General features: G+C 41.8%; 46 protein-coding genes and 3 tRNA genes (2 of these 49 cut by a window edge). 23 read left to right on the forward strand and 26 right to left on the reverse strand.

What is annotated here, in order from left to right; genetic code table 11:
- Positions 1–231 carry the beginning of a Fic family protein gene (locus RIB15_RS04515; RefSeq protein ID WP_350200961.1) on the reverse strand. 852 nt of this gene lie to the left of the window's left edge, so the window shows 231 of its 1,083 coding nt (coding positions 1–231); the start codon lies at positions 229–231; its stop codon lies off the left edge, out of view.
- Between the two features lie 376 nt (positions 232–607).
- Here RIB15_RS04515 and RIB15_RS04520 point away from each other — a divergent pair, with 376 nt between their 5' ends.
- Both RIB15_RS04520 and RIB15_RS04525 read left to right on the forward strand, forming a co-directional pair.
- Positions 608–742 (forward strand): hypothetical protein, encoded by a 135-nt coding sequence (locus tag RIB15_RS04520; RefSeq protein WP_350200962.1) that lies wholly within the window; start codon positions 608–610, stop codon positions 740–742.
- A 671-nt stretch (positions 743–1,413) separates the two neighbouring features.
- A complete protein-coding gene (locus RIB15_RS04525) occupies positions 1,414–2,550 on the forward strand; it encodes a Fic family protein (RefSeq protein WP_350200963.1) in 1,137 nt (378 codons plus the stop codon).
- A 517-nt stretch (positions 2,551–3,067) separates the two neighbouring features.
- On the opposite strand, the gene RIB15_RS04530 is transcribed toward RIB15_RS04525, so the two are convergent.
- Complete coding sequence (locus tag RIB15_RS04530; RefSeq protein WP_350200964.1) at positions 3,068–3,592, reverse strand: DUF1643 domain-containing protein; 525 nt, start codon at positions 3,590–3,592, stop codon at positions 3,068–3,070.
- 398 nt (positions 3,593–3,990) lie between these two features.
- On the opposite strand from RIB15_RS04530, the gene tilS reads away from it, so the two are divergent.
- From tilS to RIB15_RS04550, 4 genes are all read left to right on the forward strand, one after another.
- The gene (gene tilS, locus RIB15_RS04535) at positions 3,991–5,331 is read left to right on the forward strand and encodes a tRNA lysidine(34) synthetase TilS (protein ID WP_350200965.1); all 1,341 of its coding nucleotides are present in this window, start codon (positions 3,991–3,993) and stop codon (positions 5,329–5,331) included.
- 1 nt (position 5,332) lies between these two features.
- The gene (gene hpt, locus RIB15_RS04540; RefSeq protein WP_350200966.1) at positions 5,333–5,902 is read left to right on the forward strand and encodes a hypoxanthine phosphoribosyltransferase; all 570 of its coding nucleotides are present in this window, start codon (positions 5,333–5,335) and stop codon (positions 5,900–5,902) included.
- 58 nt (positions 5,903–5,960) lie between these two features.
- Entirely contained in the window at positions 5,961–9,269 is a 3,309-nt protein-coding gene (locus RIB15_RS04545; protein WP_350200967.1) for a ligand-binding sensor domain-containing protein, read from the forward strand.
- 61 nt (positions 9,270–9,330) lie between these two features.
- Positions 9,331–9,419 (forward strand) — tRNA-Ser (locus RIB15_RS04550).
- 11 nt (positions 9,420–9,430) lie between these two features.
- On the opposite strand, the gene RIB15_RS04555 is transcribed toward RIB15_RS04550, so the two are convergent.
- The 5 genes from RIB15_RS04555 to RIB15_RS04575 form a co-directional block, all read right to left on the reverse strand.
- Positions 9,431–11,590, reverse strand: a complete 2,160-nt coding sequence (locus RIB15_RS04555; protein WP_350200968.1) for a CHASE2 domain-containing protein — start codon at positions 11,588–11,590, stop codon at positions 9,431–9,433.
- Between the two features lie 4 nt (positions 11,591–11,594).
- On the reverse strand, positions 11,595–14,345 hold the full coding sequence (locus tag RIB15_RS04560; protein ID WP_350200969.1) for a hypothetical protein: 2,751 nt from the start codon (positions 14,343–14,345) through the stop codon (positions 11,595–11,597).
- A gap of 56 nt (positions 14,346–14,401) precedes the next feature.
- Positions 14,402–15,145, reverse strand: coding sequence for a FecR domain-containing protein (locus tag RIB15_RS04565; protein WP_350200970.1), 744 nt, complete (start codon positions 15,143–15,145; stop codon positions 14,402–14,404).
- 9 nt (positions 15,146–15,154) lie between these two features.
- Positions 15,155–16,348 carry a hypothetical protein gene (locus RIB15_RS04570; protein WP_350200971.1) on the reverse strand — a complete coding sequence of 398 codons (1,194 nt, stop codon included), beginning with the start codon at positions 16,346–16,348 and terminating at the stop codon, positions 15,155–15,157.
- Between the two features lie 161 nt (positions 16,349–16,509).
- Positions 16,510–16,583: transfer RNA gene (locus tag RIB15_RS04575), tRNA-Ala, on the reverse strand.
- A 150-nt stretch (positions 16,584–16,733) separates the two neighbouring features.
- Here RIB15_RS04575 and RIB15_RS04580 point away from each other — a divergent pair.
- A complete protein-coding gene (locus tag RIB15_RS04580) occupies positions 16,734–17,639 on the forward strand; it encodes an OmpA family protein (RefSeq protein WP_350200972.1) in 906 nt (301 codons plus the stop codon).
- Positions 17,640–18,040: 401 nt separating this feature from the next.
- Here RIB15_RS04580 and RIB15_RS04585 read toward each other — a convergent pair whose 3' ends face one another.
- Positions 18,041–20,509, reverse strand: a complete 2,469-nt coding sequence (locus tag RIB15_RS04585; RefSeq protein ID WP_350200973.1) for a DUF5686 and carboxypeptidase-like regulatory domain-containing protein — start codon at positions 20,507–20,509, stop codon at positions 18,041–18,043.
- Between the two features lie 108 nt (positions 20,510–20,617).
- Between RIB15_RS04585 and RIB15_RS04590 the strand changes: the two genes are divergently transcribed.
- Positions 20,618–20,690, forward strand: a tRNA-Arg gene (locus tag RIB15_RS04590).
- Positions 20,691–20,832: 142 nt separating this feature from the next.
- On the opposite strand, the gene RIB15_RS04595 is transcribed toward RIB15_RS04590, so the two are convergent.
- Both RIB15_RS04595 and RIB15_RS04600 read right to left on the reverse strand, forming a co-directional pair.
- The gene (locus RIB15_RS04595; RefSeq protein WP_350200974.1) at positions 20,833–21,117 is read right to left on the reverse strand and encodes a GlsB/YeaQ/YmgE family stress response membrane protein; all 285 of its coding nucleotides are present in this window, start codon (positions 21,115–21,117) and stop codon (positions 20,833–20,835) included.
- Between the two features lie 31 nt (positions 21,118–21,148).
- Positions 21,149–22,222, reverse strand: a complete 1,074-nt coding sequence (locus tag RIB15_RS04600; RefSeq protein ID WP_502881336.1) for an ABC transporter ATP-binding protein — start codon at positions 22,220–22,222, stop codon at positions 21,149–21,151.
- A 148-nt stretch (positions 22,223–22,370) separates the two neighbouring features.
- Between RIB15_RS04600 and RIB15_RS04605 the strand changes: the two genes are divergently transcribed.
- From RIB15_RS04605 to RIB15_RS04620, 4 genes are all read left to right on the forward strand, one after another.
- A complete protein-coding gene (locus RIB15_RS04605) occupies positions 22,371–22,862 on the forward strand; it encodes an SPOR domain-containing protein (protein WP_350200975.1) in 492 nt (163 codons plus the stop codon).
- Between the two features lie 247 nt (positions 22,863–23,109).
- Positions 23,110–23,457 (forward strand): STAS domain-containing protein, encoded by a 348-nt coding sequence (locus RIB15_RS04610; RefSeq protein ID WP_350200976.1) that lies wholly within the window; start codon positions 23,110–23,112, stop codon positions 23,455–23,457.
- Positions 23,458–23,468: 11 nt separating this feature from the next.
- The gene (locus tag RIB15_RS04615; protein ID WP_350200977.1) at positions 23,469–23,891 is read left to right on the forward strand and encodes an ATP-binding protein; all 423 of its coding nucleotides are present in this window, start codon (positions 23,469–23,471) and stop codon (positions 23,889–23,891) included.
- 6 nt (positions 23,892–23,897) lie between these two features.
- Entirely contained in the window at positions 23,898–25,625 is a 1,728-nt protein-coding gene (locus tag RIB15_RS04620; RefSeq protein WP_350200978.1) for a GAF domain-containing SpoIIE family protein phosphatase, read from the forward strand.
- On the opposite strand, the gene RIB15_RS04625 is transcribed toward RIB15_RS04620, so the two are convergent.
- The 7 genes from RIB15_RS04625 to RIB15_RS04655 all read right to left on the reverse strand — a co-directional run bounded on the left by RIB15_RS04625 (position 25,618) and on the right by RIB15_RS04655 (position 35,693).
- Positions 25,618–27,123, reverse strand: a complete 1,506-nt coding sequence (locus RIB15_RS04625; RefSeq protein WP_350200979.1) for an MltF family protein — start codon at positions 27,121–27,123, stop codon at positions 25,618–25,620. The genes RIB15_RS04620 and RIB15_RS04625 overlap by 8 nt on opposite strands.
- A gap of 272 nt (positions 27,124–27,395) precedes the next feature.
- Complete coding sequence (locus RIB15_RS04630) at positions 27,396–28,313, reverse strand: DMT family transporter (protein ID WP_350200980.1); 918 nt, start codon at positions 28,311–28,313, stop codon at positions 27,396–27,398.
- Positions 28,314–28,320: 7 nt separating this feature from the next.
- The gene (locus tag RIB15_RS04635; protein WP_350200981.1) at positions 28,321–28,728 is read right to left on the reverse strand and encodes a DUF4293 family protein; all 408 of its coding nucleotides are present in this window, start codon (positions 28,726–28,728) and stop codon (positions 28,321–28,323) included.
- 106 nt (positions 28,729–28,834) lie between these two features.
- Entirely contained in the window at positions 28,835–32,329 is a 3,495-nt protein-coding gene (locus RIB15_RS04640) for an efflux RND transporter permease subunit (RefSeq protein WP_350200982.1), read from the reverse strand.
- A gap of 18 nt (positions 32,330–32,347) precedes the next feature.
- Complete coding sequence (locus RIB15_RS04645) at positions 32,348–33,433, reverse strand: efflux RND transporter periplasmic adaptor subunit (protein WP_350200983.1); 1,086 nt, start codon at positions 33,431–33,433, stop codon at positions 32,348–32,350.
- A gap of 32 nt (positions 33,434–33,465) precedes the next feature.
- Complete coding sequence (locus RIB15_RS04650) at positions 33,466–34,920, reverse strand: TolC family protein (protein ID WP_350200984.1); 1,455 nt, start codon at positions 34,918–34,920, stop codon at positions 33,466–33,468.
- Positions 34,921–34,988: 68 nt separating this feature from the next.
- Positions 34,989–35,693, reverse strand: coding sequence for a TetR/AcrR family transcriptional regulator (locus tag RIB15_RS04655; RefSeq protein WP_350200985.1), 705 nt, complete (start codon positions 35,691–35,693; stop codon positions 34,989–34,991).
- Between the two features lie 198 nt (positions 35,694–35,891).
- Between RIB15_RS04655 and RIB15_RS04660 the strand changes: the two genes are divergently transcribed.
- The gene (locus RIB15_RS04660; protein WP_350200986.1) at positions 35,892–36,794 is read left to right on the forward strand and encodes a DMT family transporter; all 903 of its coding nucleotides are present in this window, start codon (positions 35,892–35,894) and stop codon (positions 36,792–36,794) included.
- Between the two features lie 17 nt (positions 36,795–36,811).
- A complete protein-coding gene (locus tag RIB15_RS04665; RefSeq protein WP_350200987.1) occupies positions 36,812–38,536 on the forward strand; it encodes an SLBB domain-containing protein in 1,725 nt (574 codons plus the stop codon).
- 7 nt (positions 38,537–38,543) lie between these two features.
- Here RIB15_RS04665 and RIB15_RS04670 read toward each other — a convergent pair whose 3' ends face one another.
- Together RIB15_RS04670 and RIB15_RS04675 are read right to left on the reverse strand one after the other, a co-directional pair.
- Positions 38,544–40,262, reverse strand: coding sequence for an asparagine synthase-related protein (locus RIB15_RS04670; RefSeq protein ID WP_350200988.1), 1,719 nt, complete (start codon positions 40,260–40,262; stop codon positions 38,544–38,546).
- Positions 40,262–41,527 (reverse strand): lipopolysaccharide biosynthesis protein, encoded by a 1,266-nt coding sequence (locus RIB15_RS04675; RefSeq protein ID WP_350200989.1) that lies wholly within the window; start codon positions 41,525–41,527, stop codon positions 40,262–40,264. Before RIB15_RS04675 ends, RIB15_RS04670 begins: the two co-directional genes overlap by 1 nt.
- 82 nt (positions 41,528–41,609) lie before the next feature.
- Here RIB15_RS04675 and RIB15_RS04680 point away from each other — a divergent pair, with 82 nt between their 5' ends.
- Positions 41,610–42,791 (forward strand): glycosyltransferase, encoded by a 1,182-nt coding sequence (locus tag RIB15_RS04680; RefSeq protein WP_350200990.1) that lies wholly within the window; start codon positions 41,610–41,612, stop codon positions 42,789–42,791.
- On the opposite strand, the gene RIB15_RS04685 is transcribed toward RIB15_RS04680, so the two are convergent.
- The 6 genes from RIB15_RS04685 to pyrR are packed head-to-tail and all read right to left on the reverse strand — an operon-like array spanning position 42,770 to position 48,999.
- Positions 42,770–43,873, reverse strand: a complete 1,104-nt coding sequence (locus tag RIB15_RS04685; protein ID WP_350200991.1) for a glycosyltransferase family 4 protein — start codon at positions 43,871–43,873, stop codon at positions 42,770–42,772. The genes RIB15_RS04680 and RIB15_RS04685 overlap by 22 nt on opposite strands.
- 25 nt (positions 43,874–43,898) lie before the next feature.
- A complete protein-coding gene (locus RIB15_RS04690) occupies positions 43,899–44,966 on the reverse strand; it encodes a glycosyltransferase family 2 protein (protein ID WP_350200992.1) in 1,068 nt (355 codons plus the stop codon).
- Positions 44,967–45,005: 39 nt separating this feature from the next.
- On the reverse strand, positions 45,006–46,301 hold the full coding sequence (locus RIB15_RS04695; RefSeq protein ID WP_350200993.1) for an O-antigen ligase family protein: 1,296 nt from the start codon (positions 46,299–46,301) through the stop codon (positions 45,006–45,008).
- The gene (locus tag RIB15_RS04700) at positions 46,288–47,496 is read right to left on the reverse strand and encodes a GNVR domain-containing protein (RefSeq protein ID WP_350200994.1); all 1,209 of its coding nucleotides are present in this window, start codon (positions 47,494–47,496) and stop codon (positions 46,288–46,290) included. The genes RIB15_RS04695 and RIB15_RS04700 overlap by 14 nt, the downstream gene beginning before the upstream one ends.
- Before the next feature lie 8 nt (positions 47,497–47,504).
- Positions 47,505–48,455, reverse strand: coding sequence for an aspartate carbamoyltransferase catalytic subunit (locus RIB15_RS04705; protein ID WP_350200995.1), 951 nt, complete (start codon positions 48,453–48,455; stop codon positions 47,505–47,507).
- Complete coding sequence (gene pyrR / locus RIB15_RS04710) at positions 48,448–48,999, reverse strand: bifunctional pyr operon transcriptional regulator/uracil phosphoribosyltransferase PyrR (protein ID WP_350200996.1); 552 nt, start codon at positions 48,997–48,999, stop codon at positions 48,448–48,450. The genes RIB15_RS04705 and pyrR overlap by 8 nt, the downstream gene beginning before the upstream one ends.
- A 244-nt stretch (positions 49,000–49,243) precedes the next feature.
- Between pyrR and sucC the strand changes: the two genes are divergently transcribed.
- Positions 49,244–50,449: an ADP-forming succinate--CoA ligase subunit beta gene (gene sucC / locus RIB15_RS04715; RefSeq protein WP_350200997.1), complete on the forward strand. Its 1,206-nt coding sequence runs from the start codon at positions 49,244–49,246 to the stop codon at positions 50,447–50,449.
- 101 nt (positions 50,450–50,550) lie between these two features.
- Positions 50,551–50,922 (forward strand): hypothetical protein, encoded by a 372-nt coding sequence (locus RIB15_RS04720; protein ID WP_350200998.1) that lies wholly within the window; start codon positions 50,551–50,553, stop codon positions 50,920–50,922.
- Position 50,923: 1 nt separating this feature from the next.
- On the opposite strand, the gene bshA is transcribed toward RIB15_RS04720, so the two are convergent.
- The gene (bshA, locus tag RIB15_RS04725) at positions 50,924–52,066 is read right to left on the reverse strand and encodes an N-acetyl-alpha-D-glucosaminyl L-malate synthase BshA (RefSeq protein ID WP_350200999.1); all 1,143 of its coding nucleotides are present in this window, start codon (positions 52,064–52,066) and stop codon (positions 50,924–50,926) included.
- Positions 52,067–52,284: 218 nt separating this feature from the next.
- Between bshA and RIB15_RS04730 the strand changes: the two genes are divergently transcribed.
- The 6 genes from RIB15_RS04730 to RIB15_RS04755 form a co-directional block, all read left to right on the forward strand.
- Positions 52,285–53,040 carry a YebC/PmpR family DNA-binding transcriptional regulator gene (locus tag RIB15_RS04730; protein ID WP_350201000.1) on the forward strand — a complete coding sequence of 252 codons (756 nt, stop codon included), beginning with the start codon at positions 52,285–52,287 and terminating at the stop codon, positions 53,038–53,040.
- A 6-nt stretch (positions 53,041–53,046) separates the two neighbouring features.
- Positions 53,047–53,691, forward strand: coding sequence for a tetratricopeptide repeat protein (locus RIB15_RS04735; RefSeq protein ID WP_350201001.1), 645 nt, complete (start codon positions 53,047–53,049; stop codon positions 53,689–53,691).
- Positions 53,692–53,693: 2 nt separating this feature from the next.
- On the forward strand, positions 53,694–54,221 hold the full coding sequence (locus tag RIB15_RS04740; protein WP_350201002.1) for a hypothetical protein: 528 nt from the start codon (positions 53,694–53,696) through the stop codon (positions 54,219–54,221).
- A complete protein-coding gene (locus tag RIB15_RS04745; protein WP_350201003.1) occupies positions 54,205–55,953 on the forward strand; it encodes a BatD family protein in 1,749 nt (582 codons plus the stop codon). Before RIB15_RS04740 ends, RIB15_RS04745 begins: the two co-directional genes overlap by 17 nt.
- Positions 55,950–56,717 (forward strand): GW dipeptide domain-containing protein, encoded by a 768-nt coding sequence (locus RIB15_RS04750; protein ID WP_350201004.1) that lies wholly within the window; start codon positions 55,950–55,952, stop codon positions 56,715–56,717. The genes RIB15_RS04745 and RIB15_RS04750 overlap by 4 nt, the downstream gene beginning before the upstream one ends.
- A gap of 97 nt (positions 56,718–56,814) precedes the next feature.
- On the forward strand, positions 56,815–57,671 hold the 5' portion of the coding sequence (locus RIB15_RS04755) for a dipeptidase (protein ID WP_350201005.1). The gene runs 517 nt beyond the window's last position; 857 of the gene's 1,374 nt are visible here — the first part of the coding sequence; it begins with the start codon at positions 56,815–56,817; its stop codon lies off the right edge, out of view.

A 57,671-nucleotide genomic window follows, 5' to 3' on the forward strand; every position in this document is an offset into this window, starting at 1 on the left:
CTTATCGTTGGTGGTGATCACATTCTCAATTTCCGAACTGGCCTTCGCCTCCTGCAACACTACATTATTAATCAGGATATCAGGATTAGGCAGGCTTACGGCTTTTCCTTTCAGCTCCGCCAGCATCCGGTTTGCTGCTATGGAGGCTTTTAAGACAGCCGGTGTTTCCAGGGTTTTATCCGGCGGAAGCAAAGGGAGGATATTATAAGGCTGATTTGCATAGTCTGACATAGAAGGCGACTCTTTTAATTTATGTCGAAATATACACTATTTTTCGACACTTCATAAAAACCTGTCGAAGTCATCGACATATCAGATTTTTTGCCCCGAAAGCATTAAAACACAAAATGAAAAGGAGAAGATGGGGTGTGGTTGTTGTTTGGGCGAGGTAAAACTTTATGGCTTATTCAGATCCCGGATCAGGTCCGGGATGACGAATAGAACATCAAACAAGGAACACTCAACTCCGAACATTGAAGTATATCGTCATCCCGCGGCGCAGGCCGGGATCCGGATATTAGGTGCGGTTTAACTATAGTAAGAGTGCAACTACTTTTACCCATAGCTTATAGGCCTCCCTTGTGCATTGATTAATGAAATCTGGTCATTGCGAGGAGCCGACTATGATCATGCAGGAATTGGTTTTGGAGGTGTGGTCAATATTGAATTGCCTGCAAGTAATGTCCGTCCGAAGGGCGGCTTAGAAATAGTGACTATGGCCTCTGTCATCCTGAAGGAATGAGCCGGAAGGCGAATGACTGAAGGATCTCCCTTTAATGCTTATCAAATTACTAACCACCGGAAGCAGGAGCTTCCGCTATGGCATTCCGAAGGGTAAATCGTTAAGGCCTTGCCCTACTCCATTCGCTCCGACGCAGAGCGTCGGGAGCGAGTCTTTACCACTCAATGTTCGGTGGTCCTTACTCAATATCCCAACGACCTTAACCATCAGACGACCCTTTGCTGGTTTGGCATCCTTCCCCTTAGCTCAGTCCTCAGATGGACTTTTGGGCTGCAACTCACATTTCACCAAGGCGTCCCCTTACCCTGGCACATAAATCCTGGCCCAGCAGGCAGATCAAAAACAGCGCTGCAGTAAAATTCACACCCACTCACCTTAAAAAGTGTGTTAGGGCAAGGGACAGGGATTGGGTTTTGTTAGACCGGGCAACTCTGCTTCAACCAACCATGCCATTCGCTCCAACGCAGAGCGTCGGGAGCGAGTCTTTACCGCTCAAGTGTAACGCTTCCGCTATTGGGCTTGGCCTTTGAAGTTCAGGAGGTTGTATTCATGCCTTTTAAGGTCCAAAATCAATCCATACATTAAAAATTAAAATATTTAAGGTATGCAAAGGTAAATATGTTATATTTGAGGTCACATTCAGCGCCAAACATTAATTAATCGATTTTTTAATGCCTCAAATGCCGCTTTATACCGTGAATCCGGATCGCAATGAACCATGGAATGCGCTGCCTGAGCTGCCGATCCATCAAGAGTTGTACCGCTCGCTTCCGGTATATGAACAGCTCGGGAAGGCCAAAGAAGCATTGGCTTTGCTGGCCGGCCGGAGTGTAGCCATCCCGAATCCCGGCGTGCTTATCAACTCCATCACCCTGCAGGAGGCGAAGGACTCCAGTGCCATCGAAAATATTTTTACTACGGATGATGAACTCTACCAGGCGTTCAGCGATGCCCGTACTGAGCTGGAGGCTTCCGGCTCTGCCAAGGAAGTACTGCGATACCGGCAAGCTCTTTGGCAGGGATATAATTATCTCAATCAGCAAAAGAAATTTGACCTGAATTATTTTATCAAACTGTATCAGGAAATCAAAGAGGCCGGAGATGGAATTCGCCCGCCTTTTGCACGAACCTACATCCGGATGGGAGGCAGCGGACCCAATGCCGGTAAGCCGATTTATACTCCGCCCCGTGGGGAAGGTGTAGTAGAATCAAAGCTGGATAACCTGATTCAGTTTCTGAATGATCCTGATATCTCTCCTGCGGAACCTTTGCTTAAATTGGCTATTGCTCATTATCAGTTTGAGGTGATTCACCCCTTCCGGGATGGAAACGGACGTGTGGGCCGGATCATGAATATCCACCTGCTCACACACTCCGGCCTGCTGGAACTGCCTATCCTGTATTTGAGCCGCTATATCATTCAGAACAAGGAAGATTATTACGAAACTCTGGCGGGTGTTTCTCAACGTGGTGACTGGGAAAGCTGGTTTATGTTTATGCTGAAAGCGGTTGAGTCTACCGCCCGACTAACTTATCAAAAAGTGAACGACATCATTGAGACGAAGGAATCTCTGCTGGATGTCATTCGGAAAAAAACCTCTGTACGTCGACCGGAACAGCTGACTGAAGCGATCTTTTCGCAGCCGTATGTGAAGGTAAATCACCTGGTGGACAATGGAATCTATGCCGAAAATACCGCCCGCAATTACCTGAACGAGCTTTCAGAAATAGGTGTGCTTGAAAAGCGGCAGATCAAGGGAAAGCACTATTACGTAAATATGGAACTGGAACAGATTTTGTCTTATTGAAAGAGGGAAGAACATTGAACATTCGAACGCTGAACATTGAAGTGGGTGGTGGTCAAACTTTATGAGCCTGTTCAGATCCCGGATCAGGTCCGGGATGACGAATAGAACATCAAACAAGGAACACTCAACTACGAACATTGAAGTATATCGTCATCCCGCGGCGCAGGGCGGGGTCCGGATATTAGGTGCGGTTTAACTATAGTAAGAGTGCAACTACTTTTACCCATAGCTTATAGGCCTCCCTTGTGCATTGATTAATGAAATCTGGTCATTGCGAGGAGCCGACTATGATCATGCAGGAATTGGGTTTGGAGGTGTGGTCAATATTGAATTGCCTGCAAGGTAATGTCCGGCCGAAGGGCAGCTTAGAAATAGTGACTATGGCCTCTGTCATCCTGAAGGAATGAGCCGGAAGGCGAATGACTGAAGGATCTCCCTTTAATGCTTATCAAATTACTAACCACTGGAAACAGGAGCTTCCGCTATTGGGTTTGGCCTTTGAAGCTTGGGATTTCCCCTAAATCACCTCTTCCACATACCGCTCCACATTAAATTCATCCATGGGAGAAGTTTTCCTTAGGTACAGCGGATGGTGCGGATGTCCGGCTTTGGAAATTTTCCCTCTTGTAAAAAACCGGTTACCATTACCGGAGATGGCTTCATAAATATCCTGCAGGCACCGGGACAGATACGGCCGCTTTTCGATCAGGGTTCCCCAGGCACACCAGATATCGGCGGAGAGATCCCGGGTCAGCTTGGCGATCACTTCCACATTTTTATCGTGAATGTTCTTTTGAAAGTGCTTGTGCATCTTATCCGGGTTAGTGGCCCGCTGCGGATAGAGGTTGAACATAAGCCAGCCGTCGTAGTCGTTTTCCATCGCAAAGCGGGCAACGGAAGCTACGGTGGGATCCAGATCGCCGGGCTTGGCTGTAGACGGATTCACCCCAAAACAAATCAGCGGATTATCACCTTCCTGCCCCAGTGAATAACGGGTCAGCGGTTCATCGTGGTGGTAGATCCAGGTGCGATCGGGATACATAGGATGGTTTTTGTTCGGTCTTTTTTGAGGATGGGAATATCGATGTTTTAATTTCCAAGTTCCAAATTCTAATGACTAAGGAATGATCAGTAATTCGCCAGTCATCCTGAGGGTACTCCCGAAGGATCTTCACGGGTTAAATAAAGCATCAGGGACGGTTTAAGCTCTTGAAGATTCTTCACTATCGTTCAGAATGACTTATTGAAGAGTGTAATCCTTATCATGCAACATACCTGGCCTAAAGATCCCGGATCAAGTCCGGGATGACAGTTCTTAAGATAAAAAGTCATCTTTGATCCAGCGCAGGGTTTCAAACGAGGAAGACCCCTCCTTCAAAGTTCGATGTTTCTTGTTCGGTGTTCTCTCGACATTCTCCCAATTTCCCCCTACTTTTTTCTATGGCAAAATCGATTTCCAAAAAATTGCAGAAGCATCTTTCAAAGAGCCTCGCTGATTATTTTGAACCGGATACTTTTTTCATTCTTGGGGTGAGTGGCGGTCCTGATTCCATGGCATTGCTCTATCTTTTTCACTTGCTGAACCGGGAGGCGCTGGTGGTTCATATAAACTATGGCAAGCGGGGAAAACAGTCCGATAAAGATCAGGAGCTTGTAGAACAGCTGGCTTTTCAGTGGGGATTTGAGTGCTGTTCCATCCGGCTCAACCCTAAAGATGCCGGAGGAGAGAATTTCCAGAACTGGGCCCGAAAGCAGCGCTATCAGTTTTTTCGGGATTTAAAGGCGGAATCCAAAGCCGAAGCCATCGTGACCGCTCATCATCAGGATGACCAGGTGGAAACCATTTTACAGAAGTTGTTTCGGGGAAGCGGACCGGCTGCCTGGCAGGGCATGAAAGAATGGGATGGCGAATTGTTTCGGCCACTGCTGAGTTTTGAAAAAGACAACATCCTGGCTTTTTGTGAATCGGAAGCTGTTCCCTATCGCACCGATGAAAGCAACAAAAGCTCTGAATATGCCCGCAATTTCATCCGGAATGAATTTGCCCAGAAGATGGATGACCTGCTGCCCGGCTGGAAGCAGAATATCCTGGACTTGCCACAGCAGGGAGAAATCTTTGAAGCCAGTATTCTGGAAATCACGGATCAGGTAGCTAAAAAGAATATCATTAATCTGAAGAAATTTTCGAAGCTGCCAGCCATTCTGAAGCCTGCCGTTCTAAAGAACCTGCTCGATCAGTTTGGGGCTGAGGGCAAGTATTCTAAAGGTCAGCTGAAAGAATTGACCGAGCTCGAATACCTTCAGCCCGGAAAAAGCATGAAGGCCGGAAACCTGGTCCTGATCCGCGAACGGGATGAAATCCACCTTCACCCCAACAAAGAATTCAAAGATATCTCGAAAGAGATTTCAGAAGATGAGATTGAGGAAGGGCTTAAACTGAACGGCATCACGCTAAAAAAGACACAGAAATCTGCCTCCAAAGCAGCTCTAAAACTGGATGCTTCCAAACTTAGCTGGCCTCTGTCGCTCAGAACCTGGAGCGCCGGCGATGCCTTTCAACCTCTGGGGATGGATGGACATCAGAGAATATCGGATCACCTGACAAACCGAAAAATTCCCTCATATTTTAAGGAAAAAGCCTTGGTATTGTGCGGATCAGATGGTACTATTTATGCTATTCTATATCCTGCTCCAGCAATTAACAAAGAGCGGGGTGCCATCTCTGAATTGGCGAAATGCGAAACCACATCAACTTCTTTTTTGACGATAAATTTCAGTTAGCATGAGTTCAACTTTTTACCAACCGGATACAGTGACCTGTAACGGCGAAAAATTTAAAATCTTCATTACCAAAGACCAGATCGATGAGCGCCTGAATCAGCTGGGCAACCAGCTCGATAAACACTATGAGGGCAAAAAGCCTATTTTTATAGGGATTCTGAATGGGGCTTTTATTTTTCTGGCTGATATCATGCGCCATGTCAGCATCGACTGTGAGGTGGATTTCATGAAGCTTAGCAGCTATGGAGATCAGAAAGTATCTTCGGGACAGGTAACTGAGCTCAAGCATATTGATGCAAAGATTGAAGGCCGGCATGTGATCTTGGTGGAAGACATCGTCGATACCGGCCTCTCGATGAATTACATGGTAAAGCGGATTAAAGAAAACAATCCGGCTTCCGTAGCAGTATGTACACTGCTTCATAAAAAAGAAGCCACCCACCACGATGTACAACTCGACTATGTGGGTTTTGAGATCCCAAATGCTTTTGTTTTGGGCTATGGCCTTGATTATGCTCAGGAAGGACGAAATCTTTCTCAAATTTATGTTATTGACAAAGAGGACGATTAACATGTGATCAACAACAGGTTCGGTAGATTACATTGGCTTTGGGTTGGAAAAGGACATTATGATTAGAAAAGGGATTTTATTTTTTGCTCTGCTTTTTATTGCAGAGGCAGCTTTTGCTTTTCAGCCTTCATTGCTGCAAAGGCTGGATACGCTCACCTATCGCGAATGGAGCATTGAAGATGGCCTTCCAGTAAATACCGTTAACAGTATCACTCAGGATTCACTTGGCTACCTGTGGATTAGTACTTATGACGGACTCGTACGCTTCGACGGGCTGAACTTTAAGACTTTCGATTATTCCAATACCCCCGAGATGCCTCATAACCGGGCTACGCTCGTTCATAGGCAGAACGGTGTAGGTATGTGGTTTACCCTCGAATATGGCGGAGTTTTACTGTACCAGAACGGCAATTTCAAACACTATGGTACCAACAACGGGTTTACAAATTCTGATGTCACAAAAATATACGAGGTCGCCGATGGCCGGATGTTCTTTGTTACCCACCGGGGACTTTATGTATATGAAGGTGGAGCTTTTTCCCTCTTTTATAATTTTTCTTCTTTTCAGAACCAGGTCTCTCATTTTTTAGAGGATAATGACGGTTCTTTCTGGATATCCACTAATGATGGTTTGCTGCACCATACCGAGACTGGTTTTCATCAGTATGATATAAGTGACAATCGGGTTAATAACCAGATGAGAGTTGCGCACCGTAGTAAAGAGGGAGCGCTGCTGGTTGGCACGGTGAATGGGCTTTATGAGCTTAAAGATGGCAAACTAATTCTCCCTGAAAAGTATACTATCCTGAGAGGCAAAATTATACGGCATATTTTTGAGGGTGATGATTACTTGCTTTATTTCATGCCTGGTGAAGTATATATCGAAACCGATGGTAAAGTTAGCCGGGTAAGGAACAGAGAAATAGTGGAGGGAGAAACCTACACCGAATTTTATGAAGACAGTGACGGTAATGTCTGGATGCTGGGAAATGCCGGCTCCCTTGGGGTTTTTAAAAACGGCAGAATTGAGAAATTCAATGCACTTGATAAAATCAAGGATTATTACTTCAACAGCATGTTCGAAGACCGGGAAGGCAACCTTTGGTTTGCAACCAATACAAATGGACTAATCACAGTAAGCAAATCCAAGGTGCGGACACTAGGTTCGCCGGAAGGTTTATCAGGTGACAATATCCTGGCTTTGTTTAAGGACAGCCGGGACGCTTATTGGGTGGGAACCCGGGGGGCAGGCCTCAATAAAATTGAAGGTGACCAGATCGTTACTTACCAGACAACTACCAGCAATATTGCTTCTAATATCATTCATGCTATAGAAGAAGACGGAAATGGAAACATCTGGGTTGGCTACTATCAGGAAGGACTTGACCTGATCACTCAAAATGGTTTTAAAAATTACCGGCTTGGAACCAATGTTGAAGTGAATGACGTCCGCTCGATTTTCAACGACAGCAACAACCAGCTTTGGGTGGGTACTTATGGAGGCTTGGTGAAATTTGACCCGGTCAATGAAACCCATCAATTTTTTGGCATTGAGGAAGGCATGGCTGGTTACAAAATCCGCTATATCACGGAAGATAGTGACCATGCTCTTTGGATTGGAACACTGGATGGAGGCGTAAGCCGCTTCAAAAACGGTGATTTCAGAAACTACACCACGGAAAACGGACTTTCTTCAAACAACATCAGATCTGTGTATGTGGATGAAAAAGAAGCCGGAGTGATATGGGTTGGCACGGAGAATAACGGATTGAACCGGATCAAAAACGGTGAAGTCACATTCATTAACACCAGAGACGGGCTGCCCGATCATATCGTGCACTGGATTTCTCAGGATCAGGAAGGCTGGCTTTGGATCTCCTCCAACCGGGGCATCATTAAAATTGACAAGTCTGAACTCAACACCTACCTGGATGGCAACAGTGGCAATTTCACGCTGCTACATTATGGCCGGCAGGAAGGCATGCGCAACCCGGAGGCTAATGGCTCATTCCAGGAGGCGGGAATCAGAACCCATAATGGGGATTTTTGGTTTTCAACACAGGAAGGGGTTGCTATTTTTCAGTCCGAAATTACTACTACCAATAATATCCCTCCCACGGTTTTAATCAAGAACGTCCGGACAGGAAATCTTGAATACAACTCCTCCGAAATCACCATTGAAAAAGGCTATAAGGCATTTGATATCAGTTTCCATGCGCTCACTTTTGTGGCTCCCGAAAAAACCCGGTTCCGATACCGCCTTAAAGGATATGATGACGACTGGATCGAAGTTTTTGGGGAACGAACTGCTTCTTATGCAGATGTGCCTGCCGGTAATTATACCTTCGAAGTCATAGCTGCTAACAATGACGGGGTTTGGAGTAAAAACCCGGCTATAGCAGCCATCACGGTGCAGCCCTTTTTCTACGAACAGGCCTGGTTTTATTTCCTTTTAATCTTGCTGGTGGGTGGAGGCTATTATGGAGCGTCCAAAATCCGATATCAATATCTGATTCGGAAGCAACAAAAGATGGAGAAGATTATAGAGGAGCAGACTGCTCAGCTGCGTAAAGAGAAAAATGAAATTGAAGAGAAGAGTAAAATCATCCGTGAGCAGGCTCAGAAACTGGAAGAGAGCAATAAAACCAAGGATAAATTTTTCTCCTTAATTGCACACGACCTGCGCAATCCGTTTCAGGCTATTCTGGGATACAGCGAAATGATGATTACAGAAGTTGATGAATCAGATCCTGAGGAACTGAAAACCAGCCTGCAGCATATTCATGCATCATCAAAATCATTACTAACGCTGGTTGAACACTTGCTGAACTGGGCTTCATTACACACAGGCAAAATTAGTCCTGTTCCTGAGAAAGTAAACCTCAGAGAGCTCATCGAAAGAATGCACCAGCTGTTTGAGCACGTCGCCAATCAAAAGAATATAAGCTTGCAGAATAAAGCCAGCGAAGATGCGTACCTGCTGGCTGACCTGAATATGCTGGAGACGATTCTGCGAAACCTGATTTCAAATGCCATTAAGTTTACCCGTGAAGGTGGTACTATCTGTATGGCTTTGCGCCGGGACGAAGGCTTTTACTATATCGAAGTTGAAGATGACGGGATAGGAATGTCGGAAAAGTTGGTGAACGAACTATTACGCCTTGATTCAACTACGTCGAGAGCGGGCACCAGAGATGAACAAGGAACCGGACTTGGATTGTTAATTTGCAAGGAAATGATGAACCTGCACAATGGAGAAATCCTGATTGAATCTGAACAGGATAAGGGCACGAAGTTCACCTTAAAATTCCCAATCGAAGGCTTATCTGGCGACGATATCGAGGATAAAATAAAGCAGGCAGATTAAAGCTTTAACAGGGTTGCTATTAGTGTGTAAAGGTCGCTATATTTGTTGCCCTTCAAAAAACGGAGAGGTGGCTGAGTGGCTGAAAGCGCTCCCCTGCTAAGGGAGTATACCTCTAACGAGGTATCGAGGGTTCGAATCCCTCCCTCTCCGCATTTACATGCTTATTTGCTCTCCATTACAAATACTCCATTCCAGTCATTACCCGGAGATTTTTCTTTCATCAACTCGCACCGCTTTATAAATATTCCGGATGGATTTCTCTCATATTGCTCCAGTTCAACTGACTTTTTGAACCTGTCAATTGCTGTATCCCACTCTTGGTTAAAATAATGCTGCAGTCCTTCTTCATATAAACCAATACAATCGTGCAGTACCTGATCAGCATCGGCTCTCAAGCCCGCTATCTCATATACTTTAACCGGTTTTGTTCTTCCTTTGACCACAATATTATCGAGCAAGCGGAACAGGCAGTCATCTCCAAATTCTTCGGCTTCCGTTTTTGTGGATTCGGTAACCATGGTATACACCCCGTATTGCCTTGCTCCGCTTTCACAGCGAGCCGCAAGGTTTACGTTATCTCCCATCATGGTGTAGTTAAACCGCCGGGATGAACCCATATTACCCGTTACCATAACGCCTGTATTCATCCCTATTCGCTGGTGCATATTAGCCACCATTTCTGACCATCCCTCTTTTTGCCATTTTTTGCGTAATTCGGCCAGTTCTTTTTGCATCAGCTGAGAAGCTACACAAGCCTGGAACGCATGATCTTCCATAGGAACCGGAGATCCAAAAAAGGCTACAATGGCATCCCCTATATATTTATCCAGCGTGCCGCCGCGACTATTCAGGATATCCGTCATCGTACTTAGGTAATCATTAATCAGCGTTACAAGCTCCTTTGCTTCAAGCTGTTCAGAGAAAGTCGAAAAGGCAACCACATCACTGAAAAAAGCTGTCATATGAGTTTCTTCACCACCCAGTTGCGGTTCCTCACCCGATTCTATCATCCGGTTTACCAACTCCGGAGAAACGTAGGAAGCAAACATCCCTTTAATGCGGCGCTTTTCTTTTTGCTCAACATAATATTCGTAACTGACCATCCCTACCTGTGTTACTACAATGGCAATGATGGGGCCGGTGATCATCATCAACAAGTTGTAACTCATAAAGGCCCAGTAGGTAATTCCAAAATACCCTCCCGCAAATACTACTGAAGCCAAAATAGCCCATGTTGCATTCGCAAATCGGTTCAATAAGGTGATGGAAAGACATAGAAAAAACATGATAACCAGCGTGTACCAACCCCGAAACCGCTCGATATAGTTGCTGTCTAAAATGGTTTGAATAGCGTTGGCGTGAACCTGATATCCGGGACGCGGGTTGTTGCCTGCGTTTGCAAATGGAGTGGTATAAAAATCTTTCAGCAGAGGCATAGTGGCACCAACAATCACGATTTTATCCTCAAATGTACCCTGGGCTAAATGACCAATATCCGGATCATCAAAGGTGTTGACTCCACCCCCCAATTCTGATTCAAAAACCGTGGTATAGCTGGAATCGTCAATCACCTCTTCATACGAAATTTCAGGGAAGGTGCTTTCTGGTCCATAGTAATTAATGAGAAATGAATTCGCCCCGTCTTTCAGGATTTCATATGGACCCAAGTTGAAATAATCGCTTTCCGGATTAGGTCCTATGGGATCTACCTCTTCGTATGGGATTCCTTCGTATAGCCTGATTGATTCCAAACCCAACCGGTACAGATTATCTCCCTGGTGCTTTTGGCCAAAACGATAGGAACGGATGGCCCCATCTAAATCCGGATGCACCCTTACCAACGCCACCTGATTGGGATTGCCTACCCGCAGAACAGGCGTCGGAAACATCGGAGATATTTCATCAGAGTACTGTGTTATCGTTCGCTGCAAATCACCCGCCAGAATCACATTTCCATATTTTTCCATCTTTTGAGCAAAAAGAGAATCGTTTTTTACCTCGTAGATGTCCGGATTGTTGAAGACAACATCAAAAGCAATAACTTTGGCTCCGGCTTTATTTAGGTTTTCAACCAGTTTTGCATGCAGGTTAGTGGGCCAGGGAAATTTCTGCGGGATTTCCTGATCGGCCTCCTGACTAATGGCGACCAGCACAATGGGAGAGTCGGATACATCCAGGGGGCCACGCCATTCAAAAAGCTGATCAAAATACTTAAGCTCAACTACTTGAATGGGCCTGAGCAACATTAATATGAAGGAGACTACAAACGTAGTAATGGCAATAAGAGTGACGGAAGTAAGTCTTTTCTTTTTTTCGGCCATTTAGTTAAAAGCTGAATACATATCTGAGCTGCACTATACTATCATTTGCCCGGTTCTGTCCGCTAACATTGGTAAAATTAGCGTCAAAAACCATTGCATGATATTCGTTGAAATTATAGCGTGCTCCAGCCTGTAATACAAATGTAGAAAAAGTGTTTTTGGTTACCTCATCACTTAGAACAAAATAGTTATCGCGCGGATTATCATTTAACACCTCTGAATTCGGATTGTCACGAATTTCAATCATCCGTGATGATATTTTATTACTGGTAATAGCAATCCGGCCATTTAGTGTTAAACTGTTTTCCATCAGCCGGTAGTTACCCCCGGCATAAATCCCGAATATATTAATATCATTCTGCCCACTTCCGGATTCAGTGTTATTAACGGTGAGGCCAAACTGTGTTTCCAGGGGCAGATCTGTAAATCGGGAATTAAGGCTTAGAGAAAATGATGTACTGGCTACATCGCCAAAGGCAAAAACCTCATCTGTAGTTTTAAGGTTAGATACGCTTAGCGATACATCATTTCGGGCATTCATCCAGCTAAACTGTTGCGTCACAGATGTGTTAATATTCACCGTGTAATTAGAGCGCGGGGTGGGAGTAACCAAGGTTACTAATGTATCCTGTCCATTTATAGTCCTCGTTTCCTGCCGGATATTTTGTACTGCGGCATTCACCAAATCATCAGGTAGTAGAAAGTTCTGCCTTTCGATCCCGTTATCCCTGGTTCTATACCGTAAGCCTGCACTCACTCTTGGCAGTTTACGGTCTACAGGATACCAGCTTACATTTGTTCGATAGGTAATGGTGTTGGTAGTAGCATCACGGGTACCACTTACATTGTCATTCAGGTTTTCATACCCCAGAGTGAGATAGACCCTGTTCGACAAAAAGTTCATGCGGTCGGTAAGGGTAAAACCGGCTACGTCTTTCCGGATGGTAGAATTTGCCAGAGAGTTAAATCCAGGACCAATCCAGCGATATTGCGCCCTGAAGTTATTATTCGGATAACGGAATGAGAGCTCACTATTGCCGGCAAGAATGCTGGTGGGGAAGAAGGCATCCCCGGAAATATCTCCGCTGTCATCTTCGGCAATCCTGAAAGGAAGCGTATTCATATTTTCGTTTATGATGATCAGCCATGACAACTGCTCGAGTAAATCTGCAGTGCCCTTATCAACATCAAAACCTAATTCTTCAGCCCGCTCCACTGTCAGCGGACCATCATAAATATTATTATTCAGCGCACTGATTACAGCTTCGGACTCAAAGCGAATACGGTTATTATTGAATCCCATCTTCAAATCCGTTCCCGCTACCACATTATCACGAGGCTTGATATTCCCGCCTCTTACATCCAGCCGTTCCGGATTCGCCATCAGGCTATCCCGGGCAACCTGATCCAGATTGTTATTCAAGACTACATTTGAGTTTACAAGATCCATGTAATCCCTGACATTAAAAATAGACGTCGTATCGTCCTGAACTTTTAACGCATGAAAGCCTATCTGAAATTTCTCTTCATTTCCGAAGCCCAGTTTACCGCCAATAACCCTTCGCTGGAAAGTACCTCTTCCGCCGTCCTGATACGTTAACAGGAAATTGCGATCAACAACCGAATCGGCTCCAATCGTTACTTCTTCAACAATAAGGCTATCGTATTGGTTGGTGATTTGTCGCTCAAGCTCACCATACATAAACTGAAGATTGATATTGTCATTCAATAAATGCAGTGAGGTATTCAATCCATGCACCCGCCGTCCGGAAATCGTAAATTGACTCATCACCGGATACACATGACCGGCTTCAAAATTCCACCAATCTCCGTAGGATAAATCAACACCGTATCGATTCTGAGGCTGTAACCGTACCGATTCCTGGGAAGTCAGATATCCGTTTGCCGAATAGCGAAACTTACCATATGCCCCCGAAATGCTGGCTCGGCCGGTATAGGCATTATTAATATCACCTGCTATCTCCTGATTTCGTGCGGTTAACTCGACCTGGCCTTGTGGTGCCCTGCCGGGACCAAAACCCTGAAATGACGCCTGCCCCGGAGTAACTACAGCGAACCGCCAGTCCGTAACGGAGTATGTTTGATCTTCTGTTTTATACTCCAATGAAATGGTGTGCGAGCCCGGCCCTAAATCTTTCGGGATATAGGATATATAATACGCGGAGGTATCAGCTTCGGAAGTCACATTTTTATCATCAATAAATAACTGAAACTCTCCCGGCTGCAAGGCAGATTTTTCATAAAAAAGTGCAATAGCTATAACTACATCATCAACGGTAACGCCATTGCCGGGGCGGGGTGAAAGGATCGTATAATCTATTCCTTCCAGTTTGGGCTTTTTTTCTTCCGTGCTTTCTACAATCTCCACTTCCACTGGGTTTTCCGATGGCAGATTGTTTGGATAGAATAGCATTTCACCTGAGTTGAGTGTCAGCTCAAAGTAATATTCTAATGAACTTGCATTGGGGTTGGTAGCAGTAAATGATGTTTGGAACAAGCCATTCCTGTAATTCACTTCCTGCTGCTGATAACTGAAGTCTCCATCATACCTATAGAAAAGCCGTGCTTGTTGAAAATCAGCTTCAGAAATACCCGGCACTCTGAATTCAAGTACATTTTGTTGATTTCTTTCTACCGCAACAGGAGCCTGATGCTGCACATTGAACTGGCCATAAGCCACCCCTGTGGCTGTTATAAACAGCAATAGTAGTATTCCTTTTTTTGCAACCCCCATCACGCTGTATCTATATTATTAACCTTAAACTATCCTGAACCCGCTTAATAAATTATTTAATTTTCACCTTCCTCAAAAACGTCAATCGTTATTTCCCGTAGTTGCCCATTTTGATCCCGGAATCTAAGTTTGATTTCTTTTTGAATGAGGTCGTTTTCCATTTCGCTATACCCTTCGCCAAGTGAATTTAATTCTTCATTTGTAAGAGTTCCGGAATCCACATTATTTCCCTGTTCATCAACCTGAGCATACATTTGCTCGAACAAAGATACGGTTTGGCCAGAATTGAGGGCGGTTACGTCAACCTGCCCTTCTTCAACCCAAACAAATCCATCAAAGCGACTCCCAAAATCGGTTCCCTGAACCGAGGCCAGCGAACGGTTGGTAGCTACTTCAAAGTCATTGCCTCCCTGTGGTTCCACATTCAAAAATATCTCCCCATTCTTCAAATTTATCCGGGTATTCATTGCTTTTGACGCTGTGGCAACTGAACCGTTGAGTATCAGCAATGAACTCGGTTTTACCTTGGCTACACTGGCATCCATAAATACAACCAGGGCAAAACCTTCTTCATCAGTAGAAAGTGAATCGCCGTCAAAGAGCCGCTCTCCTTTATTTTCCTCCAGATCAAGCTTAATGTACTTATCTATATCCAGGTTCTGGAGAGTTACATCGGGCTTAAACCGCTTAACAATCGCTAATGGTCGTTCCGATTGTGCCATGGCAATATCTGCCGAAGAAATTCCTGCAAACACCAGCAGTACTATAAATGTGTATAGTTTCTTTTTAATGTTTCTCATGTGAGCCTCTCAGTTTCCTTCCACTATAATTTTTTCATCTCTGATTTTCTGAAGTAACTCTTCGAGCTTAATAGCTGCTGCAGGGCCTGTAAAGTCTTGCCCATCATATTGAATAGACTCCAGAGTAAATCCTCTGTCTCTTAACCTTCGATATGCATCCGGGCCAATCAATCGTTCAATTGCACGCTGTACTTCCGCTGAAATTGGAGCTGTTGCTACAGCCTCGGCAGCATCCTTCAACACAAAACTCCATATCTCTGATGAAACTTCTTCGGTGTCACCGCTGGATTGAAGTGTGGTTACAACCTGCCAGTAATAGGTTTTCCCTTTTTCCAATGGCTGAACGCCCGAAGAAGGAAACTGGAATGAATTTGACTGAACTACAATATCAAGATTCTCAAAAGTGAGTAACGACCCGCCATTTCCCACCGGAGATGAACTCTTGGCACTGGCAAGTAATGATTCAGGGCTGTCTTGCCCTCTTTGTTCAACAACCAGTAACCGATAGGAAACATTATTTTCTCCCTCCCAGCTAAATTGAGGGAAGGGGTTTGTTATTTCGGCAGCAGCACCTACAATATCCCCGGGTGTTTTCAGATATATATTGCCTTCTTCAAATGATGCCGCAGCCATACTTCCGCCACCTATTTCAGCTACATCTCTGGCTAAATCTTCTCTGCCTTGCGCATCTGTTACCCTAAAGAGAATCAATTCCAAAGAATAGGTATCACGTGGAAGAGTAGTGGATCCCGATAAATTGCTCAAAAAATCATCGCCTTCTGTAGTTAATCCTCCCGTAAAGGTAATTGCCTGGGAAATTCCGGGAATGCGTTCGTTCGCTAAATCATTGTTGGTAAAGTAAACAGACTGAAACGGTTTTAAGGAAAAAGGACGTGACGCATTTTGCGTAAGCTCAACAATGTTACCCACCTTCCCGGCTGATACAATTAGTTCAAAATATAGATTATCGATGTTTACATCGGAAAGGTTTTCCATGGTCGCTGATATTAATACCGGCCCCTGGCCTTCGGTATCAATACCCAAACCTGTTAAGCTGAGTGTCTGGGCACTTTCCAGAATTGGACTTGGTTCAACATCAAGGGTGACGTTCTGAGCTATAGCAAATTTATTGGGAACAACACCTATGAGTGCAAGTACAAAAAGTGCGAGATAAAATTTTAATGATCTCTCATTCATTTTCATTGTAACTCCCGTTTTTATAAATCATGCTCATTTTAAAGTATAACAAGCATACAAACAAGCGATCCGGTTAACTCTAATATTTATGAAAGCGCCGATAAATACCCCGAATTTTTTACTGAATTATATAAAAAAAGCCTTTTCCGAGCTGAAAAAGGCTATTGTGGAGCTACGGGGATTCGAACCCCGGACCTTCGCGCTGCCAGCGCGACGCTCTAGCCAGCTGAGCTATAGCCCCAAACGAATATCAAAGATACCGGTAGTATAAAACTTATGCTAACTTTTTTTAGCTAATTTTTCTTTTGATACACACCCCAGTATCATTATTTTCATTCAAAATAGTGTATATTATAACCCTAATAATTAATTGAATTGGAGAAATCTTAATATGAAGCGAACTATCCATCTTCTCGTTCTCACACTTTTCTTAGTAGGTGGTACCGTAGTACAGTATGGCTGTGGTTCTGACGAACCTGTTGTCCAGGAACCAGTAGACACTGACGGCGACGGACTTACTGATGCCGAAGAAGCAGAATTAGGTACTGATTCTAATTCAGCAGATTCTGATGGCGACGGTCTTACTGATGCGGACGAAATCAACACTTACGAAACAGACCCTCTGAACTCTGACACTGACGGCGACGGCCTGAGTGACGGTGACGAAGTTAACTCTTATAACACCGATCCTAACAATACAGATTCTGACGGCGACGGACTCAGCGATGGCGATGAAATCAATGAGTACGAAACAGATCCTAACAATGCCGACTCTGACGGTGACGGACTTAATGACTATGATGAAGTAATGACTCATAGCACAAATCCGAATAACTCAGATTCTGATGGCGACGGATTTACTGACATGCAGGAAATCGACATGGGTACTAACCCTACTGATGGAAGCGATCCTGTTTACCTGACTGAAGATTCTTTCACTACCATCAACTTCGACTTTGACCGCTCTAATATCAGAGCTGACGCTGCCGAAGCACTGATGCAAAATGTTGAAGTTCTTAAAGACGCTCCTGCTTTCCGTGTTCGCGTTGATGCTTACACTGACCACGTGGGTGGAGATCAGTATAACTTACGACTCAGCCTTCGACGTGCTACTTCTGTTGTAGACTTCTACACTGGAAACGGCATTTCTGAAGACCGCATTGAATCTCGTGGTTTAGGTAAAGCTCCTGTTGAGTGTACCGAAGCTGAAATGGATGCAAACACACCCGGTTGCGAAAGAAACCGACGTGCTGAATCACATCCAATCAGTACCCTGAAATACCAGCCAGGAATGTAATCTGAGCTGAATTTCAGAAGACAAGTTTAAGGCTCGTTGCTTTTGCAGCGAGCCTTTTTTTATTGGAGTAATTTTTTGATTCGTCCCTATTAGGACAACCTTTCAGCATCTACCGGTCCTGAAAGTGTTTCACCGAAGAGGTTTTGTAGAGATGGCACACCTAATCTTAATGGACCGTTCTGTTTGATTAATTAAAAAAACATGTCTGTCATCGCGAGGAGTACAAATGTCAGAGTATATCGTTATGTATGCCGACGAAGCGATCTCCCCGCATCAATATCCTGAACTAGTCATGGAGATTGCTTCGTCGATTAAACCAATGGAACCTCATCACTTTACGGGCTCCTCGCAATGACGAGTTTTTCAACGGACACTTGTTAATACAAAGACCGAATGTAGCCTTAAAAGAACCTTGCCACACTGATACCCACAAAAATGCCAGGATTATCTATTCGGTAAGCGACATCTGCTCGAAAAAGATTGAAGATATTACTTAGCGAGAGTCCCGCTTCCATATGCCAATCATCTGTGGTTACCGGTGAGAAACCATAGCGATTATTGAATTCCTGCACCTGCTCGTCCTTCACCCATGTTCTTCCAATCCCGCCAAAGGCAATGATACTCAATCCTGTCTGAGTAGCATTTCTCCACCCCAGCATCTCCAGAGGAACGCTTTTGAAATTATGCTCTGCATTTAGTGATATATAACTTGCTCCTTCATATGGAATAAATCGCTTGGCTCTGAAAGCTCCAAATGGCGTAATCACTCCCAATGCAACATCGAGAGCTTCATTTTTTTGGATGGGAAGATCACCAAGATAAGTTCCGGCGTTTAGCCTCATATCCAATGTGTTCGGGAAAAACCGGCGCTGATAGAAAGTCTCATAGCGCCGGTACAGATCCAGTTTAAAGCGGGTGTAATCCCAGCTGCTTCCTATCACTTTTGCCGACTGCTCCACACTTACCAAGAAATCATCGGCCCCAACCGCACCAAAAGCTTTTTTATTCTCTCCAATACTATAGGATAGCTTAACGGCACTAAGCGTTCCTTCGTCTATATAACTATTGGGACGCTGAATTAAATCTCTGCCGATAATATCGTAGCTCGTTTTATAATTGATGGCAGAATGATTTTCATACATATAGTTCAAGCTAAACGTACCCCTAAATTTGCTTTTCGGACGGTAGGCAGCGGTGAACTTAACTCCTTCGTTTCTGTAGTAATCAAAGTAATCAGAAAAGCCAAGCAAGTTTTGCATACTGGTCATTAAAGGCATGTACATATCGGAGTTGTAGCGGGTTTCCGTAGTTGCACTATAGCCTGCAGAAAGCCCAAAACGACGAGTTTTTTTCAATGGCCACCATCCCATTTTCACTCCATACGACAGTGTTCCTGCTCCAAAAATATCATCCCCATCATACCCTGTACTATATCCTGCAAAAACCTCCGAAGAAATACGATTATCTACGTATCTGCGCTGATGTTTAAGACCTCCATAAAAAGCATCTACCCTATTGAAACGAGCTAACGGACTTAAATTTCGGGTTAATTTCGACCAAAAAGAGCTTGAATTGTTGTTTCCTCCTGAACTTCCCGAACCTCCTTCACCTACCGATACTGAAGAACCATCCGAATCAGTTTCTTCTTCCCAGTCAATAAAACGGGTAAAAAAGCCCGTTGGTTTAAAAGCCTTTTCAAGAGTAGCTGTACTATCTACTTTTTCATAAGCTATTTCTTCTTCTGTATCTAAAGGAATGATGTCAATTTCATTCACAAAAAGAGAATCGCCCGAATTGATGGTTGTTGAATCTACGGTAAAGCGATTCCATTTTCTGAAAAGGGAATCAGGCAGATCTATATTCACCTCGTAGTTATTCATTTTTGCTACCTGTTTAAACCCGATAGGAGGAAAACGAAGCCCAATCAGTCCTACCTCGACCAATCCCTCGATACGCACATCAACCGGAAGCCAATAGTCGCCTCCAAAATTGCTAAACTGCTGAGAATAGGTGAGGTTGAAATCCTGCACGGGGGGAGGAAAAACTACCACAGAATTTGGTTTCAGATCTACTTCCAGCAAAGCATACTCTTCTCCTAATACAAAAATAGTCCCCTCAAAAAGCGGCTGCAGCTTTCGATCTGAAGTCACCGACAGCTCATACACAACCTGTCCATCTAACGACTGAATATCTTCAAGCCGGAATTCATAAAACTTCAGCGCATCCGGATGAGTGACCCCTACCATATTGAAACCAGCAATATCCAGGTTGTCGTCGTAAAAATTAGGCAGGTAGCTTACTCCTGCAAAGTTATCAGCAGCATCAATATTTGCCGTTTGGCGCTTTGACTTTAACACTTCACGGGAGCCTCTTTTCTTATCCCAATACGCTTCGGATATGCTCTCTGAAATCGATACAATAGAGGTGTCATTTTTTAACTGCTGACGTGTATAAGCTTCTGCTTTGTAGGTTTCAAGACCCGCTCTCCAGATTTGCTTCCTTCGGATAACCTCCCTCATGATAGCAATAGCGGGATCTTCACCCGTAACTACGATTTCACCCATAGTTGCTACAGAAGGTTTTAGAATGAAGTCAACTGGTCCCGAATCTTTGGTTACCACTTGTTCCTGGCTTTCAAACCCAATAAAGCGAGCTATAAGCGTGACAGGAAACTCTCGGACAATAATGCTGAACTCTCCATCCTGATTTGAAATCGTACCCTTGTAGGTATCTTTGATAATAATATGAGCAGCAGGTAGTGGGTCCCCGGTTTCAGCATCTACGATTTTGCCTGTAATTTGTGTTTGTGCGTGACTTTCAAAAGTACTTCCCAGCACCAGAAAAAGAAAAAGAACGGAAATTTTCTGCATCCCTATCGAATTATATTAATGTAAAAAACTATCGAACTTCTACTTACTAAGAGCTGATTAGTTACGTTTACCTACGTATATTTTCAGGAATGATTGTATAACAATAATGACCCTGTAGTTCAATTGGAGAGAATAGGAGTTTCCTAAACTCTAGATCTGGGTTCGATTCCCGGCGGGGTCACTTTTTTACTGAAGCAAAATTTTCTGCCTTCATTACCCAGAAGAACAATGTAATCATCACCTGCAAGGCTATAATTACCTAATCCCTCTTTAATATTTCTGTGTTTAGGGTAAGTAAGGGAATGCGCTGAAAAATAAATTACTTACTTGATTTGTTGCTTTCCCCTCATCACGGCACCGAGAATAGCGGTAAATAAAGCTGCACCTATGATAGACCAAACAACTGGGAAAGGACTTCCGCTTACTTCTATAGTCCATAATTCGGGAAGACCCAACTCACTGGCAATCCATTTGCCGATAATAGCGCCAATAAATCCAACCCCGGCTGAAATTAAGCACCCACCAAAACTATACCCGCTGATACTTTGCCCAATTCCACCGCAAATAGCAGCTATTAGTAGTAATAATAAAAATCCAAAAAATGACATAAAACTCTCCGTAGATAGTTTAAAATTTAGTTCAGGCCTTTTGTTCTAATACTACGGCTGGCTCCAGAGGTTTCACAATTACATGTTCGTCTACATCAAAAAGCAGCCGGTTATCTGTATGAACAATATATTTATCTCCCTTAAAAAGCACATGGTAGGTAATATCGTGCCCGCGAAATTCACGGCCGACAATAATACCACTTTCGTTTCCATTTTCTTTGCATCGCTCAATGGTCAGGTGCTCCGGGCGGATGGAACATAAAATCAACCCTTCGGCTTCTTTGTTAATTTTCACCGGACCCAGACGTGTTTCCACGTTATCAGACCCATCAGCATGAGCTCGGAATAAGTTCGTCCGACCCAGAAACTGTGCTACAAACTGTGTTTTGGGATGGTAGTATACTTCTTCGGGAGTCCCTATTTGTTCAATTTGGCCGTTGTTCATTACTGCTATCCGGTCGGCAAAAGAGAGCGCTTCTTCCTGATCGTGTGTAACCAAAATTGCACTCATTCCGGATTTTTTCAGAATAGCCCGAACTTCTTTTCGGGTGGTATCACGAAGCATGGCATCAAGTCCTGAAAAAGGTTCGTCCATTAACACGAGCCGGGGCTTCGGTGCAATAGCCCGAGCCAAGGCAACTCTTTGTTGCTGACCACCAGAAAGCTCATCTGGCATTCGATGTTTATACTTTTCCATTCCGGTTCGGCAAAGTACTTCTTCTGCTAAAACCGGCCGCCTCTTTTTGTCCACTTCACGCAGACCAAAAGCCACGTTATCAAGTGCGTTCATATGAGGGAAAAGGGCATAATCCTGGAATACAAAACCAATCTCTCTTTTTTGGGGGGAAAGGCGTTTATGTGTGCTCTCAACCAGCTCATTTTCGATATGCACTTCGCCGGCTTCGCATTGTTCAAAACCCGCAATTAAACGCAGCGTTGTAGTTTTCCCGCAACCGCTTGGGCCTAGAAGCGCGAAAATCTCATTCTTACCAACTTCAAAACTGACATCGTTTACAACGGGCCCGCTTTGGTCGAATGACTTCGTTAATCCGGATATTTTTAAAAGAGACTTTTCCATGTAGTTGCTGAACCAAAAAATCTTCATTTAGATTCAGTCTACATAAGATACATACTAATCTGATACTTCTGAAAGTTTTGACACGTGAATATTTGTGAAACAGGTCGGGATAATGTAAGTTTAATTCGTTTCGGGCATACCATTTACAGATAATTATCAACTAACTACTATTCTTATGAAAAAAATAAGCATCTACACATTGTTGTTGGCAGTGGCTTTAGTCAGCTTTCAGGCTTGTGGTCCAAGTGAAGAAGAACGCCGGGCTGCCGAACAAGCTCGTCTAGATTCTCTCAGAAAAGTTCAGGAACAAAGAATTGCTGAAATGATGCAAGCTCGCGAAGACAGTATCGCCCGTGCTCAGCAGCAACAGCAAATACAGGAAGAACAACAAGGTCCACAGTTTGCAGAAGATGGAACTTATGCTGTTCAGGTAGGAGCTTTTCGGTCTGAAGAAGAGGCCAATGAATATCGAAATACCTTAAGCGATCGTGATTATCCTCATGTATATACGGTTAAAATTGGAAAGGAAGAAACCGGTGATGTTTGGTTTCGATTGCGGGTTGGCTTTTTTGCTGATAAGGCTGAAGCCGAAGAATTCGGCGCAGAATTGGGCAATGAATTGAATACGGGCTACTGGGTTTCCAAAGTTCAGAGAACAGGAAGCTGAAGTTATTTGACATCAAATAATTTATAGTTGTATCTCTCCCAAGCATTTGCTTAATTGTAGATGCGCTCAAGTAGCGTCTCTCTTGATGAATAGTCAGGGCATTGCATATGAAAAATGTAATGCCCTATTTTTTTGCATCTTTTTTATCTGGGTATCGTAACCATCCACTCCTAAAAAACTTTCCTAATTCTACGGTTTACGTTATTATGCAGCTTCAACATCATTCACAAACCTCAATTAAAGTGGAATGAAAAATTTCAGTATTGCTACACGCCAACATGACCATGTAAGTATACTGGATATCAGTGGAGAACTTGATGCGCATACCGCTTCTCAGCTTGAGAATGCACTCAAATCGCTAATTGACGAAGAAAGCTATGCGATCATCGTCAATTGTTCTGGCCTTGATTATATAGCCAGTGCAGGATTAGGTGTCTTTATGGCCTACATCGAAGATGTGAGAAGTTTAGGTGGTGATATCAAACTAACAAATATGAACGATCGCGTTTATAACGTTTTCGATTTGTTGGGCTTCCCAACTTTGTATGATATCCTGGAAGATGAAAAAGAAGCTTTGCAAAGCTTTGACAATTAAATAGCAAGAGAGTGGCTGGAAATAATAACATACAAACCCTTTCTGTTGAAGCTTCTACAGAGCATCTTGCCAAAGTGCGGGATTTTGTAGCAGCTCATGCTGAAAATATCGGGCTCAGCCAAAAAGATATTTCTGAAATCAGACTGGCTGTAGACGAAGCCTATACGAATATCATCAAGCACGCCTACAAAAACTCTCCTACCGAAAAAGTAAGTATTGAAATTGGTTCTAATGCCAATCAGTTGTGGATTTCATTAATGGATGAAGGCAAAAGCTTTGATCCCAGCACTTACAGCGAGCCTGACCTAATGAAGCGTATTAAAGAAAAGAAACGTGGCGGAATGGGAGTTTACCTGATTCGAAAACTGATGGACCAGGTACAGTATAACCGCAAAGGGCATACCAATGAAATACGAATGGTCAAAAACCTTTGACGAATCGTGGACACAAAAATCTCTCTTTCAAATACTGAAGAACGACAAAGCCGATTTGAGCTTCGCACCCTGCTTGAAACCAGCCGAATGCTCATTGAATCTCAGGAACCGGATTTTGTTCTCAATAACCTTTTGCTCATCACGATGGGTAAGTTGTTGGTTCCAAAAGGTATTATTCTCATCAATAAAGGATCTGACCACTTTTATGTAGTTAGCAAGGTAAAAGGCAAAAACTCACTTAAAGAAGATGATTCAATTCAGCTCGAATTTCCAGAAGCAACATTAGACCGATCTGTTGTTAAAGGAGAAGAGTTTCCTGATATCACGAAAAAACTGGGGCTCGCTGAAGGCAGCATCTTTTTTAATCTTAGAACCACGAATCATCACTTGGGGTTTTTGTGCCTGGGCCCAAAAGGAAATAAACAACCACTAACCGATAGCGAACTCGAATTTATTGAAAGCCTGACTATCATTTCATCGGTTGCCATTGCCAACTCACGGATGTTTCAGGAATTGCGGCTTATTAACCGAAAACTGGATCGCAAGGTGCACGACCTGAATACTCTTCTTGAGCTGAGTAAAGATTTTAACATGATGGTTGACCGGGAAGAAATTGCCCGGACTTTTAAGTTTGCCATGTTGGGACAGATGTTGATCCGGACGTTCTTTTTTGTCTTAGAGATTGATGGCAAAAAATCCATTGTTTCAAGTAGCGGGTTAAAAGAAAAGCCGACCAAAAAAGAATTGAATACGCTTTTTGAGCTTAACGATGTTTTCTATTGTGACGAAGATCATGACTGTCCTTTTCTGGAAAACAACGGTATCAGGTTGGTTATAGCCCTTCGTTTTCAAAATGAAAAAATCGGGGTTGTGGGAGTTGGAGCACCTGCCAATAATGAGCCGTACGGTAAAGAGCAGGTAAACTTTCTTCAATCGCTTGGGAATTTGGCCCTTCTTACTATTCAAAAAACCTTATTGCTTGAAGAACGCATCGAAAAGCGACGAATGGAAGAAGAACTCAATCTTGCCAAGACCATCCAGCAAGGCCTTCTTCCTTCGCCTATACCAACCATCGATGGCTTTGATCTTGAAGCTACAAATATTTCATCCCGGCAGGTTGGTGGCGATTATTTTGATGTAGTTGAAACACCTGACGGTGGGCATATTCTGGCCATAGCTGATGTAACCGGCAAAGGGGTTCCTGCTTCTTTACTCATGGCCAACCTTCAGTCTATGTTACATGCTTTGGCTCCTATCGATATCACTTTGGCTGAAGCTACCGGAAGCATTAATGATATCATCCATAAAAATACACCCGCTGATAAGTTTATTACCTTTTTCTGGGGTAAAGTATCCGCAGATGGCAAGCGTTTTGACTATGTAAATGCAGGACACAATAACCCTCTATTATTCAGAAAAGAAAATAAAGAGCCTGAAGAACTTGATGCAGGTGGAGTAATACTTGGGGCAATGCCTTCTATGATGCCATATGATTCTGCCTCTGTAAAGCTCCAGTCCGGAGATACGATAGTATTTTACACAGATGGTGTCACTGAGGCAATGAATCCCCAGCAAACTGAAGAATACGAAGAGGAGCGACTCATTAAATGTCTGCAGAAGAACCTTGAGAAATCATCAAAAGAAATAATGGATGCCGTTATTGATGATATCACAGAATTCTCGAATGGTGTTCAATATGACGACATCACCATATTGGTACTGAAAGTTAATTGAGGGTTTTAAAACCTAAGACCCCGGTGCCTGTAGCTGTTTTATCTCTGTTATGGGCTAATATTGTCTGATAAGTGCCGTAGCGGTTCATAATTTCATTTACATATCGAACCGTTTCAATTCCCCTGCAGAAGCCATATCGTGCATTTTGATAGTATTTGCGCTGCATCAGTTTCAGTAGCGACTCAGACACATGCTCCCACTTATTAGGGTCTTTGTTGTGATCAATTGTGAGTCTTCGGGCATCTGCAAGGTGACCTGATCCTGCGTTATATGCTGCCAGGGCAAACGACCACTTATTGGTAGAATCCATATAGGCATAATGCTCGAGGTGAGAAGCCAGAATTTTAGCCCCTTCCCGTATGTTTACTTCCGGAATGTAAAGCGAGTCGGATGAAATCTCTGAGAACCGCGGTAACACTTGCATTATCCCAACAGCACCCGCCCAGCTTACAGAGCTTGGATTAAACTTTGATTCCTGTGCAGCAATGGCAGTAAGCATTACCCAATCGAGCTCCATTTCATCTGCTACTTCTCTGATCATGTTATCATATGGGGAAATGGTGCCATATTGCTCCCCCTGATAATTGGGGCTGTAGTAATCCGCAATTTGGTTGCCCGATTCAAAATATTTTTTCCGAAGCACATTCAGAAATGCTGAACGCTTGGGAACACCGTCTTCGTCAAACCGAAAATGCTTATATAAAAATCGGTTTAGTTGATATTCCAGATCCGGAGCATTTTTACGTACCGCCCAGGCAATAGTATCACTTTCAGCAATAAGAGGTCCTTTAACCAAGCCGTTCATGTACTTGTCGGCTGCATCAAAAATATTATCATCGGCAACAGTTGCTTCATAAGTGCCATCGGCAACCTGAAACAATACCGACTCGGTGTCCATATCTTCAGGAATGATATTGATATTTACCGGAAAACCTTCGTCTTTAAGCTCTTTTAACCGAACATAATAGGAGCTGTTACGACGCACGCTTATAGGCACCCCTTCAAGCTCTGAAATACTTTCCGGCTTAAAACCTAAATCATCAGAAACTACGATCAACTGATCGACCATATTATATGGCCGGGTAAAATCTACCAACTGTTTTCTCTCTGGGGTGATGGTATAATTAGCCGCAATGATATCTCCGCGACCGCTATTCAGAAGGTCATATGGGCTTTCGTCAGGACCCGTGATGACGACTTCAAGGGCAAGATCATTTTCTTTAGTGAATGCCTTTAACAACTCATATTCAAAGCCAACCTGAACTCCTTTATAGAGAAAATAGGAACCCGAACTATAGCTGGTAATCATGCGGAGTACGCCATTGCTCTTAATTTCTGCAAAATCTCTCTCGATCGGCTCACTTACAGAAACAGGAAGTGTATTATTGCTCTCAGACTTATCTGAAGATTGGGAACAGCTTAGCAAAAGCATAGCTCCACAACCTGTGAGAAGCAAGTATTTGGACACTCCAATAATGTTGTCTCTTTCAAATAGCATTAAGTGATGTTGTTTTCATTATTGTTTGAATCAATTCTATAATGAAGCCACTATTCCATCTGCCTTGAGTAATGATACACCTATTTGTGCTGAATTCCTGAATTCTTAGTAATGTCTAATCTAATTCAGGATTTCTAACGTTGAAATATACGAAAAGGTTCACGAAATGACTCTTACTACTGTTTTATATTAGTTTATAGATATTCTCATTGAGTATTACTACACAAAGTACGTGTATTATGACCATTCAGATGCCCCAAAAACAGAAGTGGCTATTCCTGAATCTCTCTTTTATGCTTTGGTTTCTTTTTCCAGGTTAGCACAACCCCCACCAATGTTACAAAAATAGCTATAAAGGAAAGGATAGCAGGAAGTTCTCCAAGGATAAAAAATGCCAGAATGGTGGCAAAGACTGGCTCTGTAAGAATGAGCGTTGACAATAAAGTCGGGGATACAAATTTGACTGCATAATTCAATGAACCGTGCCCCATTAGCTGCGGACCAATGGCTAACCCTAAACCCACCCAAAAGACAACAGGAGGAATTTGATCAGGAATCCCTTCAACAATCAATAATATCGAAACACAGGTTGCAGCTGCATATCCATATACAGGAAATACATACCCCAGCCAGGATCGATTTTGGCGAATTTTTCTTCCTATTAAAAAATAGACTGCAAAAATGGCCGCCGCCCCAAAAGCCATTGCATTGCCAAGCAAAGGATTTTCAAACGACGACTCCGCATTATAATCGGAGATACCCAGCAATACAGAACCAGCAAAAGCAACGAAAACACCAATCCAGACTGTTGGCGCAAATTCCATTTTATAAAGTGCCCGTTCCGCAATAATTAGCATGATGGGGTGAATGGTCACCAACACTGAAGCTGATGCAACTGAAGTATAATAGAGCGAGCTGATCCAAAGCATGAAGTGCAACCCAAGTGCTATTCCGGCAAACGCCATCCATTTTGTTTCATTACCGCCGGACTTCACATCATACTTCTTACTCTTCTTTTTATAGATGTAAAATGGAAGCAGCATCAGAAACGCTCCAACGGTTCTGATAGCTACCAGTAAAAGAGCAGAGTGACTGGTAGCAAACTTTACCAATATCGGAGCAAAACCAAAGGTAGATAGCCCAACGGCAAGAACCAGATACACTTTAGCTTTGGAATAATCCTGGCTCAAAATACTCCTATCGAATTCGATCCATTGAACGAACCAGTTCTTCGTCTTTTTTGATAAAGCGCAGAGCTAAAATCTGGAATACCAAGCCCAGAAAAACAAACCCCGTTCCAAGAGCTTCATCCCATAAGTACGTGCCGATTCCACCTAACGAAAAGAGCACTCCTACACAAAATCCAAGCCCTATTACCTGAAATAGCGAAGATCTTTTGACCCAGGACAACTGTTTTTTGCGGTTATTATAAAGAAAAATAGAAAGTACGTTTAAAATTATAGCTATAAGTAGTGAACTGGCCAATCCAATGCCAATCCAAAGCTGGGGGTCACTCATGGCCTTTTCATAAATAGCCGTAAAGTAAACCGATAGATTAAGGATGGAAGCTAATGCCAGAAATATTGTTTGAAGTCGTTGTATCACAGAATTTAATTTTAAAGTTTTCTTTTAAGATAAAAGTTTTCTCAAACAAAAAAGCCCGCTTCCTGACCAAAAGGAATGCGGGCTTTAAAATAATCAGCTGATCGTTTTAACCTGCTGTAGGTTCCAATGATGGAGTTTTTTTAGCCCCGCCATTTAGCTCACTTTGGTCTTTAATAATTCCTGGCTCAGTGGTGCCAAACATAGTTTCATTTAGTGATCGGCGAGTTCGTTCGATAGAACTGTACAGCACCGGCACCAGAATCAGAGTTAAAGCTGTAGCAAATGTAAGACCAACTATTACGGCAATCGCCATTGGCCCCCACCAGGCTGCTTGCTCACCGCCCATATAAATATAAGAGCCCATGTTGGTCAGAAATTCAATCGGGCTTCCTACTAAGACAATGAAGTCGAAGTTGAACCCAATAGCCAAAGGAACCAAACCAAGAGTGGTTGTAATAGCCGTAAGGATTACCGGGCGGAAACGAATTTTACCAGCCTGAATAAGTGCGTCTCTTAAGTTCAATTGATCTCTTTCTCTGAGGATGTCCACGTAATCAATCAATACAATAGCATTGTTTACTACAATTCCCGCAAGCGAGATAATCCCAAGAAAAGCCATCAAACCAAATGCCATCTGGAAAGTAGCGAGTCCATAGAATACCCCAGCCATCGACATTATTACCGAACTGAGAATGATTAACGGTTTAGCTACCGAATTGAACTGAGATACCAGAATAAAGGTGATCAAAAACAATGCAATAAGAAAAGCAATTCCCAAAAACTCAAAGGATTCATCCTGCTCCTGTTGCTGTCCGGTCCAGCCATAATTATATCCCTGAGGCAGATTTTCAAGGTAATCGGAAAGCACGCCCTGAACTTCAGCTAACACGGCATTGGCCTGATAGCCGGAACGAACGTCCGCACTGACTGTTATCACTCTTTCCGAGTCTTTGTGGTTAATACCACCCAGTCCATCGCTAACTTCCCAGGTTGCTACTTCTGAAAGCGGAATTTGATTACCCTCATGGAAGATAGTCAGATCACTAAGCGTACTCATGTCATCCCGGTATTCATCACTCAGGCGAACAATGATGTCATACTCATCCTTACCATCCCGGAATTTTGACGCTTCAACACCATTAATAGCCTGGCGAATAGTCATTCCTATTACATTGGTATTCAATTCATAAAGTGCTGCTTTCTCCCGGTCTACTTCAACCTTCACTTCAGGCCGCGGCTCAGGGAGGTTTGATTCTAACCCATCCATTTTTGCAAAAACAGAATCTTCCTCAAGAATGGTTAACACACTATCCGAAATTGCTGACAACTGATCCATGTCTGAACCATAGATTTCTAAGTTCACAGGCTTGCCAGTGGGCGGACCATTGGGTGGTTGCTCTACGGTAACTTTCGCACCTACAATATGTTCTGACATATGATTTCTGAGAAACTCCATGGCTTCAAATACATCGCCTTCACGCTCCTGAAAATCTACAAAGTTCAATGCAACTGTACCTTTATTAGGTGTGTTCCCTCCTCCACCTGAACCAGGATCAGCTGTTATGCTAGCTCCGGATGTGGCAAGTACGCTATTGATGTCCACATAATTGGGCAGATTTTCAACCCGGTCTCGGACCTGATCCACAATGCTTTTGGTAAATTCTACATCAGAACCGATTGGAGTTTCAACTTGTATGTAAACATCTCTTGGCGGAATATCTTCCGGGAAAAACTCTGTACCAGGGTTAAATGCTATCAACACAAATACACTGGAAATAAGTACGGCTACAGAAATACCAATGGTACTTTTTCGGTGATTCAGCGCCCAAACAAGGGAAGATTCATACTTATCAATCACTTTATTTAAACCATCTCTTTGCCACCAGCGGCCAATCGGTTCCAGGAAGTATTTATTACTAAGCCAGAATGCTACTCCTAATACAATCAGCATCATCCAGCTTACGAAGCTCGATAGTAATGCTATTACCGCAAAAAATGCGACACCGCCGAATAAAATTCGCTTGCCGTTTCGGGTTAATGTAGCTCTGTTTTCTTGTCCATCAACCTTCATGAAAAGAGCACAAATTACCGGGTTAATAATCAATCCAACAACAAGTGAACTTGAAAGTGTGATAATCAGTGTTTTAGGCAGAAAGCTCATAAACTGCCCTACAACTCCCGGCCAGAAAACCATCGGCGCAAAAGCAGCAATAGTCGTCATAGTTCCAGCAATAATAGGTACGGCAACTTCACCGGTTCCCTTCTTCGCTGCTTCAAAATTATCATACCCTTCTTCTAAATATCGATAGATGTTTTCCACTACTACAATGGCATTATCTACCAGCATACCCAAAGATAAAATCAGCGAGAAAAGAACAATCATATTCATGGTAATGCCTACCGCAGACAGCACGATAAATGACAGAAACATAGATAGCGGAATCGAAATTCCTACAAAAGATGCATTTCTGACCCCGAGGAAAAAGAGCAGCACACCCACTACTAAAATCAACCCGGAAATGATGTTATTTTCCAGATTGCTCACCATGTTTACAACATCAACACTTTGGTCGTTAGTAATAGTGTAAGTAGTTGTCGGAGGAAGTGTTGCAATCGCTTCATCCAGGATTGCCTTCGTCCGTTCGCCGGTTTCAAGAATATTTTCCCCGGTTCGCTTTTTCACGCCAAGCGTAATTACCGGAGCTGTTCCTAATTCGGAATAGCTTTCCCGTTCTTTAAATCCAAAGGTAACTTCCGCTACATCCCGGATATAGATTGGACTTCGTTCTTCACCCTTTACTACGATATCCTCTAAAAGAGCCGGATCTTCGTACTGGCCGGGCACACGAAGTAAGAACTTCTTGGTACCCACAGAAATATCTCCACCGGGAACAGTTACGTTTTCGGCGGAAATAGCCTCAATAATATCACCAAAAGTGATCCCATAGTATTTCATTTTGGCCAGATCTACATCCACCTGAACTTCACGTTCAAGCGCCCCTGTCAGATCTACACCCAGTACTGAGGGTATAGCTTCAATTTTATCCTGGAGATCTTCAGCAATTTCCTTGAGTATTTCTTCGTCATACTCTCCGGAAAGGTTTACATTCATAATTGGAAATTCAGACAAATTGATTTCCTGAACTACCGGGTCTTCTGCATCCTCTGGCAGCTCCGGTTTAGCTAAATCTACTTTTTCACGAACCTTTTGCAGTGCATCTTCGATGTCAACGCTGGGCTCAAATTCCATATTGACACTGGAATATCCCTCTGAAGATGTTGAAGTCATCGTTTTAACATCTGAGATATTACTCAGCTCATCTTCCAGTTTTCGGGTTATCAAGCTTTCCATATCCTCCGGAGATACTCCCGGATACACCGTTACCACAAAAATATTGGGAATATTAATGCTGGGGAAGCTCTCTTTAGGAATGTTGATGTACGATACAATTCCCATTATTGCAACCAGTGTAATCAATACCAAAACACTGATTCTGTTATTTATGGAAAAGGTAGATAACCAAAATTCCTTACGGTTATCCTCATCTGGCAAGGAAGCACCGTTTACATTTTGTCCGTTCGATTGTTGATCGGTACTCATAGTAATTTCCGAATAAAATTAATTTACTGCTATTTCTGTGTTAGGCGATTCCTTCACGGTAACCCTCATTCCTTCATCTAAAAAAGCGGAACCTATCGTAATAAGTTTATCCCCTGAGCTCAGCCCTTCTTCAATAATTACATCCGTTTTATAGGAGGGGCCCAAGGTCACCATTCTCTCTTTTGCTACTGCATCTCCACTCTCATTTTCACCAAGTACATATACCACATAACCATTTCTGGTGGAGTAGATGTACTCTTCACTGATAAACAAAACACTATCTCTTTTTAAAGTATTTAACCTGAGATTAGCTATCATATCTACCTTATATTGTTTTGCCTTTGGAGGAAGAGCCACCTCAATTCTAAATGTCCTGTTTTGAGGATTAATACTGCTTCCCGTGTAGGCAATCGTGGCATTCAGCGTGTCAATTTCCTGAGTATCAAACCATACTTTTAATTGATCACCAGTCTGGACCACATCAGCATAGCGAGCTGGAACCCCTGCTGATACAATGTAATCGTCAGAACCAATGAGTCTTACCACGGGCGTGCCTGCAGATACCATTTCTCCAACCTCTACCATTTTGGATTCAAGTGTTCCTGTAAATGGTGCTTTGATGTTGGTATTAGCCAGGTCAACTTTTATAGATTCAAGAGATGACTTTGTTTGCTCATAATTATATTTGGCGTTCAGGTATTCGATCTCCGAACCAACACCATCCTCTTCATATACTCTCTTCAGGCGTTCGTAGTTTTCTTTGGCTTGACTTGTCAGAGCCTCTAGTCTAGCTTTTTCCTGCTTGAGTTTAGCATCATCTATTTTGATGATGGTCTGCCCTTTACGAACTTCTTCTCCTTCAGAAACGGCATAAGACATTACCCGGCCGTTTACTTCAGCAGAAATCATGATATCGTTGGAGGTTTCTACCGTACCAATAACCCGCACAAAGCTGGTAAAAGTACCGGGAGTTAAATCCTGTGTTACCACATTTACTGATTTTACCAGCTCCTCTTCACCTTCAGCCTTTTCAGCGTCTTCACCTGAACATGCACTCATTACCAGTATCAATGAGAGGGCGATTAAATAATTAAATTCTTTCATTTTAATTGTGTTCTTTTCTTTTCTGTTAAAAATCATTCTACTTCCAATTCCATGGTATCTACATAGGGTACCTGACCGGTAGCCAGATCATACTGCGCTTTGGCACTCAGGTATTCAAATACCATCAGTGCATAATTCACCTCAGCCTGCCGCACCTGAACCTCTGCATCGGTAACTTCTATTTGTGAACCAATCCCATTTTTCAGCCTTGATAATGCCCGCTGATATCCTTCTTCAGCTTGCTCAAGAGCCTGCTTCCGGGCTTCTGCTGTTTCAAAGCTTTTGTTTAATTGTTCTGCAGCCGATGCTACTTCGTTTTCAGCGGCCAATTCTGCTGCTCTGATTTGCTCTTCGATATCTTTGCGGGCAATTTGTGCTCGCTGCACATCCGAAACCCTCTTGAAACCTTCAAATATTGGCAGGCTGACATTTATACCCAGTGTTTGAAATCTTGTGTTATTTTCAAAAAAGGTAGGCGTACCGGGCTCGGCTGCACTCCATTGCATATTGTAAGATGCAGTAATTGTTGGAATAAACCGGCTTTTTACCGCCTGAATTTCTTTTTCGTTCAAGTTTAATCGTGCATCCAATACCCGAACATCTCCGCGATCATCAATAAAAGAAGAAATACCCTCTTCCTGATTTTGATAACTGTATGGATTCATCTGATCAACCTTTTTGATCTGTGCATTCTCATCTTCTTCAACATCTTCCGATACAATATCGAAAGCATTCAGGTTTCCTTTCACTGCAAACTCTACACCCAACGGAAGGCCCAACGCCACTTTCAGGTTTCGGTAGGCTTCATCAACGGCATATTTGGCCTCAATTAATTGTGGGCGCTGATTACTTAGCTGAACTTCCAGCTGGAGCACTGCATACTCATCCACTAAACCAGCTTGCTGCCGGGCTTTGTTCTCTTTCAGGTTTTGCTCAATGCGCTTGATTTGGGCTTCTTGCAATCGTAATTGCTCTTTAGCCACCAACACCTGATAATACGCCACTCGGGCCTGGGTAATAATTTGTTGTGTAGTTGCGCGAAGATTTTCCTGCTGAACCGTTTTAAAGATTTCTGAGGTTGACAGGCCTACAAAAACCTCACCCCTGAATATATTTTGAGTAACAGTAAATCCTCCCTGCCAATTATTATCTGTTCCAAAAGCTACTGGAATCAATTCATCAGGGTCAGCATTTTGGTCGAATATCACGGCAGGAATGAAGTTTACAGGCACTTCAAAATTCCGGGTATAATTCATGCTGGATGATATATTCGGATATACTTCACTATAAGCGATATCAACAAGCTCGTCTGCATCTTTTACCGAAAGCAAAGCACGATTTACCTGAGGATTATTGGCAACGGCAACTTTAATGGCATCTTCTAAAGTGAGTTCTGCATCCGCGAAAAGAGTGTCCCCTTTTACCTGAGCAAATGAAGTTGATTGTAAGAGCAAAAGCAATCCTGTTACAAGGAAGGTAATTCTCATAGGTGAGTGAGTTGTCATTAGATTAAGAGTTCTGAAAATTGGTTTAAAAAGCGGTGGCTTCTACGGTTTTATTTAGATTCAGTTTCAAAAATTGACTTAGAGTCAATATCTACTTTGCTTTCATCAGTCGCTATTCCCCGGCCTATCAGTTTCATATAGCCTTCAAACAAGGAATTCATCTCAACTTTGTTCTTTTCAAGAAGCTGAAAATGAGGTGTATTCTGATGCAAATAAGCCAGATTCACCATTCCATGCGACGTACTCCAAAGAAGTATTGCGAGTTCCTTAGCGTCATAGGTATTGTTGATTGAACCATCCTGCATACCTATCTGAATAGCACGAACCATACTTGTAAAAGAAGTATCCATATTGGATTGACACATTTCTATGTAACCACTTTCAGCAAGCTGATCCGTGTCTTTTAGATTATCAAAAAAGCGCATGGAGCGGAAAAACTCGGGATGTGACCGGACAAAATTCAGAAAGGTTGCCCCAATTGTATATACCATTTCTATCCCGGGCATGTCTTTCGTCAATACATCTGAGATCTGCTTTGAAAGCATAACTGTTGCCTTATTGCAAATGCCCAGCACCAGGTCCGTTTTATTTTTGAAATAGTGATAAAGTGACCCCTTGCTAACCTCCGCCCGCTCAGCAACTTCATCCATATTCAGATGATCAAGTCCCTTTTCGAGAATCAATTCCTCAGCCGATTCTAAAATCAGCATCTTTTTCTGTTCTTTCTCGCGCTCTTTGCGCTCTGATGTTCCCATATATTGACTTTGAGTCATTTTTTGAATTAGGGTCATAAAACTACTGACATTTGTAATTAGTTCCCAACATTTTTTAAATAAAAAAATCATTATCTGATCATTATGATCAACTGATGCACCCAGTCTTCTGCTCTAAGAAAAAGTTCGGTTTAAAACAGCTTAAGCCTTACCTTTTCGCCTCACCAAAAAACCCAATACTTGAAGCGACCTTACTTAATTGACCTCAGCCTGATTCTTGTAGCTATTATCTGGGCTTTAAACTTTAGCATTGTAAAAGTATCTCTGCGCGAGATGGATCCCTACAGTTTCAATGCGCTCCGGTTCATTTTCGCCACAGTTTTACTATGGTATGTAGCACGTAAAAGAGGGCACACTCTTAAAGTTGAAAAAGAGCATTTCTGGAAATTGGTAGGCATTGGAACTGTTGGCAACCTCTTTTACCAAATGTTTTTCATTATTGGTGTGAACTACACCTACGCCGCCAATGCAGCAGTAATGCTGGGTACCATCCCCATTTGGGTGGCATTACTCTCTCAATTTTTCACCGATGAAAAACTTACCGCTCTGAAAGCTCTTGGTGTTTTATTTGCATTCGCAGGTGTTGCTTTTATCATAATGGGGGGACAGGGAACACTCTCTTTTGAGTCCGAAACTTTTTTGGGTAACATCATCACCCTTATAGCTGCTGTTTGTTGGGCCACGTACACCATTCTCTCCAGAAAATATTTAAGAGTTTATAGCCCCATACAATATTCAGCATTTATGTCGGTTGTGGGACTAATTGCTTTGTTAATAGTAGGATTGCCATTTTTGGTAAAACTAGACTGGAGTAACATTTCATACATTGGATATGGAGGGGTTTTCTACAGTGGAGCTTTGTCAGTAGGCCTTGCATACATAATCTGGAACAATGGAGTTAAAAAAATAGGAGCGGTTCGCACAGCTGCTTATCAAAACCTGGTACCAGTATTGGGACTTATATTTGGATTGGTTTTATTAGGTGAAGAACTCTCACTTCTTCAATATATTGGAGCGGGTTCAGTAATTACAGGTATTGTGTTAGCAAGATTAAATTCCAACCTATTTAAGAAAACTAAATAACTAAAGTGAATATCAATTTGAAAAAGATCACACTCCAACTTTTCAGGACATTTCTGTTTTTAAGCATCTTAAGCTTTGCGTTTAACCCTGCTTTTGCGCAGAATAATCAGAACAATAGCCAAAGCGGGTCGGGTTTAAATCTCAATTTCGACATTTTTGACGGTAGCTATTACTCAGATCCTCTTGGGATACAGCTTGCTGCGCGCCAGCTTCCTTACGATGAATCTATTGATAAAAGCACCTATATACTAGGCGTCAATGACCTTCTCTCAATCAGAGTTGAGGCCTCAAAGAACTTTTTTATACGTGGCGTCATGGTAAACCCGGCAGGAGATGTGATTATCCCTTCTATAGGGCCTGTAAATGTAGATGGCTTAACAATCACTGAGGCAGAGCAAAAAATTAAAGAAGAGTCAGAAGGATATGTAAAAAATGCATCCGTGGTAATTACGCTCGAAAGTCCAAGACCCATCTATATTCAGGTAACCGGAGGGGTTCCATTTCCCGGAAAGTACATGATACCTTCGCAATCCCGGGTTGACCAAGCCATTTACTCTTCTGTAACAGATGGAAGCCGGGACTTAAGAAATGCTTCTTTGTCCAATTCAAGCGATTTTTTGACCAAAGGAAATTATGCTTTTCGGGATGTTAAAATAGAGAGAGAAGATGGTTCGGTTGAATACGCTGACCTTGTTTCTTATTTCCGCATTGGGGATGCAAAATTCAATCCCAGAGTAAATGATGGAGATGTTATTACACTCAAGAATAAAAATATTGAGACCCCAAAAGTAAGTATTTCCGGAGCTGTTAAAACAGACTATGAATTTCAATATATAAAAGGGGATACTCCTGCAAGGTTGTTGAAAATTGGCGGTGGCTTTGAAGTTATTGCCGACACCAGTTACCTGATGGTTTTTCGACGAACAGAAACGGGCGCAGAAAAAATCACCGTTGAACCTGAAAACTGGGATGACTTTCAGCTTCAGCCGAACGACCGGGTGGTTGCCCCTTTCAGTAATGAAAAGAATACTTCTGCATCAGCCTGGGTATATGGTGAAGTTGAAATACCCGGAAATTTTCCAATCTATTCAGGAGAAACAACTGCCCTTGAATTGCTGGATCTTTCCGGCGGACTAACTGACAATGCTTTGCCCCAGGCAGCTTACCTGATGAGAAGCGGCGGGTTTCGAAATGAAATCCCGAACAAATTCAATGCCGACTTAATGCGCCGGACGTCAGATCAGGTAATTCAGGGACTTGAATACCTGGAGGCAGAAACCAAGCTTAGCCAAAACAAAGTATACATTGATCTCAACGACGAAAGTCAGCTTGCCGGCTTAAAGATTTTTGATGGGGACCGGCTCTATATTCCAAGAGACGAAAACACTCTTTTTGTATTCGGGCAGGTAAATAACCCAGGCTATTTCCCTCACACACCCGGAGCTAACGCTATGGACTATGTATCCCGCGCCGGCGGATTTGCGCTATCTGCTGATAAAGACCGCGTATTTGTTATCAAAGCAGGTAACGCAACGTGGTATCGGCCAGGTGAAACAGAGATACAATCAGGCGACCGTATTTTTGTTGACCGACAACCAGTTGAAGAACTCAATGCATTGCGAAGTTACCAGATACAGAAAGAAAGCATCAAGAATACCCGTATACAACTTATTATGACCGGTATTTCAACTATTACTGGTATTATAACTACGTATGTAGCAATTCAGAATATCCGCAATTAATCACCTCTTAGTCCAGAAAGTGAAGTTTGTAAGATAGAATTGCAGTGACTGCAAGCATTTTAGCTGTCACATTTTTCTTTTTATAGCAATACGATATATCGCTTTTTAACTCTTGGTCAAGTTCAACCAAGGTTCTGTTTTGGTAAATTTTTTCCAAACTCTTTGCGAAATCAGGATTCTGACGATACCATTCCTCAAACGGGTTCATATTCTTTTTGTCAAAACCTGCTTTACGCAATATGTAGTTCTGAGCCCTGTTTTTGAAAGCCAATGCCTTTTGAATGGGGTTGCTGGAGGGCTTCGCTTCGGTAGCAGCCCAGTTATAAGATGCTAACTGCGGTTGACAATTGTTCATCCAATCCAGATAAATAGCTTCTTTTTGCTTAAACCTGTCAGGAATGCTTAAACAGTATTTAAGCAATTCTTTATTGTAAAATGGAGATGCCGAATCAGCCATATGTGAGCAACACCTATCCCCATTCATAGTTCCATTTATCTGTCTATGCTCTAACGAAAAAACCTCAACATCAGCCCCATCAAACTCATCCTCTTTCATCTTTTGGAGAATCTCAATTTTTGAAAGAATATAAGGATCAGCGTTAAAGAATAGTTTTTGGTATGCATTTTCTATATTCGTGTCCTTTAGCGTAAATGAACCAAATAATACATCACCGATCTGACCTGTATGAAGCAACCCTCGTTTTGAAAAATCTACCTGCTGAAGAGCATATTGTTGATGGGCTGCTCCATAATATCCTACTAATCCGTCGTTGGCTTTTACGAATTCGTATTCCTTTTCAACTAAATAATCTCCATTACCCATAGAAATGAAGTGATGTGAAAACCCAAGGTCTTCCGCAATCCGGGCGGCTATTTTCTGATCCGGAGTATCCGGCTTTGAAAAGGTGAGTGAGCGAATTTTATTCGTAGTAAATTTAGCTCCCAGCATGGCGTTAACTCTGGAATCGAGTCCGCCACTTAGCAAGGTTATATGCTCATGAGAATACTGCTCATCTTTCGCCCATTCTTTTTGTACAGCATCAAGTATTCTTTTATTGATCTCCCGAATATAGTCTTTCTTTTTACCTTTCTGAGGTCGCTTTTCTATGCTGAAATATTTTTCCTGCTTAACATCAAAAGAGTTTAAATCCACTGAAGTAATTGAGCCATACGGTAATTTTTTAATTTGCCGTACCGGGGTGAGGCTCTCCAGCATATAACCACAAGAAAGCAGACACCGAAACCCATCGGGGTCCGGTGTAATAAGAAGCCCGGCATTTCGTACTGTTTTAGAAATAGCCTTTAACTCGGACGAAAAGAAAGCAATTTTTCGCTCTTTACTATGGAAGAAATACAATGGTTTCGTGGAAAGATGGTCTGTAAAAATGTGGAGCTCATTTTCATTGCGGTCATACACAAATCCACAAAACTGTCCCTCTAACTTTCCTACAAATAAGATACCCGTTCGCTTATACTCCTCAAAAACCCAGTTCCTGAAGTCGCCTTCCGAATGGAAGCAAAAGCCTTCCAGCCCTATAATTAGCCCTTCATTTTTAAAAATAAACCGGTCTTTCCCAAGGCTTCCGAGAGTACTTCTTCCATAGGTGAAGTCTTCTTCGCTATGTTCTTCATTAACGATTCCAGGCTTGTCATAGCTATAAAAATGCTTGTAGATTTCTTTCTCAAAAACCTCCTTATTTGACAATAATCCGTAAATACCTGCCATTATTTAAGCTTCTTGGTTAAAGAGAAAATCCATATTAGATTCAAGAATTGTATGAAGATACTGGCGGAACTAAACAATATTAGTGCCAGATACACGCCACTTAATTTTGCCCCAATAATCAATCCAATAACCCGAGACACAAAAAGTGCAATTTCAAAATAAAAGGATTTATTGTGCTCATTGAAAATGAGTGGAATATATGTCAGAGGGGAAATCAGAAAGACCACAAACAGAAACGGTGCTAAAATCTGCACAAATTGTCCCGATATAAACCACTCCTGCCCAAATACAAATTCAAATATTTGTGGCCCAAAAACAGTCAGCAAGCTAAATGGAATTATTGCAAGAAGAAACAGTCGTTTAAGTGTTTCTTTAGTATAGTCTCTGAGATTTATATTCTTGTTATACATTTCAGAAACCTTCTGGCTTACCACCTGGTAAAATGCCTGACCAATAAGCTGTACAGGTACTACACAAACCATATAACTGAGACCATAATGACCTACCGTATCTTCAGTAAAAAAGTATCCAATGAGTACCGGTGTTGCACTTAATGATAAGTTATTGACCAAAGCATGAGGTGCATTTACTTTAAGAAACTTCTCGTACTTTTTTATTAAATACCCAGCCCTTTTAAAAGAAAAAGCAGAAGAAAGGTAGTTATCTATTTTGCTTACTTTAGCCGTTAGATAAGCAGAAGAGAATAACTCTCCAGAAAGTTTACCAACTATTAGTCCACCATTTAAAACTCCCAAAAACCCCAAACCAACCTGTATCCCTCCGGTTACAACAGCTTTAATGGTTTTACTGACTGATATGGGACGATAAAGCTTCTCTCTATTCAAAGCATTTTGCCCTGCTTGGAAAATCACAAAGAGAATAATATTCAACGGCAGTAAATAAATATATCCCCCCATAGAAACTACGTTAATTAAAGAGAGCAACTTTTCGTCAAACAAAATGAGGATCAATACCAAGAACAAGCAGACAGCCACTGCTATCGAGACAGCTATTTTATATAAATGTTGGGCATTATATCTGCTTTTGGCAATTAAGATAGCATAATCATACCTGCCGGTTGCAAAAGAAGCTACCAGTGAAAGCACGGCAAGGTAAATTGTAAATACCCCAAAGTCGCTGGCCCCATACAACCTGCTGATAATAGGGGATACTAATACTGGTATAAACATTGAGAAGCTGTTTCCAACTATCAGAGTGGCAATATCCCTTATATCATTGGGGATTTTTTCGAATATGGCTTTCATTTATTCAGCTTATATTCTGTTATATTTTTGAAGATGCATTCGATATCTGCATTAAATCTGAATTAATTTAATCTGATTAGCCTTGAAAATAGCTTTAATTAGCCACCTTTTCCCAACTGAACTTCATCCTTTCCATGGAAAGTTTATTAAAGATCAGCTTGAATTACTTCAAACCGACTCTAATATTCAGGTTGAATTAATTGTACCTACTCCCTATTCGCTTCCTTTCACCGAAAGAAATAGAAAAAATAATTCCATCCTGATTACCAAAGCTAAAGCCTCAAGGTTAAAATACCTTTCTTTCCCTGAAAAAAGATTCCCAAGAATTATAGCTAGATCTATTTCAAATACAATCACAAACTTTATAGATCGTTCAGAAGCCGATGTCATTCACATTCATTGGCTATATCCTGATGGACTTGTTATCCCAGCATTAAAGGAGATGGGTCTTAAAACGGTATTAACAATTCATGGAAGTGACTGGTATCAAACCAGAAACGACCCTGTACTTGTCGACTTACTTGAGAGTTCTCTAACTACTGCAGATAGAATTTTGTATTCAGGGCCTTTACTTAAGGATGATATAGAAGCCGAATATCCATTTTTATCTTCAAAATCTGAGATTATTTACAACCTAGTTGATGATGGGAATTACCATCCTGTAGATGATGAAAAAAAATCAGTACTCAAAAAAGGTCTTGGCTGGGATCCTTCTAAAAAACACGCTTTAACAGTAGCGAATCTCAGAAAAGAAAAAGGAATAGATATTTTACTTGAAGCTATTTCTTCAACCGAAGACTTCTCAGACATACAGTTCCATGTTATCGGAGCAGATGATAAAACTGATTATTCGAAAAAAATCAGACACCAAATTCAGAACACTTCTCAAGCTGATATAGAGTTAATGGAACCTGTAAAACCCCATGAACTGCTCAAACTTTACCAGGCTTCTGATTTATATATTCTACCCAGCAGAAGAGAAGGTTTCAATGTATCCATTCTTGAGGCAATGGCTTGTGGGTTACCGGCAGTTTGCACGGATGTGGGAGGAAATAAGTTGATAATTTCAGATAAAACCGGATTGATATGCCCACCAAAAAATGCAAATCTGCTTGCTCAGGGAATAAGATCTTTAGCTTCTGCACTGAATCAATTTAATTCAACTCATATTCATAACACAATTGCTTCTCTGTATGGAAATAAGGCTTTTCTCCAAAAACTTAAATCCATTTACGCTTCCCTTTATACAGATAGCTCACGATAAAGCTGCAATAGCTTTTCTTTTTCTTTCTGCCAATTATATTTTTCTTTTATTGCTTTCATCCCATTTTGGCCCATTTTTTTTGCCTTATCAGGATTAGCCAACAAATAGTTGATAGCTTCTGCAATTTCTTCAGGGTTAGCATGATCAACGATGATACCACAGCTGTTTTCATTTATAATTTCCTTCCATAAAGGAACATCTGAAGAAATTACCGGTATTCCTGCCATCATATATTCAAACAACTTTACAGGCAAAGATCCCATATGGCTTGGAACCTTCTCCAGAGTTAATAATCCAGCTATTGCACCTCTGAGTAGAGTACCCGCCTCTTCCTGACAAATCCATCCCATATGTTCCGTATTTCTCCAGCCTTTCTTTTTCTTCAGTTTACCCAACAGACCATCTTCAGAAAATGTACCCGCTAACTTAAATGTTACCTCATCATCCAGATACTCCATAGCTTCCACCATTCCTGGTATACCTCTTCTTGAGGTTAAATCACCAATATATACCACATATTTTTCGGAAGCATCCTGTTGTAGCACTTGCTCACTATAGTCTTCGTAATCAGGATAATTTCTGATCTCGACCACCTTGGTATTATCGAATCTCTCTGTAATTGATGGCACTACTGTTATTACAGCGTCAAACCTTTTAGCACTGAACTCTTCAATTTTTTTAATACTCTTTGAAAGCTTATTCCTTAGCCAAAATGGAATCCAGTGTTTGGTTAAAACATCAAGCGGTACATCTTCATGTACATCATAAATCACCTTATAACCAACAAGTTTTAAAAAAAGCCCAACTACTATTAGCTCAGGGTCATGGAAGTGAAAAATTGTGTTTTTTGGGTAGTCAATGGCTTTTATAATTAAGGAAGGCAGAGTGACAAATAATCGATGTACTTTTGTCTTTGCTAAAGGAATAGACTTAACCGACACTCCATTTTTTTTAAAATCTTTTTCTGCCTGAATTATTAAGTCTACATCATATCCTCTTTCTGCCAAGGAAGAGGATATTTTATAAAACACCCTCGCGTCTCCTACAACATGAACAGAAGATAATTGTACTACCTTCTGCATAAGTAAAGATTTAAGTTATCCATTCTCACCACTTAATTTTTTTGGAAAAAAGGAGCTTCAATTTCTGATATCCAAACCCGAAGAAGTGAGCAACATGCATCACTAATAATGAAACGAATGCTAAAATTGATGTTATCAGAATTCCTGGCTCTCCTCTGCTATCAGAAGTCCATATTTCTTCTACCAACTTATTCTGATTCTCTATCGTTACTCTTATTGATTCAAATAAAAAAAGGAAAAATAGAGCCGCTAAAATATATGTCGAGCCTAATGCCCTGTTCAGAAAAATGTTATCAGCCAAGAGTAATAAGACTACCAAGCTAACAAAAAAGAATGGAGCTTTTGATCTGAACGGTATATTACCGTTATGCAGTACATTAGTGACACATCGCCCCCGACCGTAGGAATAATACTGCTTAAATAGCTTTAGAAAGTTAGTTCGAGGGTAGTACCATATTTTGATTTCCGGACTAATATATATTTTACCTTTAAGTTCTTCGGTGATTCTAAGGTTTATTTCACTATCCTCATTTGTGTGGTTTGCTTCTGAAAACCCGCCTAGCTTTTTGAGGTCAGCCAACCAAAAACAACCCAAAAAAACAGTATCCGAATACCCTTCGAAATTTTCATTCATATATTTAGCGCCACCATTCCCCAAAAAGCTCTTAGAAGCCATCGCAATGCCCGCCTGAGTATAGTTCTTCGCTATATAGCGTTGAGTTCCACCCGCATTTTTAGACTTACTTTTGAGTAGTGCCTCCACACTTTTCTCAATAAAGTCTTCCGCATATATACAATGGCCATCTGCTCTTAAAAAAATGTCGCCTGACGCAGCATCAATAATTCTATTTAAACCATAAGACTGATACTTATCAGGATTATCTATGAGCTTGACTCTGGAGTCTTCCTTAGATAATTTTTGAACTATTTCTTGGGTATTATCGGTACTTCCGCCATCAGCTACAAAAATTTCAACTAAGTTCGCGTAACTTGAGCCTAAGAATCCCTCAATCACTCTCCTGATATGACCCTGTTCATTAAGTACAGGAATACCTATTGTTACCGATGGTTTTTTGTTTTTCTTATTCTCCAAATCAATTTTTTTTCTTCAAATGGTATTAATGTGCAGTAATTAACTGCCGGCCAATTCCTTTTTTCCAACTATTCCTTGAGAGTTATTCCTTTGTAATACCTTATTTGTTGCAAATATCAGCCCAATAACAACAAATAATATACTGTCAAAAAACATACCACCTAAGAAATTGTAGAAAACAAGGTAGGAAATAAAAGTAGCAAATAGTGCTATAGCAATTGTTCTTGTTTCGGAATTCAAATCGGTATGCTGTATAGATTGGTAGGCCCTTCTCCCAATGTGAAAAAGAATTAACATAAAAATGGCAAAGCCAATAATGCCAAGTTCAGCAAAGACACTATAAAACTGATTGTGTGGTTCATAAATGCCCAACGTTGTCTCTGGCGGGTGGTATGTTTTGAATACAGTTGAAAATCCCTGAAATCCAATCCCCATCAGATAACTATCCAAAATAATAAGAACCGCTGTTTCTGCTAACAAAATTCTAAACTTGGAAGAGTCATCAGAAGCTCCAGCAAAAATGTCTATAAACCGTTCCAAAAAGCTCAACGTAAGTTGCTGAACGGTTCCACTTATTGAAAAAGCAATAGCAAATGTTATGCTCATAAAAAGAAGAAACCGATAGTTTTTGCTCAAGAACATTAATACCCCAATGCCCAGCGCGATAGAAACCCATGAACTTCTGGAATAAGTTAGCAAGACGGAACCTATTATGACGAGAATCAATCCAAATATGACAAACTGCTTACTTGTTTTACGTGCTTTATTGAAGTATGCAACCAGCATCATTAAGGGAAAAGCATAGTTAATAGCAAAAATATTCGGATCTAGACCTTCTGCCGAAGACCGCATAAGCTTGCCAGCACCCTGGCTGGCATAATTATAAGCAGCAACATCAGGATTAAAATAAATTTGGACAAGGTTTTGAGCTGCTATCAAAACAGCAACGCCGATTGATAGGTAAGAAATCATTATCAACTCTTTTGAACTATCTACTGAGTTATAAATCAGATAAGTCATCCCTAATAATACAATCAAGCGAACCACATAAATGAGTGCTTCCTCTCTGTCGGGAGTATAGGTTATAGAGAGAAAAATTATCCCCAGCAACACTAAATAATACCCTTCAAGCCCATACAATTCGATCTTCCAATCACCAAAAATAGCTTTCTTAGCTACAAAGAAAAGAAATGTTAAACCCAGCATTATTTGAAAAGGTGAAGCGGGTAAAGTACTCCCTTCTTCTCCGACAAAAATTACACCGGTCAATAAGGCCCCAACTAAAAGCGGCGCTACAAGAACTACCCCATTAAAAAGGCGATCAATGGTCAGCATTTCTAAAACTTAAAGCCGAAGTAAACTGTTGATAGCGCTTGTAATCCTGTGGATTATCTTCTTTCCATTTATCAAAATAGATCTTTAGAAAAGCCAGGATAAAGCCAAAAACAAAAGCAGCAATCATGATATAGGCTCTTTTGGGACCATATTTATAGGTTGGCATCACAGCATTGTCAATTACCATTAAACCTGATGTCGCCTCCTCAAAACTTAGCTTTTGCTGCTCGTATTGAGGATATAGCACTTTATAAATTTCTTCTTGTACCATTACCTCTCTGTATCTCCTTAGGTACTCAACGTATAGGGCGGGCATCTGCTCAACAGGTTGGAAAATATCAAACTGGCTACCGGTAGTCTCCAAGCCTTCTCCAGATCCTTTAATCAGATTATTATATCGCCTTTCGAGCGCTCTTTTTTGGGTTCTGAGATCCGTTAGCTTAGAACTATTTTCTCCCAAAACATCCTGTAAATAGTTTATTTGTATATCCAGCTTAACCAGCTCTGTCCTTACTTCAGCTATTGCTCCGATTTGAGCTGCAGCCTGCTCTTCTACTTCCAGAATGCCATATTTACTTTGGAAAGCCACTAAACTATCTTCTGCAGCTTCCATATCAGCAAGGTTTTGCTCCAGCCGATTCTTAATCAGCAAGTATCCATCCTCTACATTCTTTTTATTCAGCTTTTGGACGGTCGAATCAACAACTTCATAATATCTTTTGACTACATTAAACACCCTCTCAGGTTCATCTCCGAGGTATGCTAATTTTAAAGCAATGATAGAATTAAAACCTATACCTCCTTCACGGATGTCTTCAATTTCTATACTACCATCAAACATCTTCCGTAATGCTTCTGGAATATCTGTTCCGTAAACTTCGTCAAGATTAAACTCTTCAATCAACCGATCTTGTATTTCTGTGCTTCTTAGCAATACGAGTACCTGTTCAGCTGAGATACTGCCTCCTCCCATCTTAATGTCGGCCAACCCATTCAACAAGCCACCACCGGAAAGATTAATGGAATTGCCATCAGTAACAACAAACGACACTTCTGAACGGTAAGTTTTCGGCCATATAAAAGCTAATACCGTTCCTAATATGGTAGCTGTTAGAACTATTATAGCAATGGTCTTTTTTCTTAAAGCCAGGGTTGTGGCTACATCAATTATGTCTACTTTTCTTTCGTTGCTCATTTCTTTAATTAAACTCTGTTTCCACCACTTAATAAATATAAAATTGCCATCCGTACCGCTACCCCGTTTGTAACCTGATCTAAAATCACTGCACGATCGCTGTCTGCTACTTCACTTTCCATTTCAACACCGCGATTTATAGGGCCGGGGTGCATAATTTTAAACTCGGGATATTTTTCCAGATGAGAAAGTTTTATTCCAAATCGTTCATGATACTCTCTCAGCGAAGGAAAAAACTCTGTGCCCGATTCCTGCCGCTCAAGTTGTATCCGCAGGGCCATGGCGATATCACACCAAGCTAATGTTTCTTCTAAAGAATAGGAAACATCTACTCCCATCTGATCAACAAAGACAGGTATTAACGTTTTAGGACCGCATAATACCACTTCTGCTCCCAGCTTTTTCAAACCAATAATGTTAGATCGTACTACCCGGCTATGAGCTATATCCCCGATAATTGCAATTTTCTTTCCTTTCAAATCAGGATGAATGGTCTGCATGGTAAACATATCCAGTAATGCCTGTGTGGGATGTTCATGGGCACCATCCCCTGCATTTAGAATAGCCGCATCCACACATTTAGTGAGAAAATGCGGCACTCCCGGGCTTTCGTGCCTTACCACCACCATGTCAATTTTCATGGAGCTGATATTGCGGATCGTGTCTTTCAGCGATTCTCCCTTTTTGGTGCTGGACGAACTTGTCGAGAAGTTGACTACATCTGCACCCATTCTTTTTTGAGCAAGCTCAAAAGAAAGTCGCGTGCGGGTGCTATTTTCATAGAAGAGGTTTACAATCGTTTTGTCGCGAAGGGTTGGCACTTTGGGAACCGGCCGGTCTAAAATTTCCCTGAAGTATTTAGCCTGTTCCAACACGTATCGTATATCGTCAGCAGAATAATCAGTAAGACCAAGCAGGTGCTTTTGATTGAACTGATATTCTTCGGAAGGGTTACTCATTATTTGCTACCTCCACCTCAACTACATACACGGCATCTTCACCATCTAATTCATTCACTTTTACGCGCACTTCTTCGTTTTCATAGGTTGGAACATACATTCCCATAAAATCAGCAGAGATAGGTAACTCCCGGTGGCCACGATCAATCATACAGCAAAACTTGATACTTCTTGGTCGTCCATAGGCCATGAGTGCATCCATAGCTGAGCGGACGGTTCTTCCGGTATAAAGCACATCATCTACCAATACAATATCACGATCATATAAATCGAAGGGTATTTCAGTGACTTTAACTTCCGGCATTTTGAGTTTAGAGCGGTAATCGTCCCGGTAAAAAGTAACATCCAACACTCCAAAATCGATGTCTGTATTGAACGACTTTTTAATCTCTTGCACAATGCGTTTACCGATATGCACGCCACGCGTCTGCATTCCGATTACAGCAAGTCGGGAAAATTCATCATAACCTTCCAAGAATTGATGGGCAAACCGCAGGTAAATGCGATTCAGGTCTTCGGCAGTCATGATTTGTGCTTTCTTCAAGCGGAATTACCTTCTTTTTTTGAATGCTAAAGTTAGCGTTTGTGATCAGTAAATGCCAAAGGAAAGTATCTATTCCTCAAACAGTATATACCTCAATGAAACGCTTTCTCTGCATTAGAATGTTAGCGATTAATGTAAAAGGATATCTAATAATACCGGGCAACCAAAGTAACCTTTCTTTTAGCTCCTAATCTCGGTATTATTGGCACCCTAAAAATCGCTTTTAATACTTAAAAATGTATCCATGAAAATACACGAGTATCAAGCCAAAGAAATTCTTGAGAAATATAATGTCGCTGTTCCTGCAGGAATTGCAACAACTACCGTTGAAGAAACGGTTAATGCTGCCAAAAAACTGAAAGAAAATGGGGCTTCCCTATTTGTAGTGAAAGCTCAAATCCATGCCGGTGGGCGTGGTAAAGGCCGCACCAAAAAGAATAATGCCAAGGGTGTAATCCTCTGCAAAACCATTGACGAGGTTAAAGAAGCAGCCGAATCTTTACTGGGTGATGTTCTTGTAACGATCCAAACCGGTGAAGAAGGCCAGCTGGTGCAGCGACTGTATGTAACTGATGGTGTAGACATCAAGTCTGAGTTTTACCTGGGTATTTTGATGGATCGGGCGGTTAGCAAAAACGTGATCATGGCTTCTACAGAAGGCGGCGTTGAGATCGAAAAAGTAGCTGAAGAAACCCCTGAGAAAATTGTTAAGGAATGGGTGGAACCGGGAATGGATCTTCAGCCAAATCAGGCAAGACGAATTGCTTTTGCGCTTGGGCTGGAAGGAGAGGCACTTAAAAACGGCATCAAATTAATTCACGCACTTTACAATGCTTATGAAGAGACGGATTCTAATATGTTTGAAATTAATCCGCTCATCACCACACCGGATAACAAAGTATATGCCCTGGATGCCAAAGTAACTTTTGACGACAACGCTCTTTATCGCCACAAAGACCTGGCTGAACTTAAAGATGAGTCAGAGGAAAACCCGTTGGAGCTGGAAGCTCAAAAGTATAACCTCAACTACATCAAACTGGATGGAAATGTAGGTTGTATGGTTAACGGCGCCGGACTAGCAATGGCTACTATGGATATTATTAAGCTGTCTGGTGGTGAGCCTGCTAACTTCCTTGATGTAGGTGGTGGAGCTAATGTCGAAACTGTGAAAAATGGATTCCGCATCATCCTTGAAGATAAAAACGTGAAGGCGATTCTTATCAACATCTTTGGTGGTATTGTGCGCTGCGACCGAGTGGCAAACGGCGTTATCGAGGCTGTGAAAGATCCTGAAATTGCTGAAAAAGTGAAAGATGTACCCATTATCGTTCGCCTTCAGGGAACCAATGCTAAGGAAGCTAAAGAAATTATCGACAATAGTGACCTTAATGTGATATCAGCTGTACTGCTTAAAGAAGCAGCAGAAGAGGTTTCTAAAGTGCTGGCTTAAACAGCAAACTGTCAAAATTAAACAATTCTAAGCCTGATCTGTAAAAGATCAGGCTTTTTTTATTTATAATAGACTTGTTATCATCATTATATAAATGACCTATGAAACCATTTGACATAGAAATATCATCCATTTCAAAAGGACCTGAGGAACTCACTTACCAGCTTCCAATAAGTGCCTCCGTTCAAAAGCAAATTCCTGCCAAGAATCGCTCTGATTATTTTATTGCTGAACTCGAAAACAGTGTGTTTTGGGTTGATAAAAAGAAAGGCATTAACACTGAAATCAGTCACATTATAATCTGTACCAAGAAAAAAAGTCAGTTTATTGAAAAAGACATGAAAGATGTGATTATTGCAATCGCTTATGTGCTAGATGAATCCGTTAATACAGATACTACACTGGACCTCAATAAGATTAAATATGTGGCAGACGGAACTGCATCAGCTAACAAAAAATGGGGTTTATTTTAATTTATACGCTTTGCAATAGCTTAGCTTTAACGACCTCGTAGAACCTCTCGTATTCTTCAACCACTACATCCTGATTATATCTTTCGGCTTGCTTACGGGCATTAGCTGCCATTTTACTATGTAAATCAGCATCCGTAAGAATCTTAACGCCATAATCAGCCATGCAATCCACATCATCAAGGTCGCAAAGATAACCGGTTTCTCCATGGATATTTACTTCCGGAAGTCCGCCAATATTGGAACTGATTACCGGAACGCTGCAACTCATCGCTTCAAGAGCAGCAAGGCCAAACGTTTCAGAACCGGATGGAATCAAAAACAGATCTGCGATAGAAAGGACATCTTCCACTTGCTCCAGTTTGCCCAGAAAACGAACATGTTCACAAATTCCTAAATCACGGCATTGCTGTTCTGCCTTTTGACGGTCGGGCCCATCCCCCACAAGCAATAACTTGGAATCTATTCCTGATTCTAAAATTTTGGCAAAAACCGTGATTACCTCTGGTACACGTTTCACCTTTCTGAAATTAGACACATGAACGATGACTTTCTCGTCATTTGGGCAAATGGCTTTCTTAAAATGACTTTTATTCGATTTTTTAAACCGATCCAAATCAATAAAATTGGGGATTACCTTAATGTCCTGCTTTATGTTAAACCGCTCATAGGTTTCTTTTTTCAGGTATTCTGAAACTGCTGTAACTCCATCACTTTTATCAATGGAAAACTCTACAACATGTTTGTAGCTGGGGTCGCTTCCAACCAATGTGATATCAGTTCCGTGAAGAGTTGTCACAACCGGAACGTGCCGGGCCTTCTCAGCCATAATCTGCTTGGCTAAATATGCACTTGTTGCATGAGGCAAGGCGTAATGTACGTGCAACAGATCCAAATCCTGGTATTCGATCAAATTCACCATTTGGGTTGCCAGAGCAAGATCATACGGCGGATACTCAAATAAAGGATAGGAATTGATGGAAACTTCATGATAAGTGATCCCGGTTTCAAGAGTATCGAGACGGGCCGGTTTAGCATAACTCATCATGTGTATATTATGACCTTTTTTAGCCAGTGTTTTTGCTAATTCCGTAGCTACAACACCGCTTCCGCCAAAAGTAGGGTAACAGACAATTCCTATATTCATTCCAAAAATTTTGGATTATTTGATTAGATGTATTGAACTCAAAAATACACAAACTATTGTTGTGATTAGCTGTTCAACACAAGGTTTAACAGTTTGGTTTCCAGGAAATTAATTTCCAAGACATCGCTCAGAAAAAACTATGCATACATTTCTTATACAAGCATTCATTTTTGTATATTTATAAACTGTATTAGCACAAAAAATAGTGACTCATACCTATGGCAGGACATTCGAAATGGGCGAACATTCGCCACAAAAAAGCTAAAGAAGACGCTAAACGCTCCAAAATTTTCACCAAGCACATCAAGGAAATTACTGTAGCTGCCCGGGAAGGCGGTGGTGATGTGGAGGGTAATCCCAGATTGTCGTTAGCTATTGAAAATGCAAAGGCAGACAATGTCCCAAAAGACAACATAGAAAGAGCCATTAAACGCGGTACGGGTGAAGACACCGGCGGAGCCAGTTATGAGGAAACTACATTTGAAGGATACGGGCCCGGAGGTATTGCCTACTTTATCGAAGTTACTACCGATAATAACAACCGAACAGTAAGTGATATCCGGCACATTTTTTCTAAGCATGGAGGTAATATGGGCACTAATGGATCCGTTGGTTATATGTTTGAACAAAAGGGTATGATTCAGGTTCCATCTGAAGACCTTGATGACGAAGAGTTTATGCTTGAATCTATTGATGCCGGAGCAACAGATGTTGACACCGACGATGAAATGTTCGTGGTTTACACAAACCGCGAAGAACTTTTTGATGTCAGAAATCGTCTCGAAGAAGGTGGATACGAGATCGAAAATGCTTCATTAATACGTGAAGCTGTTACCGAAACCAAAGTGGATGAAGACACAGCTATCTCGAACCTGAAGATGATGGAAAAATTTGAAGAGAACGATGACGTTAACAACGTATTCACCAATATGTTAATGGATGATGAAACCATTGCCCTCGCTGAAGACCTATAATTAAACATGATCCGTACTTTTTCATACATAGCGATTTTATTGTTTCTAACTGCCTCAGCTGTCAAAGATGGTCGTAAAGCTAATGAGGCTTATGAAAGCGGAAATTATGAACAAGCGGAACAACTTTATCTTACCGCGATTGAACAAGATCCTGATAATGCAAAGTTGTATTTCAATCTTGGAAATGCACAGGCTAAACAGGGAAAAGTGGAAGATGCGATTCAATCTTATATGGAATTCCGTGGATTGGCAGAGTCACCTCAGGATAAAGCAATTGCTGAATATAATATTGGTACCTTGTTGGCAGAAGGACAAAAATGGAAGCCCGCTGCTACGCATTTTAAGAATGCACTCAAATTAAATCCATCTGACCTTGATGCCAAGCATAATTATGAACAGGCCCTTACAAAACAGAAAGAGCAAGAAGAGGAGCAGGAAGGGCAGGATGAAAACCAACAAAATCAGCCTCCGCCGGAGCCCAGTGAATATGCTTTAGCCATGAAGGAACAGGCTGAGAAACTGGTTGGCCAGCGTAAATACTCAGAAGCATATAATTTGATGCAACGCGCTCTTGATGCGGATGAAACAGTTCGGGCTTTCAATGATTTTATAGAACGAATTAAAAATGTTTCAGATATAGATTCCAATTGACCATGAAGAAACTAAGCACTTTTATTTTATCCATTCTGATTACCACTGCTGCTTTTGCTCAATCCCAGTCAGCAGATGAGTATTTCCATGGAGGAGCACAGGCTTTTATTAATTCTGATGTGCAAACGGCCATCGATCAGGTTCAAACCGGGTTGAATCAATATCCAAACGATCCAAAGCTGAATGCTTTGATGCAAAAACTTCAGGAAGAGCAGGAGAAGCAGCAACAACAACAGAATCAAGATCAGCAGCAACAGAACCAGCAGAATCAGCAACAGCAGGATCAACAGCAGCAAAACCAGGAAGAGCAAGAGGAACAACAGAATCAGGAAGAGCAACAAAGTGATGGGGAAGAACAGCAGCAACAGGACCCACAAGAAATGAATCCTGAGGATCTGAAATCACAAAAAATTAGTAAAGAAGACGCTGAGAAGATTCTGCAGGCTCTTGCTCAGAAAGAGAAAGAACTGCTAAAAGAATTCAAGAAGAAAAAATCGGACGGAAGTGCCAAGCATGACAAAGATTGGTAAACGGTATCACCTTCTATCCTTATTACTGCTTTTTGCCTTAGTTTGTTTTTCCACAAGTAAGGCTCAGGACGTAGAAGTTGATGCTTCACTCTCGGAAATCAACATTTATTCTGGTGAACAGGTTAACTTACAGGTTACTATTTCAGGCACCAGCATGGGATCTGTTGAACAACCCGTACTCCCTGAAATTGAGGGACTTCGCTGGCTTCGCGGAAGCACTTCCCGGGGTCAAAAATATTCTCTGATCAATGGAAGCCCTACCGTCACCTATACTTTTGGTTATGCCCTGATTGCCCAGACACCCGGAAGTTATTCTGTTCCGTCAATACAGGTAAATGTTAATGACGAGACTTATCAAACAACTCCCATTAATTTCAAAGTACTTGACCCTTCTTCCATAAATTCCGGAAATGCAGACCGTGCTCCAAGCATTTATGTGCGGTTGGAGCCAAGTACCATGAATCCTGTAGTTGGGCAGCAAGTAGTTGCTGATGTAGTACTTTATTTCAAGAACGATATCGAAGTTTCTTCTTATCAACCCACCCCCGGATGGAAAGCAGAAGGTTTTTGGAAAGAAGAACTTGAGTACCCCCAACGAGCCCAAACATCTTCAACTATCGTCAACGGTATTCGATATCAGCGGGCAAAATTGATCCAGTATGCCCTTTTCCCTACTAAGTCTGGTGAACTTACATTAAGCCCCTTTGAAATCACTGTTTCTGTACGTAAGCAACGTAACTCCGATCCTTTTGGGCTAGGGTTTGGACAAGAGCGCCTCAATGTACAATCTGTTCCTGTTACGCTTGATGTTCAAGCACTGCCGGAGGCTCAGAATGCTGAATTTATAGGTGCTGTAGGTGATTTTGAAATCAGTCGCGAAATCAGCCCAAAAAATGCTCTTGTAGGAGAGACCATAGAGATAACCACGCGTGTAAACGGAACCGGTAATGTGCCTTTGGTAAATAAACCCGAATACTCATTCCCGGAGGAACTGGAAAAGTATAATCCTCAGGAAGGATCTGCCATTGATCGCAAAAACCGACAGATTTCAGGTACCCGCACATTCACTGATATAATCATTGCCCGAAACGAAGGCACTTACACCATACCCGCCGTTCGAATTGCTCACTTCAATCCGAATTCTAATCGCTATGAGATAACCCGGTTGCCAGATTTAACTTTTACAGCCAAGCGAGATCCAAATTCTACTGTGGTTAGCCAAAATGATTTGCGCCTCGATGTGCAACCTATAACAGGATTAGCTCAATGGACCTCATATTCTGCAGCTCCCCTTTACCAGAGAGGCTGGGTTTGGATGCTCATACTTTTTCCTGTTTTCCTTACAGCTGCTGTATTTGGATATAAGCAATATAATGACCGAATGAACACAGACTCTGCTTTTGCAAGATCCCGAACCGCTTCGGATAAAGCTGCAGGCACATTAGCTGAGGCTGAAAGCACTACAGACATCAAACAAGGTTATCACCTGATAGAAAAAGCATTGGTTCAGTTTATTACCGACAAGCTCAACCTGCCTCCTGCTGGCCTTTCACACAAAGATATTATCCATGAAGTGGAACAAACGGCTGGTTCAGAAAACATAACGGAGCTTAAGCGTTTGCTCACTAAATGTGAAACCATTGCCTATGCTCCAAATGCTACTCAGGAAACCCTGGATTCTGATATTCAGAAAACAAAAGCGTTAATCAAAAAGATAGGCAAACTTGTATGAAACAGATTCTAATCTGCCTCATCTGCTTTCTATTTTCGGTCACACCTTCTATTGCTCAGCAATCTGCCCAGGCAACGTTTGATGAAGCTAATACACTTTTTAAAAATGGAGAGCTAACAGAAGCCCTGAACCTTTATCGATCTATAGAACAAACCGGCAAAATATCGGGTGCACTTTACCTGAACATGGGCATAACCGCTGTACAGCTCGATTCTCTTGGGCTCGCCAAATACTATTTCCTGAAGGCTGCTGATTTCAAAACAACTTTGTCTCGTGCCCAAACTGCCCTCGATTATGTGAACAGCCAGTTCAGCAGACAATCAGCGATGTTACCTAAACTCCCCTGGGATCGGGCCATCCAATGGATTAACGATGTACTTACAGCTTCTGGCTTATTCCTTATTGGATTTATAATCACTACAGTTGGGTTGGTTTTGTTATATCTCTCATGGTTTAATAAACTCAGTATTAAGAAGATATCCAGCTATACCATAGCTTTGGTAATAACAGGTTCTTCGCTAGCTATCCTGGCTTTTTATGCCGATTACGTTGATCAACGCTACGATACTGCAGTTCTGATTACCAATTCACAGCGAGTGGTTCAATCACCAAAACCAGACGCTACCCTGGAAAGTATTGCTTACGAAGGATATGATCTGACCGTCGATCACTGGAAAAGCGAAGAACAACCTGACTGGCTTTATGTACGGCTCGGCAATGGCCAATATGGATGGATACAGAATAAAGGAGTAAAAATATTATAAGCCGGTAATCCTCACAGAAGTTTATTAAAAGCTTAGTTATTTTCAGAAATAAAGGCTCCTTAACCACAGCCAAACTTTAAAATAATTCCCTTTATTAATGAGCACTATTCAAGAGTATATTGATCAGAACAAAGACAAATTTGTTGAAGAGCTATTTGATTTGCTACGAATCCCAAGTATCAGCACCGATTCCAGCAAGAAAGAGGAAATTAAAAAAGCAGCCGGGTTTTTAGTCAGTCAGCTCAATAACCTGAAATTTGATACGGTTAAGACCTATGAGACTCCGGGTAACCCGATTGTTTATGCCGAACACTGTCCTCATGATGACCGGCCTACTGTGTTGATTTATGGCCATTATGATGTTCAGCCTTCCGACCCTGATGAACTTTGGGATACTCCTCCTTTTGAGCCCACCGTTAAAAATGGCCTGATTTATGCCCGCGGAGCCAGTGATGATAAAGGGCAGGCATTTACACATATCAAAGCGGTAGAATCTTTTGTAAAAACCGGACAGGAAATCCCTGTAAATGTGAAGTTTATTTTAGAAGGCGAGGAAGAAATCGGTTCTCCAAATCTGGTTCCCTTTCTGGAAGAACACCAGGACTTGCTGGCTTGCGACATGGTCCTTATTTCAGACACAGCCATGTTTGGAGAAGATCAGCCTTCCATTACATACGGGCTGCGTGGATTAGCTTATATGGAAATTGAAGTGGTTGGACCAAATCGCGACCTTCATTCCGGTGTATATGGCGGAGCTGTAGAAAACCCGGTTAATGTTTTGTGTGAAATTATAGCCAAACTGAAAGATGAAGATGGCGTGATTCAGATTCCGGGATTTTATGATGATGTGATTCCTCTGACGGAAGCTGACCGTGAAGCTTTTGCCCAACTTCCCTTTGATGAGGAAGAATATAAAAAGACACTGGATGTAAAAGCTCTTCACGGCGAAAAAGG

It is taken from the genome of Gracilimonas sp., assembly GCF_040218225.1.
Classification (GTDB): domain Bacteria; phylum Bacteroidota; class Rhodothermia; order Balneolales; family Balneolaceae; genus Gracilimonas.

Bases quoted from the DNA above. Each gene is read 5' to 3' on its own strand.
- RIB15_RS04525 (WP_350200963.1), top strand. From the start codon at position 1,414: ATGCCTCAAATGCCGCTTTATACCGTGAATCCGGATCGCAATGAACCA.
- RIB15_RS04530 (WP_350200964.1), bottom strand. From the start codon at position 3,592: ATGTATCCCGATCGCACCTGGATCTACCACCACGATGAACCGCTGACC.
- tilS (WP_350200965.1), top strand. From the start codon at position 3,991: ATGGCAAAATCGATTTCCAAAAAATTGCAGAAGCATCTTTCAAAGAGC.
- hpt (WP_350200966.1), top strand. From the start codon at position 5,333: ATGAGTTCAACTTTTTACCAACCGGATACAGTGACCTGTAACGGCGAA.
- RIB15_RS04545 (WP_350200967.1), top strand. From the start codon at position 5,961: ATGATTAGAAAAGGGATTTTATTTTTTGCTCTGCTTTTTATTGCAGAG.
- RIB15_RS04555 (WP_350200968.1), bottom strand. From the start codon at position 11,590: ATGGCCGAAAAAAAGAAAAGACTTACTTCCGTCACTCTTATTGCCATT.
- RIB15_RS04560 (WP_350200969.1), bottom strand. From the start codon at position 14,345: ATGGGGGTTGCAAAAAAAGGAATACTACTATTGCTGTTTATAACAGCC.
- RIB15_RS04565 (WP_350200970.1), bottom strand. From the start codon at position 15,145: ATGAGAAACATTAAAAAGAAACTATACACATTTATAGTACTGCTGGTG.
- RIB15_RS04570 (WP_350200971.1), bottom strand. From the start codon at position 16,348: ATGAAAATGAATGAGAGATCATTAAAATTTTATCTCGCACTTTTTGTA.
- RIB15_RS04580 (WP_350200972.1), top strand. From the start codon at position 16,734: ATGAAGCGAACTATCCATCTTCTCGTTCTCACACTTTTCTTAGTAGGT.
- RIB15_RS04585 (WP_350200973.1), bottom strand. From the start codon at position 20,509: ATGCAGAAAATTTCCGTTCTTTTTCTTTTTCTGGTGCTGGGAAGTACT.
- RIB15_RS04595 (WP_350200974.1), bottom strand. From the start codon at position 21,117: ATGTCATTTTTTGGATTTTTATTATTACTACTAATAGCTGCTATTTGC.
- RIB15_RS04600 (WP_502881336.1), bottom strand. From the start codon at position 22,222: ATGAAGATTTTTTGGTTCAGCAACTACATGGAAAAGTCTCTTTTAAAA.
- RIB15_RS04605 (WP_350200975.1), top strand. From the start codon at position 22,371: ATGAAAAAAATAAGCATCTACACATTGTTGTTGGCAGTGGCTTTAGTC.
- RIB15_RS04610 (WP_350200976.1), top strand. From the start codon at position 23,110: ATGAAAAATTTCAGTATTGCTACACGCCAACATGACCATGTAAGTATA.
- RIB15_RS04625 (WP_350200979.1), bottom strand. From the start codon at position 27,123: ATGCTATTTGAAAGAGACAACATTATTGGAGTGTCCAAATACTTGCTT.
- RIB15_RS04640 (WP_350200982.1), bottom strand. From the start codon at position 32,329: ATGAGTACCGATCAACAATCGAACGGACAAAATGTAAACGGTGCTTCC.
- RIB15_RS04645 (WP_350200983.1), bottom strand. From the start codon at position 33,433: ATGAAAGAATTTAATTATTTAATCGCCCTCTCATTGATACTGGTAATG.
- RIB15_RS04650 (WP_350200984.1), bottom strand. From the start codon at position 34,920: ATGAGAATTACCTTCCTTGTAACAGGATTGCTTTTGCTCTTACAATCA.
- RIB15_RS04655 (WP_350200985.1), bottom strand. From the start codon at position 35,693: ATGGGAACATCAGAGCGCAAAGAGCGCGAGAAAGAACAGAAAAAGATG.
- RIB15_RS04670 (WP_350200988.1), bottom strand. From the start codon at position 40,262: ATGGCAGGTATTTACGGATTATTGTCAAATAAGGAGGTTTTTGAGAAA.
- RIB15_RS04675 (WP_350200989.1), bottom strand. From the start codon at position 41,527: ATGAAAGCCATATTCGAAAAAATCCCCAATGATATAAGGGATATTGCC.
- RIB15_RS04685 (WP_350200991.1), bottom strand. From the start codon at position 43,873: ATGCAGAAGGTAGTACAATTATCTTCTGTTCATGTTGTAGGAGACGCG.
- RIB15_RS04695 (WP_350200993.1), bottom strand. From the start codon at position 46,301: ATGCTGACCATTGATCGCCTTTTTAATGGGGTAGTTCTTGTAGCGCCG.
- RIB15_RS04700 (WP_350200994.1), bottom strand. From the start codon at position 47,496: ATGAGCAACGAAAGAAAAGTAGACATAATTGATGTAGCCACAACCCTG.
- RIB15_RS04705 (WP_350200995.1), bottom strand. From the start codon at position 48,455: ATGAGTAACCCTTCCGAAGAATATCAGTTCAATCAAAAGCACCTGCTT.
- sucC (WP_350200997.1), top strand. From the start codon at position 49,244: ATGAAAATACACGAGTATCAAGCCAAAGAAATTCTTGAGAAATATAAT.
- RIB15_RS04720 (WP_350200998.1), top strand. From the start codon at position 50,551: ATGAAACCATTTGACATAGAAATATCATCCATTTCAAAAGGACCTGAG.
- bshA (WP_350200999.1), bottom strand. From the start codon at position 52,066: ATGAATATAGGAATTGTCTGTTACCCTACTTTTGGCGGAAGCGGTGTT.
- RIB15_RS04730 (WP_350201000.1), top strand. From the start codon at position 52,285: ATGGCAGGACATTCGAAATGGGCGAACATTCGCCACAAAAAAGCTAAA.
- RIB15_RS04735 (WP_350201001.1), top strand. From the start codon at position 53,047: ATGATCCGTACTTTTTCATACATAGCGATTTTATTGTTTCTAACTGCC.
- RIB15_RS04740 (WP_350201002.1), top strand. From the start codon at position 53,694: ATGAAGAAACTAAGCACTTTTATTTTATCCATTCTGATTACCACTGCT.
- RIB15_RS04745 (WP_350201003.1), top strand. From the start codon at position 54,205: ATGACAAAGATTGGTAAACGGTATCACCTTCTATCCTTATTACTGCTT.
- RIB15_RS04750 (WP_350201004.1), top strand. From the start codon at position 55,950: ATGAAACAGATTCTAATCTGCCTCATCTGCTTTCTATTTTCGGTCACA.